Raw genomic sequence first — 57,671 nt, 5'->3', positions numbered from 1 at the left:
CGAATTAAGAAAAGCACTATTAAACTTTGTTTTAGTGGGAGCGGGGCCAACTGGTGTAGAGCTTAGTGGTGCTATTGCCGAACTCAAAAACCATATTGTTCCAAACGATTACCCTGATATTAATCCAAATGAGATGAATATTCATCTTTTGGAAGGTTTGGATAGAGTGCTGCCTCCAATGAGTGAAAAATCTTCAAAAAGAGCCCAGGAGTTTTTGGAAGAGCTAGGGGTGAAAATTCACTTAAATACTATGGTTGAAGAGTATGACGGTCATTTGGTAACAACCAACACCGATCTTGCGCTTAAAACCGAAACCTTTATTTGGGCAGCCGGTGTAACCGGTGCGCCGGTAAAAGGTTTAAAAGCAGAAGCAATGGTGGAGAAGGCCAATAGGTATGAAGTAAACGCTTTTAACCAAATTAATGGTTATGAAAATATTTTCGCCATTGGTGATATTGCCCTAATGCAAACCGAAGATTACCCTAAAGGGCATCCAATGGTTGCCCAACCGGCAATTCAACAGGGGAAACATTTGGCCAAAAATATTATGAATATCGTAGAAGGTAAAAAGCTTGAACCTTTTAAATATAAAGATAAAGGAACTATGGCCACGGTAGGAAGAAACCGGGCAGTGGTAGACCTGGATAAAGGTTCCTTTGGCGGATTTTTCGCCTGGTTTATCTGGATGTTTGTGCACCTTTGGTTCCTAATTGGGTTTAGAAACCGATTGGTCACCTTCTTTAACTGGCTTTATAACTACTGGAATTATGATAAAGCGGCAAGGCTAATTATCAGACCGTTTAAAGGTTATGAAAACCAAATGAAAGTAGATAAAGAAGAGATATAAGAACGGGATATAGCAGAAAAAAAAGCAGTTAAGTGAATCTCTCGCTTACTGCTTTTTTGCTTTTAAAAATGTCACTCTCAATCAAGTTTAGAGTCAAACTCTTTAGAATTACCTCATTTTCTTAATTTCCTTATTATAGTCTGAAGCAAGCGAAGTCTTTTGGTTATCGGTTAATGCTTTCCCTGCCATTTGAAAAACTTCCTGTTCTTCTTCATCTAAATGATGAATTACCTTATGTTCAAGCTCCTTGGCTATCTTTAGCCAGTTTGAAGCGTCCATTTCTGTATCTTCCAGTTGCTCTATAAGTTCATCCATCTCGTGATGCTCTGCAACGCTATGTCTGGCCTTTTCCTGGGTAAGGTCTTTCTTGATCAGTGGGATATAAAAATGCCTTTCTTCCGCATCAGCGTGAATCTTCAATTCGTGTTTTAATTGCTCAAAGATCTTTTTGCGCTCCTGAGTATCGCCGTGGGTTTCTACCAGTTTGGCGACCAGGTTTCGCTGTATTTCATGTTCCTGGCGTAAAGCTTCAAAAATATTCATAATTTAGGTATTGGTTAAGCTTCTAAATTATTGATTTATATGTTAAGGAAAATTTAAACCAGAGTTTTTCGTAAGCAGTTTAAATCGGTTCTAAAGAATTTAACGGTTCAGTTTCGTTTTTCTACAATTCAGAAATATTAATTAGTAATGAAGACTACTTTCACGCATCTTAGCTCTGTAAATAAAAATCGATGAAATTTTTTCTGAAAATATTAAAAATTAGTCTTGCGATCACCATTCTCATTATTGCTTTAGAATTGGTTTTTGGAGGTTTTGAGCTGGAAAAATTTATGAGTTTCGAAACCTGGTTTCTCTTTTTCGCTTATAGTTTTATTCTCACTTTCATTAACGGCAGTTACTTCTGGTGGTTTGGTGCAAAAATAACCTGGGAAAAGGCCACCTTAAAAAAGGTGATTTTAGGAGCTTTTGGAGCTGTAGTTTTAACTTTAATAGGATTTTTCCTTTGTCGGGTCCTGCATTATGTGGTCTACGAAGGCGTGCCGCTGCAAGAGTTTTTAGCAAACGAAAAAATGTATACATACTTGTTTCCGCTGCTATTTACTACCATTATTTCCCTGTTTTTTCATCTTATTTATTTCTATAAAGCTTTACAGGAAAAGAAAGTAAAAGAGCAAAAAATAATTGCCGGGGCAGCTTCCGCAAAATTTGATGCACTTAAAAATCAATTAGATCCGCACTTTTTATTTAATAGTCTCAATGTGTTGGCTTCACTTATAGATGAGAATCCAGACCAGGCGCAACGATTTACAACCGGCTTGTCTAAAATTTATCGCTATGTTCTGGAGCAAAAAAATAAAGAGTTAGTGAGTCTCGAGGAAGAATTGAAATTTGCCAGTACGTATATGAAATTATTGAAAATGCGTTTCGAAAACAGTATTGAATTTGAAATACCCGAAGAAATTTCAAATGAGGAAGCTAAGGTGGTACCTCTTTCCCTCCAGCTGCTTTTAGAAAATACCATTAAGCATAATATTGTAAGTGAAAATCGTCCCCTCAAGATAAAAATTTATGAACAAGACGAATTTCTCGTAGTCGAGAACAATTATCAGAAAAAAGAAGTACTGAGTAATAGAAAAGGCGTGGGTTTACAAAATATTGTAAATCGGTACAATGAGATTACTCAGAGAAAAGTACTAATAGATCAAACTGAAGAAACTTTTAGAGTAAAAATTCCAGTATTAACCAAACAAATATCAATTATGGAAACAAACGAAATCAATGAGGAAAATGCTTATTTTAAAGCAAAGCAAAGAGTAAAAGAGATGAAAGAATTTTATGGGAATTTGATCTCTTATTGCGTGGTGATCCCATTTTTAATTTTTATAAATTATAGCACATACTGGGGCTTCCAATGGTTCTGGTTCCCGTTATTTGGATGGGGGATTGGTGTAACAATTCATGGTTTCTCAGTATTTGGATATGGTTCAGAGTGGGAAGAGCGCAAGATTCAGGAAATAATGAATAAGGATAAACTAAAAACAAAATCCTGGAAATAATGAAAACGAATTATAAAGAAAATTTTAGTTATAAATCAGCTCAAAAAAGGGTAAAGGATATTAAAGGCTTTTATGTTCACCTGGTAGTTTATTTATTTGTAAATATTGCCATTTTTGTTGTGACCACTCAAGATGAAGGATTTATAAACGGCTTATCCAATTTATCGAATTATAGTACCATCTTTTTCTGGGGTATAGGATTGTTTGCTCATTGGGCCAGTGTTTTCGGACCTAATTTTATATTCGGTAAGAAATGGGAAGAACGTAAAATCAAGGAAATAATGGATCAGGATAAAAAGAAGATCTGGAAATAGAATAATAAACCTATAAAACTTATTGTGACCAAAGTTATAATTATCGAAGATGAAAAGCCTGCTGCAAGAAGGCTGCAACGAATGCTCTCCAGGCTAAATATAGAAACTGAGACTATGTTGCATTCTGTAGCTGAAGCTGTGAATTGGTTTAATTCTAATGATCATCCAGACCTTATTTTCCTGGACATTCAACTAAGTGATGGCATTTCCTTTGAAATTTTTGAAAAGGTAGAAATCAATAGCGCTGTTATTTTTACCACGGCTTACGATGAATATGCTCTAAAAGCCTTTAAGCTGAATAGTGTTGATTACTTATTAAAGCCTATAGATGAGGAAGAATTAGCAAATGCAGTGGCAAAATTTAAAGAAAAATACCTCAAAAATTCACCACAAATAGATTTTAACGCCTTTAGAAAAATTCTTGAAACAGGAAGTAAACCAGATTATAAAACCCGTTTCACGATTCAGGTTGGCCAACATCTAAAAATTATCCCTGCTAACGAGATTTGCTGTTTTTATTCTGAAAATAAGGCATCGTATCTAACTACTACTTCAGGGAGAAATTACCCGGTAGATGTTTCGCTCGAAAATTTAGAAAAGGAATTGGACCCTGAGAAATTCTTCAGAATTAATCGAAAATCTATTGTAAACATTGACTGTATAGAAGATATTATTAGCTACACCAATAGTCGCCTGGAGATTAAAGTGAAGGCTTTTAATGAATTTCAGCTTATTGTTAGTCGGGAGCGAGTGCGAGACTTCAAAAACTGGATTTCCTAGACCTAAAAGTTAAAATTGGCGCAAATAAAAACCGCGGGCCTAATTTTTACGTAAATATCTATGAAAAGTTGGGTAACTAAAAGCAGATTCGTTTTTATTAGCCCCCTGGTTTTCCGAATTTTATTTTTTTGGTTGGTTATGTGAAGGTTTGCTATAATTATTATGGCAGACCTTCATCTTTTACTCGAAAATCGAAATTAAAATATTCCGTGGCCCGTGCGAATCCAAGCGGTCTTTTTTCGAAATCAAAATTATATTTCTAAATAATTTCTCTGATGTGCTTGCTCTGAAGTTGTTTTCTTTCAAATTTGCTAGCGCAGCAACTTATCTGTGTTTAGGTAATTATTAGGGTGCAGCTACAGATCCTAAAACGTATAACTGGTCCATTGTTGGAGTTTCACTACCACCTTCAGGTTCTAAGGTAATTCCAAATGCTTCAGACTGGTTCTGGTTTTCAAGACTGAAAACCTTATTATCATCGGCTTCAAAATCAGCCAGCAAACCTATGCTGGTAGGAGTAAGAGGTTGCATAGTAAGTGACCAAACCTGGTAAACTTTTCCTCTAGGCGGTTCGGGTAGATCTTTTGCGTCTATATAAGCGGTATTCTCTTCTGTATTCCAATAGACAGAAGCGAAGGCTTCAGGAGCTACCTGCTGACCTTTTAGCGGGATTCGCTGCACGTTTCTATCTCTTATAACCGCTAGTAATTCTTCTGCCTTTTCAGCATCTTCACGTGCGTTTGCGATTTGTTCTTCCATTTGAACATTTCTGGCATTCGCAGCTTGCAAGTCTTCTCTTAAGTCATTGGTTCGGTTAAAGAAAATGAAAAGGCCAATAAGCAATAATAAACTTGCTGCCCAACCCGAATAAGTGATCCAGTTTATGGTTCTTACCGGAGTCGCTACCGGAGCGGTAGTTGCAGTTGGCTTGCTTAATTTTTCTTTTATTGAAGCAATTAAATGCTCTGTATTATTAGGAGCTGTAGCAGCTGAAAGTGTAAGTAATGCTTTTTCTATTTCTTCTACTTCGGTTTTAACTTCAGGATATTTTTTAAGCACACGGCTCACCTCACGACTTTCCTGTTCAGAAAGCGCTCCATAAACATACAGTTCAAGAATTCCAGACGATATGTACTTTTGAATATCCATTACTTAATTACCATTGCTCTTAATTTATCGATACAAATTCTATTCCGAGTTTTTACAGTTCCCAGCGGCATGTCTAATTCTTCTGAAGTTTCCTTTTGCGTATAGCCTTTAAAAAAGAGGTAGTCTATTAATTTTTTACAAACCGGCTTTAAGGCATCAATATATTTTTTGAGTCCTATTGCATCTACAGCTTCAGAGAAATTAGTTTTAGCCTCTAATATATCTACGAAGTTATCGGTCTTAAGGTTTTGTTGGTCGTTTTTAAAATCTTTTGATCTTATTTTATCAATAGAAGCATTCCGGGCAATATTTAAGATCCAGGTGAAAAATCGGCCTTTATCAGAATTATAGCTTGGTGCTTTGTCCCAAATTTTTAAGAACACATCTTGCAGCACTTCTTCTGCAATCTTTTCGTCTCTAATTATACTATAAATAATTCCGTAGGTGCTTTCTGAATACAAATGGTAAATACGTTCAAAGGCACGTTCGTTACCATTTTGAAGTTCTAAAATTAAAGCGTCTTGTTGCATAAAGAAGTTGTGGCTTGCACAGTAAAAGTATGTAAATCTCTTCCTTGAAAAAAATAAAAAGCGGCATTTAGCCGCTTTTTATTAAAACTTATGTGATATAGGTTACATTTTTATAACTCCACATCCAACTCTAGTACCTGCTGCACCAGAAGGTTGAGAAGTATAATCGTCTACACCATCGTGTACAATTATAGCTTTTCCAACAATATTTTTGTTTTCATCGTCACAACCTATACACCATTCATCGGTAGTCATACTAACAGTTCCTTCTCCATTGGCATCAACTTCAAAGTTTCCAATATCACCTTTATGATAACCTTCAGCATCGCCCCATTTACCGTGTTTTTCGTTAGTTGGATTCCAGTGACCACCGGCAGAAGTTCCATCTTCAGCAGAGCAATCTGCTTTCTGGTGAATATGGATCGCGTGCTGTCCTTCAGCTAAACCTGTAATTGTAGCTTCCATGGTAACTTCGCCATCTTCTTGAGTAAAAGTTACTTCTCCACCAAGATCGCTTCCGCTTTTTGGTTCTAAAGAAACCGTGATCTCTTTAGTTTCTTCTTCTTTTTCCATACTGTTGTCCATCTCAGAATTCATTTCTGTTTCGGCAGCATTTTCAGTATCGTTTTCTTTTTTGTCGTTTTTACAACCTATTATAAATAATGAGGCGCAAAATACTAGTGATAAACTTATTCGTTTCATAATCTGGATTGGTTTTTAGATTTAACATTACTAAATTAATCGTATCCCATTGTATAGCCAAAGATTTAAGGATAGGTTAACAAACACCGGGTTTCAGTCTAGATTAATTTGGTTTTTATGTTTGTTGCTGAAGTTAAACTTTTATGAACAGGGCATCGGTCTGCAATTTCTAGCAATCGTTTTTTCTGTTTTTCATCCAGATCGCCATAGAGTTTGATCTCTCTTTTAAATGTATCAATTTTAGAGTTGGAATTTTCGCAGTCCTCACAGTCTTTTTCATGTTCTCTTGAGTAATAAACATGCGTTTCCACATCTTTCAATGGCCATTTTTTACGTTTAGCATACATTTGAAGCGTCATAGACGTGCAGGAAGCCAGCCCCGAGGATAAAAACTGGTATGGAGTAGGGCCGTAGTCTTTTCCACCGGCGCTTATAGGTTCATCGGCAAGGAAAGTATGATTTCCGGCTTTCATTCTTGTAGTAAAAGCATCTTCTTTTTCCAATCCTGCTACCACATCCGCATTAGACTCAGGAATTTCTTTATTCGGAATTGTTAAGTATCGAGAAGCCCAGGTAGCAATTACGTTGCCGGCATAAGTAGCATCTCCCTCAGCAGCTAATAGGTGTTCCGCTCCATCTAAAGAAACAAAACTTTTAGGATGTCTTGCCGCTATGTATAATTCTTCGGCATTTTTAATACTTACAATTTTATCATGAGGCGAATGCATTATTAAAAGTGACTTTCTAAGTTCACTTAGGTAAGGTTTTAATTCATGCTTGTCAATATCATCTAGAAACTGCTTTTTGATTTTAAAACTTCTTCCACCAATATTCACCTTTGCTTCTCCATTTTTTTCGATCTCGTCTACGTTATTTTCAATTAAATGCTGAACATGGGCAGTAGTAGATGGGGCGGCAATAGTTGTAACCGCTTTAACCGATTCCAATTCCTTAGCAGCAAATAAAACAGCGGCGCCACCAAGGGAATGTCCAATGAGCAGGCTGGGAGCTTTAAATTCTTCTTCAAGGTAAGTGGCTGCAGCTAGAAGATCCTGGATATTTCCAGAAAAATTACTGTCAGCAAAATCACCTTCACTTTCTCCCAATCCAGTAAAATCGAAACGTAAAACCCCATAGCCGTTTTGTGCTAAAGTTCGACTTATATTTTTAGCGGCAAAGAAATTTTTATTGCAGGTAAAACAATGGGCAAAAAGAACAAAATTATGAGGATCCTGGTTTAATGGAAGTTCCAGGTAACCCGATAAATCATCCCCATTCTTATTTTTGAAATTTACTTTTTCAGTTCTCATAGCTTATTTTTTACTCGATAATCGAGGTTTAATTTTCCGAGACTTGCCTCGAAATCTAAAAATCTTTCGATTTAATGCGACATGGACATGCCGCGAGGTATTTTATTAAATGTACAAATTGTTTAGCGCAAGTACCAAAACAAAAAAGCCGATTAAAAAATCAGAAAATATTTTGACGATATCCCCTGATTTTTAATCAGCTTATTTATAAAATAGGAATCAGGTTTATTCCAATTCCCTTATTTTAATATTTCTAAACCACACTTCGTCACTGTGGTCTTGCAATGCAATATGGCCTTCTCTATTTTTCCCGAAATCTTCCCAGTCTTTAAACTTCGAGTTTTCTACCAATTTACTCCATTCTTCTCCATGAACCGGGAATTCATTGATTAGAGTTCCGTTTAAGCGAACTGAACCTTTATTGGTTTTATGATTAATTCGTATTACTGTTTTGTTCCATTCTCCGGCATTACGGGTTTTATCTTCGCTTGGCGGCATCATATCGTAAAGTGCGCCGGCCTGTCTAACTTCACCGTTTTTAGCATCTGGATGTAATTTATTATCTAAAATTTGAATTTCAGGCCCGGTTAAGTAAGGCTCAGAAAACTCTTCACTTTCCTGAACTCCCCACATAATTCCGCTATTTCCTCCTTCTGAAATTTTCCACTCCAGGGAAAGTTCAAAATTAGTATAGGTTTTTTCTGAAATAAGGTTTTCAGTACCTTCACGGTCACCTTCAGCCGGAGTAAAAGCAATAACACTATCTTTTACCTGCCATTGGTCTGAAATTGAATCAGCGTTAAAAGCTTTCCAACCTTCAAGGTTTTCGCCGTTAAATAGTTTGTTCCAATTATCTTCGCTAATGGCCATTGCGGTAGTATCTTGAGCAGTACTGGTTTCATCTGCTTTATTTTCTTTTTTATCAGATTTACAGGCGGAAGCTATTACTGCAGCAGTTACTAAAATTAAAATATTTTTCTTCATTTACTTTTCTTTTTTACCCTTTAGCGGGAATTTATCACGTGTAATTATTAATTTAATCGTGATCTTACGTCCAGCACTATGCTGGTTTTACTCGATAATCGAGATTGAATGCTCCGAGGCTTGCTTCGAAATCAAATTATATATTTCAATAATAATGTTTCGTGAGCTTGTACCGAAGTAGTTTACTCTGAATATATTAGTTAATTCCTAAGATTCGTTTTAGTTTTTGTTCATCTATTTCACTTCCAGCAAAATCATCAAATTTCTTTTCGGTAGCTTCAATAATATGACTTTGGATAAAAGGTGCGCCTTCGCGGGCTCCCTGGTCTGGTGATTTAATACAGCATTCCCATTCCAGAACTGCCCAAACATCGCAACCATATTCGGTTAACTTAGAAAATATAGTTTTAAAATCTACCTGACCGTCTCCGGGATGTCTATATCGCCCGGCGCGATCTATCCAGTCTCCATAACCACCAAAAGAACCTTTTTTCCCGGTAGGATTAAATTCGGCATCTTTTACGTGGAACATTTTTATGAATTCGTGGTAGTGATCTATATAAGAAATATAGTCTAATTGTTGCAGCACGAAGTGGCTGGGATCATACAATAAATTTACTCGCTTATGATTATTAGTTGCTTCCAGGAAACGTTCAAAAGTAACCCCATCATGAAGATCTTCTCCCGGGTGCACTTCGTAGCAAACATCTACACCCTGTTCATCGAATTCGTTTAAAATAGGCGTCCAGCGTTTTGCGAGTTCCTGGAATCCCATTTCTACAAGACCCTCCGGTCTTTGCGGCCAGGGATGTGCGGTATGCCAAAGCAGCGAGCCACTAAAAGTACCGTGTACATCTAAGCCAAAATGCCTACTGGCACGGGCTGCACTTTTCATTTGCTCTACGGCCCATTCAGTTCTCGCTTTTGGATTGCCTTTAACTTCATTAGGCGCGAAATTATCGAACATAGTATCGTAAGCCGAATGCACTGCCACAAGCTGACCTTGCAAATGAGTACAAAGCTCAGTAACTACTAATCCGTACGACTCTACTTTTCCTTTAATTTCCTGGCAGTAATCTTTATTTTCACCGGCTTTTTTTAGATCTATTAAAGCCGATTCCCAGGTTGGAATTTGTATTCCTTTATAGCCTAAATCTGACGCCCATTTGCACAAACCATCCAAACTATTAAATGGCGCTTTGGTATCCATAAATTGTGCTAAATAAACCGCAGGTCCTTTTATCGTTTTCATTTTACTAAAATTTTATGCGTCTAATTTTACCCAAACATTTCCTTTGGCGTGAGAGTCTACTACTTTTTCAATAAAGTTCATTCCGCGTATTCCATCTTTCATAGTAGGGAATTCTGCGGGATGATATTTTTCACCATTAATTGCTTTAGCAACTCCTTTGTAGATATTTCCCATAGAATCGAAAATACCCTCTGGATGTCCCGGGGGCAATTTTGTTCCGTCTAAGGAAAGCGCCGAATTATATTCGTGCCCGGGTTTTAAAACTTTCATAGGTTGCCCGTCTTCTAGTTTGTAAAGGTAATTCGGGTTTTCCTGCTCCCATTTTAAGCCGGCTTTTTTTCCGTAGATCTTTACCGCAAAATTATTTTCTTCTCCGGTAGCGATCTGGCTCGATCTAAGTACTCCTTTTACATATTCTGAAAAGCGCAGCAGCACAGTACCATCTACATCCATCTTATTATCTGAATATACATAGTTTAGATCGGCTAAAAGTTCTTTTACTTCCAGACCTGAAACATATTCTATCATATCAAAAGCGTGCGTACCAATATCACCAATACAACAACTGATGCCTCCTTTTTCGGGATCAAGACGCCAAATACTGTTTCTTTCATCTTTATCGTGAATAATAGGATTTATCCAGCCCTGGTAATATTGCACGTCTATCTTTTGGATTTCACCAATCTCGCCTGCAGCGATCATTTCTTTCATTTGGCGAATCATAGGGTAACCGGTATAAGTATAAGTTACCGCAAAGATGGTTTTTGATTTATTGAGAGTATCTTCAAGAATTTTGGCTTCTTCGTAAGAAGTGGTCATTGGTTTTTCACAAATGACATTAAAGCCATTTTCCAGGAGCTGCTTTGCCATAGGAAAATGCAGGAAGTTTGGCGTAAGTATAGAAACGACTTTTATGCGCTGATCTTCCGGCAATTTTGCTTCTTCAGCAATTAAATGATCCAGGTCTTTATAAACCCTATCGGTTCCAATACCTAATTCCTGAGCGAATTTTTTACTCTCTTCGTGATCGGGATTAAAAACCCCACCAACAAATTCAAATTTATCAAACATAGAAGAGGCTACCCGGTGTAAGATCCCGATGAGGGAATCACCGCCGCCGCCTAATACTCCTAATTTTATCTTTTTACCCATAATTTTTAATCTTTTGCTTGGTTATATTTCAATATCCTTTTTCGCGATATCTTCATTTTTGAAGAAAATAGCAAATATTATCATTACCACAAAGGCGAAACCTGCCGGAACTATCCATATTTGTTGCCAGTCGTGTGTACCATCTGCATTTAAATAAAGGTCACTGATTTGTCCTGCTACCCAGAAACCAATCAACATTCCCACACCATAAGTAGCGAGAGTAATTAAGCCCTGAGCCGCACTTTTAATTTTTGGTCCCGCTTTAGAATCGGTATAGATTTGCCCGGAAACAAAGAAAAAGTCGTAACAAATTCCATGAAGTGCAATTCCAAGGATTAGCATATAAACTAACTCGCCTGCATTACCATAAGCAAATAGTAAATACCGAAGTACCCAGGCTAACATCCCAGCCAGTAAAGTAATTTTAAAGCCGAATTTCTTAAAAAAGAAAGGAAGTAATAAAAGGAAAAGTGCTTCAGAGATTTGCCCTATAGACATCATAAAAGTAGGATCTTTCATTCCCACTTCAGAAAGAAATGGGTTGGCATTTTGGTAATAAAAAGCCAAAGGAATACAAATTAAAACCGATGAAATAAAGAACATCAAAAAGTTTCTACCTTTAAGTAAAGCAAGTGCTTCCAGGCCTAAAATATCAGATAAGGTTACTTTCTCGCCTTTACTGCTTGGCGGGGTTTTAGGTAAAGTAAAACTAAATAAACCTAAAACTGCAGAAGCAACGGCAGCCATTAAAAACGTATATTTTAACATTCCTTCTTCTCTCGCCATAGCAGAATCCCAGCCAAATACCAGGCTAATTACCACTCCAGAAACAATCCACCCTAAAGTTCCAAAAACCCTGATGCTGGAAAATTGTTTAGAAGGATCTGTCATTTGGTAAAAGGAAATGGAATTTACCAATGCCAGGGTAGGCATATAAAGAATCATATAGCCTAAAACGAAAGGATAGAAATTAGTAAAATCTTCCGATTGAAACATCATATAAAGCAAAACCGCTCCTACAAGGTGAAGAAACCCTAAAATGCGTTCAGCATTAAAAAAGCGGTCAGCAATGAGACCAATAATAAAGGGAGCGATAATTGCTCCCCAGGATTGTGTAGAAAAGGCCATCCCGGTTTGGGCACCGGTGGCACTTAAATTTTGTCCTAAAAATGTTCCTAAAGTTACAAACCATCCGCCCCAAATAAAGAATTCGAGGAACATCATGGTTGATAGTTGAAATCTGGTTAAACTTTTCATTATCTACTCTGGCTTCTCTTAGTTATTGTTAGTGTTTAGCTCGCTGCCAACTTCTATTAAAAGTTCTTTGGTGGCCTTAATGCCTTCTTCAGGGGATAAATCTTCACCTTCATATTCTACACCCACAAAACCGGTATAACCTGCATCCTGTACAATTTTAAGGATTCTTTTATAATCTAATGTAGTTTCTTCTCCTTCTTCGTTAAAAGCATAAGATTTAGCGCTTACAGCTTTTGCATAAGGCATCATTTCTTCTATTCCCTGGTATTTTGGATACTCCGCAATACACTTGGCTTCCCAACGTTCTCCACCTTCTCTTTTAAGACAGAAATTTCCAAAGTCGGGTAGGGTACCACAATTTTCCATATTTACATCTTTAATTACTTCTACCAGTAATTCAGCATTGGAAGAAAGGTAACCGTGATTTTCTACAAGAACATTTACATTTTTTTCAGCTGCATATTCACTAAGAGCTTTTAAACCTTCGGTAGCTGAAGTTTTCCACTCTTCCGGCTCTTCACTTCCAAAAAGATTTACGCGTATAGAGTGAGCTCCCAAAAAACTGGCAGCATCTACCCATTTTTTATGATTTTCAACGGCTTTCTCACGTTCTGCTTTATCAGGGCTGGCTAGTTCACCTTCCCCATCTACCATAATTAAAACATTTTCTACATTAAACTCTTCACTTTTAGCTTTTAAAGTATCCAGAACCTTCTGCATAGCTTCTTCCGGATTTTCTGCTTTTTTAATTTTTTCAGCATAAAAAGAACTAACATATTCAATTCCTTCAAAACCCATTTCATTTGCCCTTTCAGCAAAATCCATAGGATCTAAATCACCTGCAAATATTGGTTTATTAAGAGACCATTGAGCGAGAGAAAGTTTAAAGAAAGGCTCCGCATTTGCTTCGGTTTCAACTTCTGCAGTTTCAATATTGTCTTTTTCTGATTTTTGGTCTTTACAGGAATAAATTCCGAGAAATAAAAAAAGGAGAAGTGAAAAGGGAAAAAATCTGGTTGGTGTAATTTTCATAAAATAGATTTAAAAGTTGCTAGAATGTGATGTTCCGATTTTTTTAGAATCTTAAAAGTATACTTTTTTTTAAAGAAGCAAAATTATAACCTTAAATTTATATATTTGGGAGGATTCGATTAACTAAATTATTAATTAACTACAAGACAGTGAGCAATTATTATGAAAATGACACTTATGATGCTATAGTCGTAGGTACAGGAATTAGCGGCGGTTGGGCCGCGAAAGAGCTTAGTGAGAAAGGATTTAAAACCCTCGTTCTGGAACGTGGGCGTATGGTTAAACATATAGAAGATTATCCTACCATGAACGATGATCCCTGGGATTATAAGTTCAAAGGACAATTAACGCGTGAAGAAGAAAAACGCCAGCAAAAACAATCCCGTACAGGTTATACTACGAATAAGGCTAGTGCGCATTGGTTTGTAGACGATATAAAGCATCCCTATAATGAAACCAAAAGATTTGACTGGATGCGTGGATACCACGTAGGCGGAAGATCTATTATGTGGGGAAGGCACAGCTACCGTTTAAGCGATCTGGATTTTACTGCAAATAAAACCGATGGTCATGGTGTAGATTGGCCAATTCGTTATAGAGACATTGCTCCGTGGTATGATTATGTAGAATCTTTTATCGGGGTAAGTGGTGAGAATCTTGGTTTAAGCCAGTTGCCAGATGGGAAGTTTCTACCGCAGATGCCTTTAAATTGTGTGGAAGATCACCTTAAAAAAAGTATGGCCGAGAATTTTACGGACGGACGTGTTTTAACTGCGGGACGTGTGGCGCATATTACAGGCGATAAAAAATTTGAAGGGCGTTCAAATTGTCAGTTTAGAAATAGATGTATTCGCGGGTGTCCTTACGGAGGCTATTTTAGCAGTAATTCTTCTACATTACCTGCTGCCGAGCGTACTGGTAATATGACCTTAAGGCCAAATTCAGTAGTTCACGAAGTAGTTTACGATCCTGAAACCAAATTGGCTACCGGAGTAAAAATAATTGATGCTGAAACTAAAGAAAAAATAGAATTTAAAGCTAATGTAATTTTCCTTTGTGCTTCTGCCATTGCTTCTACAAGTATCCTGATGCAATCAAAATCTGATCGATTTGAAAACGGAATGGGTAACGATAGTGGAGAATTAGGACATAATGTAATGGACCACCACTTTAAAGCTGGTGCTTCTGGAAAATATGATGGTTTTAAAGATCAATATTATAAAGGAAGAAAACCTAATGGGATCTATTTACCCCGATTTAGGAATATAAACGGAAGCGGTAACCTTGGTTTTATTCGTGGTTATGGTTACCAGGGAGGTGCCGGTCGTGGAGATTGGAGTGAAAGTATTGCCGAAGCATCTTATGGAAAGGAATTAAAAGAAGCTATTGTTAAACCTGGCGGCTGGACTATGGGCTTAATGGGCTTTGGAGAGACCTTACCTTACCACGAAAATAAAATGACCCTGGATTATAATAAAACCGATGAATGGGGCTTACCAACCGTAACTTTTGATGCAGAGTTCAAGGAAAATGAACTTAAAATGAGAGAAGATATGGTAGCACAGGCAGTAGAGATGCTGGAAAAAGGCGGGTTTAAAGATGTACAGGGCTATGATGATATTGGTGCTCCGGGCCTTGGAATTCACGAAATGGGAACCGCCCGAATGGGAAGAGATCCAAAAACATCGGTTTTAAATGGTAATAATCAGGTGCATGCAGTTAAAAATGTTTATGTAACTGATGGGGCTTTTATGACCTCTGCAGGCTGCCAAAATCCATCTTTAACCTATATGGCTATGACGGCAAGAGCAGCAGACCATGCTTCAAAAAATTTCAAAAAATCTAACGCTTAAAATTAGAGTTATGAACAGAAGACAGGCATTAAGAAACATAGGACTTGGAGCGGGGGCCATTATTGTAGGCCCAACTACCTTAAACCTTTTACAAAGCTGTAAAAATGAGCCTACTTATAACTGGGAGCCTACATTTTTAAGTGCATCAAATGGTTTTGCGTTAAAACAGATTTTAGAGGTAATTATTCCAAAAACTGAAACTCCCGGAGCCGAAGATCTAAATATTGCAGAATTTATAGATTCCTACATTCAAGAAGTAGCTTCTAAGGAAAGACAGGAAAAGTTCAAACAATCTGCAGATGCATTTTCAAGAGCATTTAAGAATGAATTTGATAAAGAAGAGGGAGAAGGAAGTCCTGAGGAATATGAACAAATGGTGGCTAAATACCTAAAGGCTTCTCCTGCTGAAATGGATGAGATTGCAAAGCGAAATACCGAAACTCAAGATCCACAGGATAGGGATTTAAAAGTTACTTTAGACGCAGATGCAGGTTCCCTGGCATATTTGCAGGAAGTACGTAATATGGGAATATGGGCTTATAAAACCAGTGAAGAAATTGGTGAAAATGTTATGTGGTACGATCCGGTTCCCGGTGAGTATATCCCTTGCGGACCATTAGACGAATTGGGCGGAGGTAAAGCTATGTCTCTTTAATCATTATTTAAAACTTAAATCTCATTACGAATAATTAAGCCCTCACAGTTTCATTCTTTGAGGGCTTTTTGCTTTTTTAAAATCAGAGTTTAGCGTACCTTTTCTTTGTGTTCTTATTCGGCAATAGGAAGGTATATGTCTGCCTGCCATTGCGATTCATCTCCTCCCATTTGGGGATTATTCTGAAAAACCTCCAGGATATTCTCCATTTTCACTGCAATATTATTTTTTTCAGCATAATCTATTAAATGCAACCAGGCATAATGGGAAAACATATAATTTCCGTAAAAACTGGCTTTTAAGGTTTTTTCCGCAGGGATATTTTTGATCTTAATAATGGGATGTGCCGGATATGTTTCCATTTTAGCGATAGGAAAACAAAAATTAAAACTGATTTGTTTAGTGGTTTGATCCCAGGAGTCAATTAGTATCCTGGGCCTGCCGCGGGTTTCTAATTTATTGTTAAGAATATAACCAGATAATATATCTATAGTTTTCATCATCTCAAAGGCTTTCTGCTCAACGCTACTTTTAGCATCAATACAAGCACAAATATTTTCAGGAGAAGAGGTTTTTCCTTTGATTTTTACAGAATATAGTTCGCGATGGGCATTGAGTGCTTCTTTAAAAAACTGAATTTCTTCTTTCATTTCCTTTTGGAAATCGTTTTGCTCCATTAGCAATAAAAAACGATCTTTTAGGGAATGGTCTTGATTCTTAATATTGACTTTTACCTTATAAACAGAATCATTCTTTTTGCTAATAACCCAATTAAGGTCGTAGGATTCATCACCTAATTTTGCGTCTTGTACTACATTAGAAAAGTCAGCTTTAATCGCTGTGTTCTTAATCTCCAAATCATTAAATCGAGGTACATCCAACCTATAGGCTATTTCGCCTGGAATTGCTTTAGTTTCAAAATGAATTGCATAATCCCTATCCTTAATTGCAAAATACCAGAGCAAAAAAAGCACAAGTATACCTATAAGGATGAACAGCCAATTTTTTTTTGACATTTACTTAGTAGGTGAGGGGTTGTAGGTTGAGGTCTTTTACCACGTGGTTGCCCAGATTTTTCCCTTGAACAAGGCCATTTTCTATAGCAGCACGGTAATGTATACCGCCATACAACCTACTTACAGCAGCCTCGCTGGCAGCGTGAGAGAAAGATTTAAAAGATCTTACCGGTAACCCATATTTTACTTCAGTATCGTCTTCAAAACTAAATTCTTCTCCAAAAATTTTGGTAAGCACTATAGAAGCTGCACCTGATACAACTGAATGCCCGCTGGAATATTCCGGGAATGGCGGAGTTTGTAAAACGGGTTTCCAATTTTCATCTACGTACTTATTAATCAAGGTTTCAGGTCTTACCAAGTTACTACTGTATTTTTCCTCCCAGCAACTTATAAATCCGTCCGCAAGGGCGATGGCCGTGGCCGTGTATGCGTAAGAACTTTGAGCGAAATCAAGATCGGCTTTTTTTGAGGCTATTTTGCAAATACCCATCCAGTGGCCTCCGGGAGTTATCTTTTTTGTGGCAAACATTAGATGACCACGTTGAGTAGAGACATAAGGATTGCAATCCCAAAACTGAGCAATTTTAACTTCTTCAGCTTCATCTCCTTCTTCCTCCATTTTTTTGTTTATTTCATAAACTTCAATAAGTTCATCATAAAATGCAGTGCCTTCTTCAAGGGAGAATTCGGGGTGAGGTGCCGGTTTAAATTGGGAAGCAGAATCTAGTGTAAAAGGTCTAATTTTTGGCCAGTGTGGCTCAATTCCATCCATATAGGAAGGCGGCGTAGGTTGCCAGCGTCCCGGGTCGTCACTATACACAGAGTATTTAGGCATAGTACGCGTTTCTTTATAATTATCTTTATCTATCCATTTCGAAAGATGCTGCGCAACTTCCAATCCGTATTCTTTTGAGGTATTGAATTCTTCCTCATTGGTTTTTTTCCAGGAAGTATAAAGACTGTCACGGTAGGAGGTAAGTAATTCTTCAGAAAAGATCAATTTTTTTCCTATCTCCATTTGGGCAACCAGTGCTGCAAGCTTAAGGTTTACCTTAGTGATAGAATCAGCTTTTGGAATTGGTTGTAGTTCTTCGAAATTTGAAGTTAGATCAATTAAATCTTTATTCTCCTGCCTTATAATTTGGTAGGCGGCCAGATTGGAATAAGCATATATTCGGCTGGCTACCGGAGGTGAAAAAATATCATGTACCATAATATCTGTGATCTTATCAACGGTTTGATGATAATTTTCAGCAGAAATTATAATAGGTTTTTCTTCCTTAGTACAGGAACTGAAGACAACAGTACAAATAATTATATAAAGTAATTTCTTCATTTAATCCTTTAATTTATAGAATTCTGGTTTGCCGTTATTTAGGCTTACCATAAGATAATCATTGCCCCTGAAAGATACAATGTCTAAGTTTCTTACACTTTTTTGCGTCAAATTTAAGCCAATTTCAACGCCCTCCAGAATTTCGCCTTTATTTGTAATAATGTTTCCTGCCAGGGCATCAAATCTGCCGTGATAAGGTGTTACTCCAAAATAATTCCCCGCTACCAATACTTCTTCCTGATTATCTTTATCAAAATCTGCTTTTAAAAATGCCAAAATAGGTGCAACCTGTAAGGCATTTTTAAACGCCCTAAAAGTAAACTTTCCATCCTTATTTAGCAAATATCCGGAAGCCATTGTGTGTACTTCCAGTACTTTAGCTTTTTCTAAAACTTCTTTATCGAAAATATTTTCAATAGATTTTCCGGCAAAATCCTTATAAGCCGGGAATTTCTTGCGTAAATAAGAAAGTTGTCCCACAAGTTCATCAAGCCCGTTTGCAGGATAATATTTTTTATTTTTTGCATAAGCTACAATTGTTTCTGTGCTTCCGTTATTGTCGAAATCTGAATAAAACATTTTTAGCGGAAACTCTGCTGAGGCAGCGAATTTTGTGTTCAGTCCCCAATTTCCCAGCAAATAATCCATTTCACCGTCATTATTTATATCAAACGGAACGATGCTTTGCCAAAGGCCATTTAGTTTTTTATCCAGTATTTTTCCTGAAATATTCTCTAATTTTCCCTTATTATTTCTGAAAAATTGAGGTGACATCCATTCGCCAATTACGATAAGATCTTCCCGGCCATCTTTATCAAAATCGGTCCAAATAGCGTTAGTTACCATTCCTAAGTTTTCTAATTCTGCATTCTTCTGAATCTTAAAATTTCCGTCTTCATTAATAAGCAAATAGGAGGATGGAAGTTTTCCAAAATCGTTAGAAACTGCCGCTCCGCCTACAAAAATGTCTAGATCCCCATCACCATCAATATCACTTAATTTCGCTACTGAAGTATTTTCGAAATATTCAGGCAATTCTTTAGCCGTTAGTTCCGCCTTTTCAAATGCATAAAGTCTATCCAGTAAAGCATCCGCCTCGCCATAAAATTCACCACCGCCCGAAGTAACAAAAAGTTCATTGCCGCTATCATTATTGAAATTCGCAATAACTGCAGAGGTATTTTCAGTTTTTTCATCTGCTTTTAATAATTTTAGATCCTGTTTTTTAAAGAAATTCTTTTGTTGAAAATAGATTTCTGCCGGTTCAAATTTTGAATTTCCGAAGTAAATATCCTCCAGGCCATCAGCATTTAAATCTCCAACTGCAACCGCTGGGCCTCGATCTGAAATTTGATAAGGAATCAATTTTTGGCGATCAAAGTCGGTATACCTGTTTTCCCGGTGATTGAAATTGATACCCGGTAAAGAATCTATTTTTTCAAACCAGGGTTTTGGAGCAGGAAAAAGTCTTTTATAATCAATTTTCTCAAGATTCTGATTTGGGCTAATTTTTAAATGCTGATTTAAAACAACTCCTGTTTGTTTCTGAAAAGTATTGTCTGGCCAAATAATTAACAGGGAATCTAGTTTCTTATTCTTCTTAAATCCGAAATGAATAATAGGTTGTGAAGAAGATTGAAATCCCTTAGAATTATAGAGTTGACGGGTTTGCATTTTGCCATCCTGCCAGGCAATTACTTTTGTGCCAATCCCGAATGTATTTTTATTAATTAGCTTAAATGATAATTGTAAGTAAGCCGAAGTGGAATCAGATTGATTTTCGTAAATACTCGCATTAGCATCAATATTATTACTCACAATATCCAAATCTCCGTCATTGTCTAGATCGGCATAAGCGATTCCCGTAGAGATCACAGAATCGCGTGCAATCCATTTGCCCGATTGATCTTTAAAATCAAGACTTTCAGAACCTTTAAAAACATAATTATGCACCTTTCCAGAAGGCATTCTATCAAGGGCTTCGTTATCTACCAGGCGAGTATTATTTATTTTATTCCGGATCTGGTTACTGGAAACGTATTTAATATAATCCAGGTCGTTAGGGCGTTTTGGAATTCCGGTTGCGATAAAAAGATCCTGAAACCCATCCTGATCAAAATCGGCGAATAGGGGAGCCCAACTCCAATCTGTTGCCGCTACGCCATTTAGAAGTCCGGTTTCCTGAAAATATTCTCCCCGTTGGTTAATATGAAGCATATTCCTGGTATACTGGTTATGATACCCAAGTTCTTCGGTTTTCAGTTTATCCAGGTCTCGGGGATCGTCACCTACAGATGCTTTTAAAACTTTTTCATCTTCAGGAAGCATATCCAGCGTCATCATATCTATAAAACCATCATTATTCACATCGGCCGCATCATTTCCCATAGAAAACCGACTCACATGCCCAAATTTAGATTTTAGCGTTTCGGTAAAGGTACCGTCGCCGTTATTTAAATAGTAATAGTCGTCTTCGTGAAAATCGTTACTTACATAAATATCGGTAAAGCCATCATTATTAAAATCGGCGGTAGCCAGGCCAAGACCATAACCATTTGCACCTCCATAAACGCCGGCTTCTTCGCTTATATCTGTAAATTTTCCGTCGTCATTTCTTAACAATTTATCGCCACTTTCTGCAATGCGTTTATTCCGAATATCAGCCGGGCCATAAGTATTTACGGTGTGTACGGCGTGGTTTAGGAGGTACATATCTAAATCGCCATCGTTATCAAAATCGAAAAAAGCAGCGGTAGAAGAATAATTCTGAAAATCTAGTCCGAACTCTTCGGCTTTTTCAGTAAATGTACCATCGCCGTTATTGATGAACAATTCATTTTTTCCGTTTAAACCGTTGATTCCAGACACGGCACATACATAGATATCCAGAAAACCATCGGCATTCACATCGGCCATAACCACACCGGTATTCCAGTCTGATCTTCCTGCCACGCCAGCCTTTTCCGTAAGATCTTCAAATTGCATATTTCCCTTATTGAGAAAAAGCTTGTTTTTCACCTGGTTTCCGGTAAGGTAAATATCGGGTAACCCATTGTTATCAACATCTCCAACGGCAACACCACCGCCATTGTAGTAGTACAAATAATCTAAAATATTAAGCGCATTGGTTTCTGTAAGCTCGTTGCTAAAATTTAAGCCTGTAGTTTCTGCCGGAAGTTTTTCAAAGAGAAAATCCTCCCGTGTTTTTTCTTTTTCACAGGAAGCGAAAAAGATCATTAAAAATATCAGGTTAAAGAGCTTTTTCATCGAACTTAAAGATTTTTGGTTCCTGATTATTTATGGCTACCAGAATGAAAATTTCTCCATTTTTATTTGAAATTTTCCGGATATACTTTACTTCGCCATCAATTGAAAATCCCGATTTTTCTGCTGGAATGATTTCCATATCCCCCTTGTTGTCAACTTTAAGCAGAAGTCCCTTGTTTGCGTCTAAACGGGAAAATTGAGGTTTTAAGTCATAATCGTTTCCGGCGAGCAGGAAATAGTTATTTTCATCTTTAGTGATTAAATGTTCAATCGCGTGAATGCTGGAAAATTGTGCTTCAGCGGGAAGTTCTTTAAACTCATAATTTCCTTTAGAATCACTTAAGGCTAATAGACTTTTAAATGTTGTTATTTCTTTTACGATGGAATTTTCAACAAACTCAGTAGAAAAGAGCTCTTGAATAGATTTTGTGGCATATTCTGAAAATTTTAAATTCTGCTTTTTGATTGCGGATATTTGTCCGGCCAATTCCCGTCTTAAATGAATAGGAACATCCTTGCCATCAATATTTCTGGTGAAAATTTGCTCTATTGTGCCATTATTGTCAAAATCGTTAATATAAACTTTAACCGGGTTTTCGGATGAAGTTTGATAAAACGAGTTAGTACCTCGATTTCCTAAAATAAAATCAGGGTTTTCATCTTTGTTTATATCGAAAACTGAAAGTGCTGTCCAGGCTCCGGAAATTTCGTCTAGATTATTATTTGCCAGTTTAAAGGAACTTCCATTGTTTAAAAGAATTTTAGGCGCCATCCAGTCGCCCGTTAGCACGAGATCTTTTTTATCATCCTTGTTGGTGTCGCTCCAGGCGGCATCGGTGATCATTCCCAGATCGTTAAGAATATAAGCTTTCCCGTCGGTCACATCTTTAAAACTTCCTTTTCCATCATTTTCTAATAATAGATGTTTTGGGTTAATTCCAAAAATTCCCGGAACACTTCTGGTTCCTATAAATAGATCGGTATCGCCGTCATCATCAAAATCATAAGGCGCGATTACAGAAGTATTTTGAGCGGAATTAGGCAGCTGGTATTCTGAAGTTCTAAAATTACCATTTCCCTGATTTATATAAATTCTATTACGAAATACTTCTTTATCTGCGTTTGCTTCATTCCCGCCTGAACCTACTATTAAGTCTGGTTTATTGTCGCCATTTACATCAGCAAAAACGGCATAGGTGTCTTCAAAATTTTTATTTGAGGTAAAAATTTTGAGACTTTTTTCGCTGAAGTTTCCAGAATTATCCTGTAAATAAAGAACGCCAGCCTGGCCTTTTGCGCCTCCTAAGTATAAGTCTTCGTTTCCATCTCCGTTAACATCTGCCACAGCTAATGCAGGACCTTCCCGGGACAACATTTTTGAGATAAGCCCTTCGTAATCGTAATCTATATAGTTATTCTCTGTGTGTGCTTTAAAGTTTGCGTTTACTTCAGAAAATACAGGTTTTATATTATTTTTTTGTGGCTTATAGGTTGAATTAGCTTCAGCCTGATTAAACTCTAAGGTTGTATTGATCTTAGGATTTTCAACAAGCTGGGTTGATCTATCTGGCCAGATAATCCTGAGGGAATCTATTTTTTCTGCTTTTCCCAGGCCAAATGTTAAGCTGTAATCTATTGAAGACTGAAAACCTCTCGTAGGAATCAATTCCTGGGAAATGACTTGATTATTGAGGTAGAGTAGTGCCTTACTGCCAATGGCAAACGTGTTTTTATCTTTCCCTCGAAGTTTTAATTTTAAATAACTATTCCCCAATTTTTCTGAAGATCTATTTTTGTAAATAAAGATTTCCTGGTTTACATTGTTTACCACGAGGTCGAGATCGCCATCATTATCAAGGTCGGCATAGGCTGAGCCGTTAGAGAAGCTGGGTTCCTGTAGACCCCAATCTTTAGTTTTATCATCAAATGTTAGATCTTGTTTATTCTGAAAAGCATAATTGGGAATAGGATTGCTGGGCATTTCACTTAGAATGGAATCAAATTCTTTTTTCTTACCGGTAAGAACCATTTCCTGAAGAATATCGTTAGCAAAGAAATCCATAAAATCCTGGTTAGTAAGGTCGTGGTAGATACCGTTACTCACATAAATATCTTTGAAGCCGTCATTATCCATATCAAAAAGTAGGGCGCCCCAACTCCAGTCTGTTTGTGCTACACCGCTTTGAAATGCGATTTCAGAGAACGAATTTTCTCCGGTATTTAGCTGTAAGGTGTTCTGCATAAACTGGTGATAGAAATCCCTACTTTCTTTAAGTTTATAGATGTCAAATCGCTCAAAATCTGTAGTTTCTTTAAGTCGTTTATCGCTTTCCGGAAGCATATCGGTCACAAAGATCTCTGGTTGAGCATCGTTGTTAATGTCGGCCATATCTGCACCCATAGAAGAAAGACTAAGGTGTGAAACCCGGTTTTTAATGTCTTCATTAAAAGTGCCATCGCCGTTATTTATATAAAGGTAATCCCGCTCATAAAAATCATTCGAAATATAAAGATCGGGTAATTGATCGTTATTTACATCACCTACGGTAACTCCGAGCCCAAAACCTATTAAGCTTCCGTAAATTCCTGCTTCTTCACTAACATCGGTAAATTTCTCGTCATCATTACGTAGTAATTTATCACCACCGCCTTTAAAAATTTCCGGTAGGTCCCAGTCTTCACTTCTAAGATCACGTTTATTATTAAAACTAAGGCTGGAAACCGGGATAAAGCTATTGTTGAGGATGTATACATCAAGATCGCCATCCCCGTCATAATCAAAAAACGCGGCGTGGGTGGTAAATCCGTTTTCATCTAAATTATAAGAAGCGGCGTCTTCAGTGAATGTAAGATCTCCATTATTTATAAAAAGTTCATTTTTACGATCTGCCCCTTCAATATTTCCGGCATTGCTAACATAGATATCTAGAAATCCGTCGTGGTTAATGTCTACGAAGCTAACTCCGGTGCTCCAGTTTTTTGTTCCTGATGTGCCTGAACTAAGCGTGATATCTTCAAATTGAAAATCACCTTTATTCAGGTAAAGTTTATTTTTACCAAGATTTGAGGTTAAGTAAATATCCGGTAGTCCATCATTATTGATATCACCAATACCTACACCGGCACCATTATAGAAATTTCGATACCTAAAGATGTTGAATTCTTTAGTATTGGTAATAGTATTTTCAAATTCTATTCCTGTTTCTTCAGAGTGCATTTTTACAAATAAGGCATCTTTATTTACTTCTTTGTCCTGTAGTTCTTTTTCCTGCTTATCGTTTGTACAGGAGATAAAAAACAAGTTAATAAGTATTAAAATGAAAGCTGAAGAAGTAGGGAAGTGGAGGTTTAATTTCATTAAGCTAATGCATATTTTGATATGGGCTTATCGCCTAGCAATTTAAGCAAATTTTAAGAATAGTTTAGGTATATAAAAAGAAAAGAGACTAATAATGCAATGCATTAATAGCCTCTTTTATAAAACTAATTCAAGTTATTAATAACCTTCGTTCTGTACTAAGTTAGGATTAGAAGTAAGTGCCGTTGATGGTATTGGAAATAGAACTCTAAAGGCTTCTGTATTATCCTTAAACGACCACGTACTGGTATAAGTACCGAATCTAATTTGATCCTGGCGTCGTGTAAACTCCATATATAATTCACGTCCTCGCTCATCTAATATATCTTGATCGGTTATGCTAGCCAAGGGAGTTGCTTCCCTTAGTTCACGTAATTCGTTGATCAATCCTATAGCTGATTCGCCTGATGTGCCACCTCTGTGAATAGCTTCAGCCTTCATAAGATGAGCGTCAGCATATCGGAATACGATTAAATTTCCAGGATAAGCACCATCAGAAGGGTGATACTTTAATAACCTTATTCCTGTTCTTTCGTTGTTACCAACAAGTGCTGGAAGTTCTTTGGTAAACGCTAAAGGATTACCCGTTCTATCTGTCAATTCAGAACCATCTAAATCATATTGTTGGTTTATAAGAAAACCGTAGCCGATATAAGAACCATCTTCAAAACCATCTCCATCTTCATCTAAATCACCTGCCTGTGCATTGTTACCAGAAGTAGGCACAAAGCCTCTGCGTTCCTCCTGTCCTGAGTCTGGTACATTAACCTGGGGATCACCTTCAAATAAATCATAAAATTCGGCCAAAGTTGTAAAACCGTTCCAACCTCCTGGCGGCTGTCCTGGTGTACCTTGATTATAATGCAACGTACTCCACATTCTGGCATCTGCACCATAGTTAGTTCTGAAAATTATTTCGGTGTCAGATACATCTACATCTGGCTCAAAAATTTGAAAGAACCCACTTTGAAGGGCGAACCCATCTGCTGAAATTGCATCAACATGGTCTATCACCTGATTCATATCCTCAGTAGCCGGACTTCCTGTACCTAGATAAATATGCTTATTAAGGTACATTTTAGCTAATAAAAAATTAGCTAAAGCTTTAGAAGCTCGATTAGTGTTTGCTCCAGGACCATTTGATGGCAGTTCTGGTAAGGCTTCCTGAAGATCTTTCATTGCAAAATTAAAGGCTTCCGAGCGAGACATCACCATTGGGTTTACATCTGGTCCTTCATTTACACCTCTAAATGGAACCTGTCCGAACAAATCTATGATCCAATACATGCTAAAAGCTCTAAGAACCTTTGCTTCTGCAACTTGGGCTGCACTTGCATCTGAGGTCTCAATAATTTCAGTTAGTGAAAATACACTTGAATTAAAATTATTCCAGGTATTTAAAATGAAGGGATGGGTTGCATCCCAATTATGTTGATGTAGTGTTCTCCATACACCATTATCTCCCCAGTCTGTTCCGCGGGTTGGAATTAATAGTTCATCTGATGTAGCCTCCTGTAAAGCATACAAGTTTTCCTGAGTTTGTAAATGCCCCTGAATAGTGTTATATGCGTTATTTATTGAGCCTTCTACATTACTCACACCGTCGAATCCACCATCAGTAGATTCACGGGTTACCGAATCGGTATCTTCTAGTTCAAGATCGGTACAAGACGCAATACTTAGAACTCCTAAAGTAGCTAGTGTTATCTTTAAAATACTCCTTTTCATAATACTTTTTTAAAATGATGCATTTAAACCAAAAGTCACTGTTGTTGGTCTCGGGTATGCGGTATAATCTATACCTGCCGAAGGAACATTGTTTAGTGCTTTGTTAGTATCTACCTCTGGATCAAGACCTGTATAATCTGTGATTACAAAAAGGTTTTGTCCAGTTAACGATAATCTTAGTGAATTGAATAAACTTTCTTCTTGAATGTCAAAATTATAACCTAAAGTAAGGTTTTGCATTCTTAAGAAATCTCCTTTTTCAAGGAAGCGTGTTGAAACATCGGGTGCGTTAAGATTAGATTCACCATTGCCAATTACACTTTGGGTCACGTTCCTGCCATTTCCAATTGCACCTGCTGTAAAGAAAGCGTTCTCAGTGTTATTATATATGTAGTGGCCAAATTGCCCTGTAAGAAATGCAGATAAATCCCAATTCATATACTCAACACTGGTAGAAATACCAAGGTTAGTCGTTGGTAAGGCGCTTTTTCCTACAAACTCCTGAACATCTCCATTCGGATATATAGACTGTCCAGTTTCATCAAATCCTGCAAACTCTCTCAAATAATAGGAGAATAATGGTTGCCCTCCAACTAAACGTTGCGCAAAAGCTCCTGTTAATCCCTGTCCACTAATTCCACCGGTATCGATAACTCCATCGAAATCTTCAACCATGTTGTCGTTATATGCGATGTTGAAGCCGAAGTTCCAGAATAAATCTTCCTGTTGAATAATATTATAATCAATAGCAAACTCAATTCCTTTATTGATAACATTTGCATCTAGATTCTGGAAAACAAAAGGTTGAGGAGAAGGTTGAGCGGAAAATATCTGAATCAAAAGGTCGGTGGTATTTTTATAATAGAAATCTAAGGAACCACTTAACCTGTCATTCATAAAACCATAATCAAGACCAATGTTGGTTTGACTTGTTTCTTCCCATTGTAAATCTGGATTTGCAAATGAAACCAAAGTAGTACCAGGTGCATCTATACCTCCACCATTGTTGACTCCGAAACCGGCCCATCTCTCACGTTGTTGATACTGGTTATAAGGAATTTCTTGATTACCGGTTACACCATAACCTAATCTAAGCTTTAAAGTAGAAAAAGCTTCGGGAATAAAATCTTCATCACCCATTTGCCAGGCAAAAGCTCCTGATGGGAAATATCCATATTTATTATTTCCGCCAAATCTTGTAGAACCATCAGCTCTTAATGTTGCTGTGAACAAATATTTACCAGCCAGATCATAATTTAACCTGGTAAAGAACGATTGTAATTCATCAGTAGTGTCAAAAGTATCTCCTGCAATAGCACTAGTAGTAATTCCAGAGGGGCCAGCCACATTATCCGTAGTGATTTCTGGAAAGAGTCTATTTACAAAAACGTCATCTCCGGTGTAGCCATATTGTTGATAAGATCCATTTATAGATCCTTCAATGGCATCTCTACCGTCCTGAAGTTCTTCTATCATGGCATCCATATCCCCTGTAGAGAATCCAAAACCGCTAACATTCACACCTGAACGGTTAAAATCCTGAAAAGAATAACCAGCTAGTGCTGTAAACTTGGAATTTTCAAATTCTTTTTCATAGTTAAATGTGATCTCCATTAAACGATTGGTAGTATTAATCTCATTAATATTCCCTCTACCATTTCCTGGGACACCAGAACCTACACCCGCAATATCTCCCGAAATAGCTGACCCACGATATGAATTAGACTCATCATAGCCTAGAGCAACTTTAGCACTGAGTTCCGGTAGAATTTTGTAATCGGCAGATAAATTAATTAAAACTCTATCGGTTTCAGTTTCATCCTGGTAATACTTCAATAAGGCTAGAGGATTTATAAAATCTCCTCCAGGTGTAAACTCAGGATCTGATGGATAAGTAGGATTGGCAAAGTAAGCTGTACCTAATAAATCTCCCTGTGCACCGGCGTTATCAGAAATAGCCGCACGTTCATCATTTACCCTGGCAATTGTTGATTGAAGATTTAATCTCAATTTATCATCAAAAAGTCTATGAGTTAAATTTAGCCTTCCAGTTAATCGCTCCATAGATGTATTTTCTATAATACCATTTTGGTTTGTATAGTTCCCAGATACTCTATAGTTTCCGCCAGTATATGAGTTAGAATAAGACAGGTTATGAATTTGCGAAAATGCTGATCGGGTAATTTCATCTTGCCAGTTTGTATCTCCTCCAAAATCAAGGTCTTCTCTGTTACCACCATAACTTTCAGCAGCATCTAAAAACTCCTCTCTATCTAGAAGATCAAATTCATTAGCTGGAGTTGCAATACCAAGATTAGTACTATAATTTATTCTTCCTTGATCTCCACGACCATCTTTAGTAGTAATAATTACCACACCATTGGCTCCTCTGGAACCATAAATGGCGGTTGCCGAAGCATCTTTAAGAACACTTATACTTTCAATATCTGATGGATTAAGGAAGTTTAATGGGTTTTTCGAGCTCGATTCTCCAAAACCTACATCACCACCTCCTGCAGAAACTTCGTTTCCGGCCAAAGGCACGCCATCTACAACAAATAAGGGATTGTTACCACCTCTAACCGATGTTGTTCCTCGAATACGAATGTTAACACCCGCTCCCGGTTCTCCGCTAGATGCCGTAACCTGTAAACCTGCAGTTTTTCCCTGTATCAATTCTTCAGGTGAAGAAATTACACCTTGATTAAAGTCTTCAGAGGAAACTGTAGATACTGCTCCGGTAGCATCCCGCTTTTCAACATTTCCATAACCAATAACTACAACCTCGCTTAATGCAGCGGCATCTTCTGCCATTGTTGCATCAATTGTTGTTCTTCCGTTTACCGGAATTTCTTGTTGGGCATAGCCTACAAAGCTAAATACCAATACCCCATCTGTTGGAACATTGTTTAAGGAATAGTTCCCGTCAAAATCTGTAACGGTACCATTAGAAGTTCCCTTCACAACAACGTTCACTCCTGGCAGAGGCATTTCCCCATCGGTTACCGTTCCCGTTACTGTTTCCTGTGCCTGGGTAAATCCAAAACAGAAAATAGCACTTAGAAACAAACCAATTTTGAGTAATCCATGTTTCATAAATTTAATTTTACAGTTGATTAATTAAACCATTAAGTTGAAGTCCTAATTTAGTAAAAAATTATGCTAATTATAGAAATCCTTTTAAACGCAAACGTTTTCGTGTTTATAAAAAGCTTAACATTAACTAATAATATTCAGGTTTTTGATATACCAGAATTCCTGTTGTCAAATCCTAATTCAGGCTTAATATACTGAAATTCAGTAATATAAATGCATCAAAAATCTTTCTTAATTTATAAGCCAGGTATTTTTTAGAATTTGTTAATAAATATTTAATTTATGGCTACCTGGAGGTCATTATCGGTAATTTTTTAGGAGAAATTTTGACAGAAATCTCTTCTTTTTCTCCGAGATATTCACCATCAATCTGGAATGCTACCGGTTTTTTACAGAAAACCCTGGCTTCTTTAGCAGGAATTATCTCAACAAATTCAGAGTTCACGTCTGTTTCGTTACGAAGGGTTTTTAGAATCTCCAACGTATCAAAATTTTTAAATAAAAGAATTTCAAAAACCCCATCATCAATTTTTCCTTTAGGATTCACGTTGGCGCCGGTTCCATATTTTTTAGCATTGGCAAATGCTAAAAGAATTCCCTGTTTAGTAAAACTTCTATTTTCGAGTTTCACTTCAAATTCAAAAGGATATTTGCTATACCAGAGGGTTGGAATAGTTTGAAGAAGGTATCCCATTTTTCCTCTAATCCGGGAATGTTCGTAGTTTTTAATCAATTCAGCATTTAGTCCAAGGTCTCCTATGTGTAAACAAAGTTCATCATTGATTTCCAGCATATCCATTTGGGTAATGGAATTGCCAAGGGCAATGCTTATTTGGTCTTTAAGGTTTTTGGGGATTCCCAAATTAAGCGCAAGCCCGTTTGCCGAACCAGCCGGGATGATGGCAATTGGAGTTTTATCATCCATTAATGCTTCGGCAACCAGTTTTATAGTTCCATCGCCACCGGCTATTAAAATGCGATCAAAAGCACATTCATCAACCCGGTTTTGAATTTTTTTGCGATCATTTTCACCCGTTGTTTTGTAAGTAGTTAACTCGGCATTAATCTTTTTTACCTCTGCCTCAACGTTTTGAATGATATTTTCTTTATTAATCCCTCCCGAAATGGGATTTACAATAAGTAAAACCTTCTGTATTTCTTCCATATAGCTTCAAAATGTTCTTAAATTTAATTATTTTGGGATTAGAAAAATTCAATAAAAATCTAAAATTTTGAAATTAGATCTAAAACTTTATCGTGGTTATGTTAATGACCAGGAACTTAATGTATATGGTCATTTGTTTAAATCCTGGGCGCCAGATAAGTATAGGATGGATAGAAGTGGACTTAAACATGCAGTGGCCATTATTCACATGTTCCGCATTAGTCCATTAAAAAACAGGGAGATCACGTTAAAGTTTAAAGACATTGAGGTTACCACTAAGACTTTGGACGACGGCTATTTTAGGTTTTCTATTCCATTTTCTAAAGAATTAAAAAGTGGCTGGCACGAATATGAAGTGAGTTGCAATATTAAAGATTTTGGAATGATAGAAAAGGGAGAATTTTTAAAGCCACACCCTTCTAAATATGGGATCATTTCAGATATTGACGATACTTTTTTAATTTCCCACAGCAATAGCGTCTTTAAAAAGCTATATGTGATGCTTTCTAAAAACATCAATAAGCGTAAGATATTTGAAGATGTAGTTGAACATTATAAACAGCTAAGCAGGGCCGGCCAGGATTCAGAGCATGCTTCAAATAGCTTTTTTTACGTTTCCAGCAGCGAATGGAATTTGTATGAATTTATAAATGAATTTGCTAAGATACACGAATTACCAAAAGCGGTAATAAAACTAAAAAAAATTAAAACTGGAATTTCAGATTTTCTCTTTACCGGCCGTGGAAGCCACGATCATAAATTTGAAAAGATTAAAGATATAATTTCGTTCTACCCAAATATCCCTTATGTACTTATTGGAGACGATTCCCAAAAGGACGCCGATATTTACGAGCGTATCTGCAAGATTTTCCCTAAAAGCTTAAAAGCGATTTATATTAGGCAAACTGGTAAAAAGAAGAAATCTGAAATAACAACAATTTTAAAAAACATTGAAAGTCTTGGCGTTAGCGTTTGTTACTTTAAACATAGCCATAAGGCCATAGAACATTCACGTGAAGAAGGGATTATTTGAGAATTCTGAACCCTATATTCGCTGAAATTTAAGTCGAAGAATATCTTAATCTGAAATCCCATTATTTGAAAGTACAGGACTATATACAATCCCGCGCGCAATTACCTGCCAAGAGCATACAAAATACTATAGCACTTCTAGAGGCCGATGCTACAATTCCTTTTATTTCCCGATATCGAAAAGAAGCTACAGGAAATTTAAATGAAGTTGCTGTAGAAAAGATTTCGCAATTGCTTACAACTTTTAATGAACTTGAAAAGCGAAAGGCTGCGGTTCTTAAATCAATAAAGGAGCAGGATGCATTAACCGATGTTTTAGCTGGAAAAATTGAAAAAGCTACAACTTTAACCGAAGTTGAGGATCTTTATTTACCCTATAAGAAGAAGCGAAAAACAAAAGCCGATACCGCTCGTCAAGTCGGTTTAGAGCCCCTTGCCAAAATTTTAATGGCACAAAACGCTCAAAATATCGAGCAATCAGCCAAACAATTTCTTTCTGAACAAGTAAAGACCAGGGCTGAAGCTTTTACCGGCGCAGGCCATATTATTGCTGAATGGATAAATGAGAACACTTATGTTAGAAATTCGCTAAGGAGATTATATGCTCGTAAGGCCCAACTAAGTACAAAGTGGGTGAAAACTGAGGACGAACATCCTGAGGCCGCAAAATTCGCGCAGTTCGAAAAATGGGAAGAATCACTAAATAGAATTCCATCGCATAGATTTCTGGCTATTCACCGTGCCGAAAAGCTCGGAATTATAAAAGTGAAGATGGAAGTTGATAAAAATGAAGCATTGCAGCTTATTGAAAAATCAGTAATAAAAAATCCGGATTTTTCCGGAATAAAATATCTAAAGGCCTCGATTGAAGATGCCTTTACCAGGTTATTAAAGAAATCTTTTGCTACCGAATTCCTTAGTGAAGCTAAAGAAAAGGCTGATGAAGATGCGATCGCAGTTTTTGCTTCTAACCTGGAGCAACTGTTAATGGAAGCGCCATTGGGCAGCAAACGTATTCTTGCCATAGACCCGGGTTTCAAATCTGGTTGTAAAGTGGTTTGTTTAGACGAGCAGGGAAACTTATTGTATAACGAAGCCATATTTCCACATCCACCGCAACGGAAGACAGATGCGGCTTCAGCAAAGATTAAAAGCCTGGTAAATGCTTATAAGATTCAAGCCATTGCGATAGGAAACGGAACTGCTGCCAGGGAAACGGAGGAATTCATTAAGAAAGTTTATCTGCCAAAAGAAGTTTCGGTTTTTACGGTTAATGAAGCGGGTGCATCTGTATATTCAGCCTCTAAGATAGCAAGGGAAGAATTTCCTAATTATGATGTAACTGTTCGGGGCGCTGTTTCCATAGGAAGAAGATTAAGCGATCCGCTTGCGGAATTGGTGAAAATAGATCCTAAATCTATAGGAGTAGGGCAGTACCAACACGAAGTAGACCAGGTTAAATTAAAAGAAAAGTTAGATGTGGTGGTCATGCGATGTGTAAATAAAATTGGGGTTAATTTAAATACCGCGAGTAAGGAATTACTTTCTTATGTTTCTGGAATAGGGCCGGGATTAGCTCAAAACATTTTAGATTATAGAAAAGAAAATGAACGATTTGGTAGCCGAAAAGAATTATTGAAAGTGCCTAGACTTGGAGCTAAGGCCTTTGAGCAATCTGCCGGGTTTTTAAGAATTAGAAATGCTGACAACCCTTTAGATAATTCTGCTGTGCATCCTGAAAGTTATTTTGTAGTCGAAAAAATGGCTAAAAATAATGGTCTTAAGCCTGAAGCGCTTATTGGGAACAAACAAATTCTGGAGAGAATTAATCCTGAAGATTATATATCGGGAGACCTGGGTTTACCCAGCTTAAAAGATATTCTGGAAGAATTGAAAAAGCCGGGTGCCGATCCCAGGGCGAAGAAAAAGCCTTTTAATTTTGATCCTACTGTAAAAACCATAGGCGATCTTAAACCGGGCATGAAACTACCGGGTATAGTGAACAACATTACCAATTTTGGCTGTTTTGTGGATATAGGAATTAAAGAAAGCGGACTAATACATATCTCTAAACTCGCCAATGAATTTATTAGCGATGTAAATGCCGTGGTAAAGTTAAATCAGGAATTGGAAGTTACCGTACTCTCGGTAGATGAAGAGAAAAAACGTGTTCAGCTTTCTTTAGTAGATTAAAAAAGACCCTGGAATAATTTTAATTTCAGAGTCTTTTAAATCTTTTGCTGAAGAGTATAGATATTTCTTCGTTCTATTCGCTATTTTTTGTTCTACCTAAAAACTCCTGAAGGAAAAACCACTACACTTTCGTGGCCATCTTTTCCTACTGCTGCAACACCAAAAAAGTAATTGTCTATGACAATACCTTCTAGCGTAAATTCATTTACATTTCCTACAAAACGGGAATATTGCCATTGTGCTTCGGTAGTTTCTCTCCAATAAATCTTATAACCGGCAATATCGCCTTCAACTTTGTCCCATCTTAGTTTTGCTGAAGGTTCTACAACTCCACCTATTTCAACATTTTTTGGAGCTGGAGGCGCCCAGGCGAGACTCGCCATGTTTATCGCGTTTACCGCGGTAAGTTTTTCAGCATAATCAAAATTCACAGCTTCTACCACATCGCCATATTCAATACCATCTTCGGTGCGAATATCCTGGTGTTGTCGGTTATAATTTTCGTGAGCTTCCATAATCCTAATTCCTGCAAAACCAAGATCGTTAAACGGACGATGGTGCCCACCACGACCAAACCTATCTAAACGATAAATCATCATCGGGTTCATCTCTGGCATATAGGTTTCAGTAGTTTTATGAACATAGCGAGCAAGCTGACGCGAAATACCGTCTACTTCACCGCCGTAAAACCTGCGCATAGTTCGTTCTCTATCGGTTTCATTTGGTGGAACCGGTTCTGAGAATATTCTGAAAGTACGGTTGTCAATTACGCCGTCTACTCCTTCAATATTTCCGATCATATCATTATTTAAAACTCCAATAATCTCCCAGTTGTTTTCTTTAGCATATTCGGCCAATCCTTTTCCGCCAAACAAACCTTGTTCTTCTCCAGAGAGTCCAACATAGACCATACTGCTTTCAAACTCATATTGAGATAAAACCCTGGCGGCTTCCATAGCACCGGCCATACCGCTGGCATTGTCGTTAGCGCCGGGAGCATCGGTTTTAAAATCCATTGTGTTGCTGGCGCGTGAATCTATATCGCCACTCATAATTATATACCGGTTAGGGTATTTGGTTCCTTTTTGAACAGCTACAACATTCACTACCCAGGCATCGTGCGGAATACGCTCCCCATCTTCTGTAGTTACAAAGTCTTTTTGATAAAAAACATCAAGACAATTATCGCAGTTTTTAGAAAGATAATCGAATTCAGATTTTATCCATCTTCGCGCTGCGCCAATTCCCCGGGTATCAGATACTGTATCGCTAAAGGTATTCCTGGTACCAAAACCTGCAAGTTTGCGTATATCGGCTTCAATACTATCTGCTGAAACCTTATCGATAATTTTATAGATACGCTGATCTGTTTGTGCATTTGTTTGTTGAAAAATTAATCCTGAAAAAAGGAGTAGGGCAAGAGTGGATATATTTTTAATCATATAAAAATGTGGTTTAAGCTTCTAAAATACCCAAAGTTTCTGTGATATCACAAATTATTGCGATTTTGCTAAGGTTCTAAACAAAAAAATCCCGGCAATTATGCCGGGATCTTATATTGTATTCTAATTAAAATTTAGCTTGCTTTCATATTATGAATTTCAGCTTTTGCTTCGTGAGCTTTTTGGTCAGCTTTAGAATTTGAAAGACTGGCTTTAGTTTTGTTTTTCAAGGCATCAACTTTATGACTTAAAGAATCAGAAAATTCATTGAATTTTCCTTTTGTTCCTTCTATAGCTTCATTGCTTGAATCTGAAATCGCCTTCCTTGTATCTTTCCCTTTTTTAGGGGCAAATAATAGTCCTAATGCTGCTCCAGCAGCTGCTCCTGATATTAATCCTAATAACATTTTTCCTGATTTCATCGATCTAAGTTTTTTTAGTTTTGGTTCGTAATATTGTTTAATGTAAAATTAGATGATAATGCAGTGCCTGCCATATTTTTGGAGTTAAGTTATGCATAAACTTTACTGAAAAATGTCAAGGATTTTAACAATTTCAGCTCTTAAGAATTTTCAGCGAAATCCTTTAGAATATCTCTCACTTTAGAAGTGTCTTCTATATAATAGCGGGCACTGGTTTTTTTCATTCCAACTTTAACGGTGAAAGACTCTTCAGGGAGTTCTTCAAACATATATTCATCTGTCCAGTCATCACCAATAGCAAAAATAAAATCGTAATCCTTACCTACCAGTTTTTTATTAGAAGCTTTTCCTTTATTTACTCCGCTACTTTTTATTTCCAGTACTTTATTTCCTTCAAGAACACTAAGTCCGCGGTTGGAGATCAATTCCTTTAAAACATTAGAAAGTTCATTGGCTCTAATTTCCCCAAGTTCTGGATCGGCTTTTCTGTAATGCCAGGCCAGGGAATAATTCTTATCCTCTATAAACGTACCTGGCGTTCTATCAACAAAGGTTTCAATTACCGGCCTTACCGCGCTCATCCAATCGTTATTTACATTTTCAGAAAGTTCCCATTCACTATCTTTTTGGCGCATCCAAACTCCGTGTTCAGAAATAAGTTCTACAGGAATTTCCTGCCACCAGGAACCAAGGGTGTCTTTATCTCTACCGCTAATAAGAACTACATCTGTATTTTCTGATTGATTTAATTTGTGGACTAAATCAATTAATTCCTGGTCTGGTTTTGCTTTTTCGGGTTTATCAGTGAAATTCACCAGAGTTCCATCATAATCAAGAAATAGAATTCTGTTTTTCGCATTTTTAAATTTCTCCAGAATCTCTCCTGAAACTTTTGAGGAAATCCTGGTAGCTTTAAATGCATCACGATCCTGACTTGTATTATGCAGGGCTTTCATGAAATCATTTGCCCATTTTTCTACGCTATAGCGTTTTAATCGCTTCTGAAGCGTTTTATTACGTTGTTGCTGCTCTTCTATCGGCATTTCTATTGCCTGGATCAAAGTTTGTGAAATTTGCTCAAAATTATTCGGATTGATAATTAAGGCTTCATTCATTTCGTGTGCCGCACCGGCCATTTCGCTTAATATGAGCACCCCGGTTTGATTTATTCTTGTGGCTACAAATTCTTTAGCCACCAGGTTCATTCCATCTCTTATTGGTGTTAATAGGGCAATATCACAGCTAGTATAGAGGTCAATTAAATTTTCAAAGGGCATAGAGCGGTAAAAATACCAGATAGGCGTCCAGCTTACCGTAGAGAACTTACCGTTTATTCTACCTACCAGTTCATCTATTTCCCTTTTTAATCGTTGATACTGTGGAACGTTGGATCTTGATGGTACGGCAAGCATCACCAATCTTACTTTTTCAATGAATTCTGGATGGTTATCAAGAAAATATTCAAAAGCACGAATTCGGTTGGCGATTCCTTTAGTATAATCTAAACGGTCTATACTTAAAATAAGTTTTGCTTCAGGCGTTTCATTTGAATGGTGATCCAACCTGCGCTGTAATTCTGTTCGCTGTTCTTCGGTATTTTTAAAATGATTTTGAGCGGCAGCTTCAAACTTGTTGTAATCTATTCCCATAGGAAAAGAGTCTACCTTTACAATCCTTTCCGGCAACGTAATTTCATTGAAATTTACCTGGTGACGCAGGATTCGACTTACAGAACTTAAAAAGTGCCTTTCGTAATCGTAGGTATGAAAACCAATTAGATCGGCACCGAGTACGCCTTCCAAAACTTCATCACGCCAGGGCAATGTTCTAAAAACTTCATACGAAGGAAAGGGGATGTGGTTGAAAAATCCGATAATTGCTTCGGGTTGTTTTTCCCTAATCATATTTGGAACTAAAAGCAATTGATAATCGTGAACCCAAATGTGATCGCCATCTTCATAATGTTTTAGTACCTCATCTGCATATTTTCTATTTACACTTTTATAGGTTTCCCAGTGATCTTTATCGGCTTCGGTATATTCCATAAAATAATGGAAAAGTGGCCAGATGGTACGATTACTAAATCCATAATAAAAGCCATCAATTTCTTCTTCACTAAGATTTACAGCAACACAATCTTCTTTACGGGCTTTTTCTTTAACATCATCTAATAGATTTTCTGGAATTTCTTCTTCAGTAAGTCCGCTCCAACCAATCCAAATACTATCACCATCCTTATGGAATGATTTTAAGCCGGTTGCAAGTCCTCCTACACTAGGCGTGACTTCCAGGTTGCTATCTTCTAAGCTAATTTGTAATGGTAATCGGTTGGAAATTATTATCGTTTTACTCATAATTATATGTGAATGCTGTTGTTGCGAAATTGATTTTTATTAAATTTCCGAAAATCATTTTACACTACAAGTCTTTTTAAAGAATTTTAAGAGTATATGGAGAATTTAGATTACGGAATCATAGGAAATTGTAAGAGTGCTGCTTTAATATCAAAAACCGGTTCACTAGATTGGTGTTGTTTGCCAAATTTTGCTTCATCAGCTGTTTTTGCAAAGCTCCTGGATGAAAAACAAGGCGGAAGTTTTGAGTTTATTGTAGACGATTCCTATAAAATTACCCAGGAATATCTGTGGGAAACCAATATTTTGAATACTGAATTTACTGACGGCGAAAATTCTTTTCAGGTTATAGACTTTATGCCACGTTATCCACGAGAAGACGGATCTTATTACGCACCACCAGATGTGGTTAGATTTATCCGTTTAATTAGTGGTAAGCCTAAATTCAAAATAAAATACGATCCTCGTTTAGATTTTTCTCGTGAGAAAACATACAACGATCATAAAGGAAATTATATTAAAAGCTATACCAAAGAAGGTAAATACGATTCCCTTTTCTTTTACTCCAGTTTAGACCTAAACGATATTTTGGAGCAAAATGAAATCGAATTAACCGGCAACGCTTATTGCCTGGTTGGTTATCACGAAAAGCTTATTACGCAATCTTTAGATCGTTCTTATTTAAAATTTCAGCGCACCAAGACCTATTGGATGAATTGGAGCGCGAAAACTACCCGTTATACCCATTATGAAAATGAAATAATGCGGAGTGCTTTGGTGTTAAAGTGCCTTAGTTATAAAAAATCTGGGGCAGTTTTAGCCGCAGCTACCACTTCGTTGCCCGAAACTATTGGAGAAGAAAGAAACTGGGATTATCGTTTCTGCTGGATTCGAGATGCCTCTATGGTAATTAAAGTAATGGCAGGCCTTGGCCATATAAAATCGGCTAAAGATTTTCTTCAGTTTATTATAGATATTATACCTGACAAGGATGAAAAAATCCAGATTATGTACGGTATTAATGGGGAAAAAGAACTTACCGAACATATTTTAGATCATTTATCTGGTTACAAAGATTCGCATCCGGTAAGAACCGGGAACGCTGCATATATTCAGAAGCAAAATGATATCTACGGAATTTTGATGGAGGTGATCTATCAGCAATTCAATCAATTTGAAACCTCTTTAGAGAATTCTGAAGAACTTTGGACGGTAGTGCGCGGAATAGTGAGTATTGTTGAAGAAAACTGGCAAAAGCCTGATAAGGGAATTTGGGAATTACGTACCGAAGACCGTCACTTTGTATTTTCAAAACTATTATGCTGGGTGGCCATAGACCGTGCAATTAAGATTGGAGAGGTTTTAAGAATGGGTATTAACGATACGCATTGGAAATCTTTACGTGCCGAAATTTACAATGACATTTATAAAAATGGTTGGAATGAAGAAGTACAGGCCTATACTCAATCATACGGTTCTAAAGATTTAGATGCTTCCACTTTGCTGATGGAGCAATATGGATTTATTGAGGCTAAGGACCCAAGGTTTGTGAGCACCGTTCAGGCAACTGAAAGGGAATTGTGCAAAGACGGGCTAATGTATCGTTATAAGAATAAAGATGATTTTGGCGAACCAACATCTTCTTTTACTATTTGTACTTTTTGGTTAATAGACAGTCTTTTTAAAATAGGAGAGAAGAAGAAAGCCAGGAAAATGTTCGATCAATTGCTTTCTTATAGCAATCATTTAGGATTGTTTAGTGAAGATATTGACTTTGAAACCAAGAGATTACTGGGTAATTTTCCGCAGGCATATTCGCATTTAGCCTTAATAGAAACCGCTGCTAATTTTAGTATAGGAACATCTTCTGAAGAAAGCTGGCTTAGCGAATTCTAAGTTTTCGATTCATTGATCGTAACGCGACTTTTAGGGAGACTCTCCGGATAATTCTCTTTGAGAAAATCTATGAGTTTCTCCCTAATAAATACGCGTAGATCAAAAGCGGTAGGGGAATCTTTGGCGCTCACCAAAATCCTTATTTCCATAGACCTATCAGTTGCATCGGTAACCTGTACTACTTTAGCCTGTTTATCCCAAAGTGGAGTAATTTCAAGCAGTCTGTCCAGTTCTTCCCTGATCTTATCTACCGGCACGGTGTAATCTGTATAGAGAAAAACCGTTCCCAAAAGATCGGCAGAATTTTTAGTCCAGTTTTGAAAAGGAGTTTCAATAAAATAAGTAGACGGCACTACGAGTCTCCTTTTGTCCCATACTTTTATTACCACATAAGTGAGCGTAATTTCTTCGATCCAGCCCCATTCGCCTTCAACAATAACGGCATCTTGCAGTCTTATAGGTTGAGTAAAGGCAATTTGAATTCCGGCAAGTAAAGTCCCAATAGCTTTTTGAGCCGAAAATCCTATAATAATTCCTGCAATCCCTGCTGAAGTCAACACACTAACCCCTACAGAACGTATACTTTCAAAACTCATTAAAGCAATGCCTATCGCAAGAATTATAATGATAAAAATGATAATATTTTCCAGGATATTGAACTGAGTATAGATTTTCCTGGCCTTTAAATTATCTGAAGTATTTACATCATACTTTTTCAGCATTCGGTTTTTTAAAATCTTAAGCGTGATAATAATTAACCAGGTGGCGCTGAGGATTAGCCCTAGCGTACTAATGGGTTGAAGAATGTTATAAGTATATTCATATATAAAGATCTTACTTAGCAGCGCTACTTTTAAAATTAGCGCAGCCAGAAAGATTAAAAGTGGAATCCAAACCCTTTGTGCGAAGTTCCCCGGCAAGATGTTTTTTGGATCCTTGCCTATTTTTTTTAGGATATAAAAAGCTATAAAAAAGCTTATAAGAAGTGTAATTACGCCAGCAAGAATATATCTGAACAATAAAGGATCTGAGGTCATAAATTAATTATTTATCCGACTTTTTGATTTTTTTGGAATTAAAATGAGATTCCTTTAATTCTACCCTGGAGCGCGTAAAATAAATACCTTCTTCTAATTCTTTTATATAAGCCACCATTTGCTCTCTTAATCTACAATGAAGATCCCAGGCAATAACTGCTGTACTGGCGCTGCAAATAGCTCGTACTTTTAAAGATTTTTCGGTCATTTCTGTTACCTGAATGATTGGCGGATGTTCTTCGTCCCAATCTTCTGAAGCTTCCAGCAGCTCTTTAAATTTGGCCCTAAGTTTATCTACATCTACCCGGTAATCTACGTAAAGTTCAATTTCATTTAAAGAATGCGGGCTGGTAATAGAGAGGTTTTCGAAGGTATCAGAAATTACAGTTTTTAAGGGAACAATTAATCTCCTAAGATCCCAGGTTCTTACGATCATATAGGTAAAGCGAATATCTTCAACATAACCCCAACGACCTTCAATAAGAACAGTATCACCAATTCTTGCCGGTTTTGTAAGCGCAATTTGAACTCCGGCAATAATATTTCCCAAAGTACTTTGCGCTGCAATACCTAAGATTATTGTAGCCAATCCTGCAGAAGCCAGCATGGAAACCCCGAGTTTTTCCATAGACCTGAATTGAGAAAGGATAATAGAAGTACCAATAATCACCACGGTAAAGGTTAGAATTCTCCGGGCAACCGATAAATACGTAAAAAGTTGACGAGATTCGTGACTGTTTTCTGAAGTAACATCACCAATTTTATGCTCGGCAACATAACGCATGGCAAAATCTAAGATGCGCATAAAAAACCAGGTGCCCGATGCAATTACAATTGCCAGTAAAATAGCATAGATGGTACTTGAGTAAGCACCGGAATAAGAGATAAGTTCGTTGAGACTAATATAGAAAAAAAGCACTCCAGTAGCTAAGGCAGCCGGAACACCCAATTTTTTAGATAAAGCCATAATTATTGGTCTATCAAATGATTGGGCAATTCTTCTAATTAATAGAATAACTACTTTTCCCAGAATGTAAGACACTATTAGAAGCAAAAATGTTAAAACCGGTTTCCATAAAGGAACTGTGCCTATTTTTGCCTGCGACCAGGTAGGCATATACCGGTCTAAGAATGTTGGACCATAAACCTGATATAACTCTTCTGTATTCTCTACGGTATTTGCAGAAATTAACCAAAAAGCTCCATAATCCTGGTATTTTACTCTTTGTAACCTAAAAATTATATCACGGGTTTCAATTTGAGCTTCACCAAAAACCACACTTCTTCTTGGTTTTCCCGCTACCGCCTGGTTGGTAGTGGTTCTTATATCTACCTGGCCATCTGGACGGTCTGATAGCCCATCCCAATTAATCGCCACCCGTTGATCCATCACAAAATATAATTTTTGCGCAACATTAATCGCCTCTTCTTCAGTAATATTATCAGGAAACAAATTGAAGTTTAAAGCATAGGCGGCTTCTTTAAAATTTTTATTCCTACAACTAATCACGAAGTGCTCCAGGGTAGCCTGTGGTGTTTGTAAGTTAAATTTATTAGGCGGTAAGCCTAAAGGATTATTTAACCTTGTGAGCTGGTAATAAGCTACATTATAATCTTTTAAGCTATTTGGAAGATAGTTAGACTGGTTTTGTTCATCTATTTTCTCTTCAGAAGGAAGCGTATTATCAGTACTTATAGAATCTTGTTGAAATGCAAGAACCGAAAGTGGAAGCAAAAATATGCTGAAACTTAAAAATAACAATCTCATTTGGTTGTTCATACCTATTTATTCAAGTCTATTCTAAAATTTTTAATTGGAATAGTTTTAAAATTAAGGAATAAAAAAAGACCGTCTAAATTTGACGGCCTTTTTTAAAATAGATTTATCAGAAATTTAGAAACAATATTTATTTTCTGAAGTAAGTTTTTCAGCAATAGTGTTTCTTAACTCTACCACATTTGGCATTCTGTCGTACTTGGTAAAACGCTTAAGTCCCATTAACATCATACGTTGCTCGTCACCCTCAGCAAAAGAAGCAATTCCCTCTTTGGCTTTCTGGTTTACGGTATCTACGGCGTGGTATAGATATAATTTCGCCATGGCGATTTGCTCTTTTTGAGCATCTTCACCAAAACGTTTTACATTCTTCTCAGCTCTTAAAATTCCAGATTCAGCCATATAAGCTTCGATAAGAATATCTGAAGCAGCAAGAAGCAATTGCTGGTGCTCTTCCAGGTCCTGACCAAATTTTTGAACTGCACTACCGGCTACCATCAAGAAAACCTTTTTCAGTTTTTTGATCATTTCCTTTTCTTCAGCGAACAATTCATTAAAATCTGGCTTGTCCATAGAAGGAATTCCGGTAAGTTCTTCCCCAACAGCTTGTGCCGGTCCTAAAAGATCTACGTGGCCTTTCATCGCTTTTTTAATAAGCATTCCAACGGCTAACATTCTGTTAATCTCGTTGGTGCCTTCGTAAATTCTGGCAATTCTGGCATCTCTCCAGGCAGATTCCATTGGAGTATCGGCAGAGAAGCCCATTCCTCCTAAAACCTGGATACCTTCGTCACTACAATTTTGAACATCCTCAGAACAAGCTACTTTCAAAATAGAACATTCTATCGCGTATTCTTCAAAAGTCTTTAATTCAGCATCAGAATGCGATTCTCCAGCCTCTAAACGAAGATTAATTCGATCGTCAATGTTTTTTGCAGCTCGATAACAAGCGGCTTCTCCAACATAAGCTGAAGTAGCCATCTCAGCAAGTTTAGATTTTATAGCTCCAAACTTTGCAATCGGTGTTTTAAACTGAACTCTGTCATTCGCGTATTTGACCGCTACATCGGTTACTCGACGTTGTGCTTCTAAAGATGCTGCAGCCAGTTTAATACGGCCTACGTTTAGCGCATTCATAGCGATCTTAAATCCGTTTCCTCTTTCTGAAAGCATATTTTCAGTAGAAACTACAGTATCATTAAAAAATACCTGGCGGGTAGAAGAAGCGTGGATCCCCAGCTTTTTCTCTTCTTCACCAAAAGTAATCCCGTTTGGATTCTCTTTATCGTATTCCACGATAAATCCGGTGATATTTTTATCATCCTGGATACGGGCAAAAACGATAAAAACACTTGCAAATCCCGCATTGGAGATCCACATCTTTTGTCCGTTTATTTTATAACTTTTTCCGTCTTCGGTAAGTTCAGCTTTTGTTTTCCCTGAATTTGCATCACTTCCGGCTCCCGGTTCGGTAAGGCAATAAGCGCCGAACCATTCTCCTGTTGCTAACTTCGGAATATACTTTTTACGTTGCTCTTCATTTCCATAAAGCAAGATTGGTAATGTTCCAATTCCAGTATGTGCACCAAAAGCGGTTGCAATAGAGCCAGAAGCTCCTGAGATATAATCACAAACCAACATTGTTGACACAAACCCCATTCCAAGTCCGTCGTACTTTTCAGGAACTGCTACGCCAAGAAAACCAAGTTCTCCAGCTTTGGTCATTACCTCTTCGGTAAGCGCGTAGTTTTTCTTTTCAAATTCTTCTTTCTTCGGCCAAACTTCACGATCTACAAATTCTTTAACCGAATCACGCATCATTTTTTGCTCCTCATTAAAATCTTCAGGAGTAAATACATCTTCCGCTTTGATTTCCTTAACAAGGAATTGCCCACCGCGTAGAAGTTCTTTTTTATTTTCTGTTGTTTCCATTCTATTATTTTGAATTATGAATTATAAAATTTAAATGATTTACCTAGCTTTTATAATTCAGTGTTATTAATGTTTTTTTGAGCTGTAATGATAATTTTAGTTATGATGTTTATTATATGTGTGATTTCATTTAAATGATTTGAAACTTCAATTTTTGTTATTTCTGAATCTTCTAAAAGTCTTAGCCAGTATTTTGTCTCTCTGGCTTCCTTGGAAGCGATTGACATTTTACTTACAAAATCTCGCTTTGATTGTGCCGCAGTTGCTTCTTCTACATTAGCGCCAATACTTGTCGCAGATTTTAATAATTGTTTTGAAATTATAAACTCTCGTTCCTGTTGAAGTTTTTTGAAAAGTGAGATGATATCAAGTGAAAACTTAAAGGTTTTGTCTACTATAATATTCTCACTTTTCAACTTAATTCATTTAAAATTCAACATTTAAAATACTTCATAGATCCCAGCAGCTCCTTGTCCGGTTCCTACACACATGGTTACCATGGCGTATTTATCTTTTAAATTGCGTTTACGCATTTCATCAAAGATTTGCACCGAAAGTTTTGCTCCAGTACAGCCCAGCGGGTGCCCCATTGAAATAGCACCTCCATTTGGATTTAAGGTTTCGGGATTTAAGCCAAGTTCTCTGATCACCGCAAGAGATTGTGAAGCAAAGGCTTCGTTAAGTTCTATAAGTTGCATATCATCCTGCTTTAACCCAGCTTGTTTTAAAGCTTTTGGAATTGCGTGAACTGGTCCTATACCCATAATTTTAGGATCTATACCTACCGGTGCGTAGCTTACCATTCTGGCGATTGGTTCAAGATTAAATTCTTTTACCATTTCTTCACTCATCACCATTACAAAGGCAGCACCATCACTCATTTGTGATGAGTTCCCCGCAGTTACGCTCCCGCCTTCGGCAAACACAGGTCTTAGTTTTCCTAATACTTCCTTAGAAGTATCGGCACGTGGACCTTCATCTTTGTTCACAGTATAGGTTTTAGTTTGTTTCTTACCGTCTTTATTCACAAATGTTTCTTCAACATCTATTGGCGCGATCTGGTCCTGAAAACGGTCTTCCTTTTGCGCTTTTAGAGCTTTTTGATGAGAATTGAAAGCAAATTCATCCTGATCTTCACGTGAAACTTTGTACTTCTCAGCTACGGCTTCTGCTGTAAGACCCATTCCCCAGTAATAGTCTTCATGGCCTTCTTTGGCTGCATTGTAATTAGGAACCGGTTTGTAACCGCCCATTGGGATATAGCTCATACTTTCTGCTCCACCCGCAATAATGCAATCGGCCATTCCACTTTGGATTTTTGCTGAAGCAATCGCAATGGTTTCTAGTCCTGAAGCGCAATAACGGTTAACCGTCATCCCGGGAACCTTATCGGTGTCTAAACTCATTAATGAGATTAAACGTCCCACGTTAAGGCCTTGCTCTGCTTCTGGCATCGCATTCCCTACAATTACATCATCGATCCTGGTTTTATCAAAATCGGGTAATTGCTTCATCATATATTCTATGGTTTCGGCAGCCAGATCATCTGGACGCTTAAACCTGAACACACCACGGGGAGCTTTCCCCACAGCCGTTCTGTATGCTTTTACTATGTATGCTGTCTTATTCATTGTATATTGTATTTTGTATAATGTATATTGAAATTATCTAGTTATAATGTTGATTGTAATTTGATAATCATATTCTGAATATGATGAATTTCATTTTCTAGAATTTTAAAATCATCTGAATTCATAAAATTTAAATTTTTTGCAATTATCAACTGCGTTTCTAATTCGAATGCCGATCCAAGAGATATTCCCAAGAAGTTAACAAAATCCTTATTAGTTTTTCTGCCGCAACCTTCTGCTATGTTTGAAGGAATTGAAACTGCAGATCTTCTAATCTGAGAAGTCAATCCGTAAAGCTCTTCTTTTGGAAACTCCTGACTTTTTGTATAAATCTCAGTGACCAAATCGATAGCTTTTTGCCAAACTTTTAACTCTTTAAAATAATTCATAGCATCTTTGGATTACAGTATACAATCTACATTATACACTATACTATTTAGTTACGAAGCGGTTTCCCTTTCTTCAACATATGCTGAAGTCTTTCCAGGGTTTTGCGTTCTCCTGTTAGGGAAAGGAAAGCTTCTCTTTCCAGATCTAACAAGTATTGTTCGCTTACCATTTGTGGTTCAGATAGATCACCACCGGCCATCACATAGGCTAGTTTATTAGCTATCTTTTTATCGTGGTCACTAATATATTTACCGGCATTCATTTGATCGGTTCCTACTAAGAAAGCTCCTAAAGCTTGTTTTCCAAGAACTTTAATATCTTTTCGAGCAATTGGTTTGGTATATCCATTCTCAGCCATCAATAAAGCGTGTTTCTTAGCGATAGTGAGTTGTCTTTCCTGATTTACCACTACGATATCTTTTCCTTTTTGAAGAAGATTTAAATCAAATGCTTCGTGTGCAGAGGTAGATACTTTTGCCATTCCAATAGTTAAGAAATGCTCTCTTAATCTATTTAATTCTACATCGTCTTTTTCAAAAGTATCAGCAGCGCGAAGGGTCATTTCTTTAGAACCACCGCCGCCAGGAATTACCCCAACGCCAAATTCAACAAGACCCATATAAGTTTCGGCTGCGGCCACAACTTTATCGGCGTGAAGTGAAAGTTCACATCCACCACCTAAAGTCATCGAGTGAGGTGCAGCTACAGTTGGGATAGAAGAGTAGCGCATGCGCATCATCGTATCCTGGAAATATTTAATCGCCATATTAAGCTCTTCATATTCCTGCTCTACGGCCATCATAAAGATCATCCCAATGTTTGCACCTACAGAAAAGTTCTTTCCGTTATTCGCAATTACTAATCCTTGGTAATCTTTTTCAGCCATATCTATGGCTTTATTGATGCCGTCTAGAACATCACCACCAATGGCATTCATTTTACTTCGGAATTCTACATTCAATATTCCATCGCCAAGATCTTCAACCACAACCCCGCTGTTGCTGAAAACTTCTTTTGATTCACGAATATTATCTAAAATGATAAACGCATCCTGACCAGGAATTTTCGTGTAGTCTTTTTTCTGAATATCGTAATAATAGGTGTTGCCTTCTTTTACTGTGTAAAAAGAATCTTTACCATTTTCCAACATCTCGTTCACCCAGGCCGCCGGTTCTTTACCTTCGGCTTTCATCATTTCAACACCTTTCTTTACTCCAAGGGCATCCCACATTTGAAATGGGCCGTGCTCCCAACCAAATCCGGCTTTTACACCATCATCGATTTTATAAAGTTCGTCTGAAATTTCTGGAATTCTATTAGAAACATAAGCGAATAAAGCTGCAAAGTTCTTACGGTAAAATTCACCGGCTTTCCCTTTATCACCTACTAGAACTTCGTAACGGTCTTCAAGTTTATCTATAGTTTTAGTTTGTTCCAGCACATCGAATTTCGCGCTTTTTCTATCCCGATATTCCATTTTATCTAAGTCTAAAGACTTGATCTCACTGGAGCCATCTTCTTTCTTTACTTTTTTGTAAAATCCGGTATTATTGGTTTTGCTCCCCAACCATTCGTTATCCATCATCGTCTGGATAAAATCTGGTAGTGCAAAAAGTTCGTTGGTTTCATCGTTTGGAACACCTTTATGAAGCCCGTTGGCTACGTGTACCAAAGTATCTAAACCAACGACATCTACAGTACGGAAAGTCGCCGATTTCTGGCGACCAATTACCGGCCCGGTAAGTTTGTCTACTTCCTCAATGGTCATATCCATATCTTTAACCATATGGAAAAGGCTCATAATGCTGAAAATACCAATTCTGTTTCCAATAAAAGCCGGAGTGTCTTTCGCTAATACCGATTTCTTACCAAGGTATTTTTCGCCATATTCGTTAAGAAACTCAAGAACTTCCGGTTTCGTGTCTGGTCCCGGGATAATTTCAAATAATTTCAGGTAACGCGGTGGGTTAAAGAAGTGTGTTCCGCAGAAATGTTGCTGAAAATCTTCGCTTCGTCCTTCATTCATTTGCTGAATAGGAATTCCCGAAGTATTTGAAGTTATAAGTGTTCCTTTTTTGCGATGTTTTTCCAGTTTTTCAAACACCTGTTGCTTAATATCGAGGCGTTCTACTACTACTTCAATAATCCAATCGGCTTCAGAAACTTTAGAAATATCATCTTCCATATTTCCGGTTTCTATGCGATTGGCAAAATCTTTATGGTAAATAGGAGAGGGCTTAGATTTTAAAGAAGCTTGCAAAGATTCGTTTACCAGGCGGTCTCTTACTTGTTTGTCTTCTAAAGTGAGACCTTTTTTCTTTTCTTTCTCGTTGAGTTCCCGCGGGACAATATCCAGCAAGAGAACCTCTACGCCAATATTGGCGAAGTGGCAGGCAATACCGCTCCCCATAATTCCGGAGCCGATTACTGCTACTTTGTTAATTCTTCTCTTCATAATTGTTATCTGGTTTTACTATAAGGTTTTCGATTCTAAATAAAACTTTCCCGATTTGGAAATCAGTAAGGTCTATTACTTATTATTTTAATTTAATCTCTTCTTTGTAAATTTTCTTTTCTGAAATAAGATTCAGGATTGTGTTGGCCACTTCTATAAAGGTTTTTAGATCTTCTTCTGAAACATTTTCCTTTACAGCATCATCAAAGCGCAAAACCACTTTTTTAGAATACTCACGCATTTCTCTTCCAAAATCGGTTAAGTAAATAAGGACGCTTCGGCCATCTTTCGGATTTTTCTTTCGAAGAATTAATCCTTTGTCTTCCATCGTTTTAAGGATTCTTGATAGGCTTGTAGCTTCCATTCCCATTTTGGGGCCAAGGGAGGTAGAAGGAGTTCCATTTTCAGGATCTATACTTAATAGCGCAAAACCGGTAGACATGGTGCTTCCAGCCTTACCAGCTTCTTCATTATACATTTTGGAGACCGCCATCCAGGTGGCCCTTAATACATAATCAATTGTTTTTTCCTTCATTCTTGAATGTTGATTCTCAAAGTTAAGAAAAATATATTATGCACGCATAATAAAATAGAATAAATAATCAGGGCTTTATATTTATTCCCTTAATTTATAAGAATTGCATAAAAAAACCCTTCATAATGAAGGGTTTTAACTTTAATTTTAAATTATTGAGATTACATAGGTCTGTAGATTTTCTCGTATAATTTTTTGTAGCGATCTTTTATATTTCGCCTTTTTAGCTTCATAGTAGGAGTGAGGTGGCCCTCCTCAATACCCCAAACTTCTCCGGTAAGCTCTATAACCTTTATACGTTCCCACTTACCAAACTTCTCGTTGTAAAAATCTACTTCTTCCTGAATACGTTCTTTAACCTGGTCGTTTTCTGCAATAGCCTTTTCAGAACCATCGCCGATATCTAGATTTTTACGTTTTGCCCATTCCTGGATAAATTCAAAGTTTGGTTGGATTAAAGCTGCAGGCATTTTTTCGCCATCTCCAATTACCATAATTTGTTCGATAAAGCGTGATTGCTTCATCGTGTTTTCAATAATTTGAGGAGCTACGTATTTTCCACCTGAAGTTTTAAACATTTCCTTTTTACGATCGGTGATCTTTAAAAATCCGTCTTTATCTAATTCTCCAATATCGCCGGTATGGAAAAAGTGATCTCCATTTAGGACTTCTTTTGTTTTCTCTGGCTCCTTATAATAGCCAAGCATAACATTTGGTCCTTTTGCGAGAATTTCGCCGTCTTCAGCAATTTTAACTTCTACGTTTCTAATTGGTCTTCCTACCGTTCCAATTCTAAAGCCTTTATTTCTTTGATCATTAACCGCAATTACCGGGGAGGTTTCAGTTAATCCATAACCTTCCATTACCGGAATATCGGCCGCGGCAAAAACACGGGCTAAACGCGGTTGAAGCGCGGCAGATCCAGAAACGATTAATTCAATATTTCCACCTAAACCTTCTTTCCACTTAGAGAAAATTAGTTTTCTAGCCAGTTTAAGTCGGGTTTCATACCACCATCCGTTTTGGCCGTATGGTTCATATTCTAAACCAAGCTCAACAGCCCAGAAAAATAGCTTTTGTTTAATTCCACCAACGGTAGAACCTTTAGCGATAATTTTATCGTAAACTTTTTCTAATAGTCTTGGTACTGCCGTGATAACATGAGGTTTTACTTCTTTAAGATTATCACTAATCTTTTCTATAGATTCAGCAAAATGAATAGAAACCGAATAGTACTGATATAAATAAAGTATCATGCGCTCAAATACGTGGCAAACCGGCAAAAAACTAAGCGCTACATAAGTTCCTCTTTCAAACGGAACTCGCTCGGCACTGTCTAATACATTGCTTACAAGGTTATTATGTGAAAGCATAACACCTTTTGGTCTTCCGGTAGTTCCAGAAGTGTAGATCAAAGTTGCAAGGTCGTCTGGCCTGACAGCCTTCTTTATTTGCTCAACTTCATCCTGGTTGCTTTTGTCTTCTCCAAGTTCAAGAACCTCTTTCCAATTTTTTGTGCCTTCTATTTCATCAAAGGTATAGACCTCTTTTAGTTTGGTGTCTTGTTTTATGGAATTCAGTTTTCCTAATACTTCTTTATCTGAAACAAAACAGAATACAGCTTCACTGTGATCCAGTACATACTGGTAATCTTCTTCAGAAATTGTAGGATAAATTGGTACCGTTTGCGCACCGGTTTGTAACACCCCAATATCCATAATATTCCATTCAGTTCGGTTACTGGTAGAAATTATGGCGATTTTATCGTTTGGTTTTATGCCAAGTCGTAATAATCCCCGACTTACGGCATTTGCCCTGTCTATATACTCCTGGGTAGAAATGGCCTTCCAGGTACCATCATATTTTGTGACTAAAGCTTTTTCTAAAGCGTGTTTTTCCAGCTGAAAGTATGGGAAATCAAATAGTCTTGTTGGTTTATCCATTTAGGTGTAGAATTATTATATGCTTTGCAAAATAGCAAATTTGTAACCTATTTCAAATTGAAATATTAAAATAAACGTAGATATATTAATAAGAATATAAATTATTTGACAAATGGGAGTAATGAAAGTGAGAGGAAGCTCTTTGCGAATGTTGATTTATTAATTTGATAATCACCTGGTTAATTCAGAAATAAAAACGCCCGATAAAAAATATTATCGGGCGTTTTTAAACTATAATGATTAAAATTTATTTTTCCTCCAGCCACTTTCTGGCATTTACAAAAGCTTCCAGCCACGGGCTCACTTTATCATCTTTCCTGTCTTTTGGATAATATGCCCAGTTCCAGGGGAAAGTAGAACGTTCTAAATGCGGCATCATTACCAAATGCCTTCCAGAATAATCGGTTAACATCGCGGTGTTGTGATTGGAGCCGTTGGGGTTAGCCGGGTATTTATCATAGCCATATTCTCCAACAATATTATAATGCTCTTTTTTATACGGAAAGCTAAACTTCCCTTCACCGTGTGCTGCCCAAATTCCGAGTTTACTTCCGGCAAGTGAGCCAAGCATCACAGAATTGTTTTCTTTTATTTCTACCGAAGTAAAATTACACTCAAACTTGTGTGAAGAGTTAGGAAGCATTTTTGGCTTTTCTTCGTCCTCAGGATTTATTAATCCTAATTCTACGAAAAGCTGGCACCCATTACAAACGCCTAGAGATAGAGTATCTGTTTTGCTAAAGAAATTGTCAAGAGCGGTTTTTGCCTTTTCATTGTACAAGAATGCCCCGGCCCAACCTTTGGCACTTCCAAGAACATCAGAGTTAGAGAACCCACCAACAGCGGCAATGAATCTAATATCTTCCAAAGTTTCTCTTCCCGAAATTAAATCCGTCATATGCACGTCTTTCACATCAAAACCTGCCAAATGCATCGCTCTGGCCATTTCGCGTTCAGAATTAGAACCTTTTTCCCGAATAATCGCTGCTTTAATACGTTTCTTATCACTTCGAGCGGAGTCGAGAAGTCCTGTAAAATTCTTTGGAAATTTAAATTCCAGCGGCTGATTCTTATAATTATTGAATCTCTCGGTAGCTTTATCTACACCACTTTGTTTTTGATCTAATAAGAAAGAAGTTTTATACCAAACATCACGCAATTCAGAAATATTGAAATTCAGATTTCCTGAACCGTTTTTAATTTGCAGTTCGTTTCCTTCGGTAACCTTTCCTATTTTAAAGAATTCAATTTTGTTATCGCTAAGTACTTTTTCAGCCGTATCATCTTTTGCCTGGAAAACAATTCCGCAGTTTTCATTAAAAAGGAGCTTAACACTGTCTTTTTCATTTAATGCTGAAAGGTCTAAATCGGCGCCAAGATTATTATCTGCAAAGCACATTTCTAAAAGCGTGGTAATTAATCCGCCTGAAGCCACATCGTGCCCGGCAAGAATTAGATCCTGCTTAATTAAGCCCTGGATGTTATAAAAAGCATCGGCAAATTTCTTATCGTCTTTTATCGTAGGTACTTCTTTCCCGACTTTATTCAGAATTTGAGCAAAAGAAGATCCTCCAAGTTTAAAACTGTCTTGAGATAAATTGATGTAATAAATATCTCCTCCATTTTTTTGTAAAACAGGTTCTACTACTTTACTAATATCATCACAATGCCCGGCTGCCGAAATGATTACCGTTCCCGGAGAAAGCACCTCGCCATCTTTATAGCGCTGTTTCATAGAAAGCGAATCTTTCCCGGTAGGAACATTTATTCCCAGGGAGATCGCAAAATCTGAAACCCCTTGAACGGCTTCATAAAGCCTGGCATCTTCGCCTTCGTTATTACAAGGCCACATCCAGTTTGCAGAAAGGGAAACAGATTTTAAACCTTTCTCCAATGGTGCCCAAATAATATTGGAAAGGGCCTCGCCAATAGAATTTTTAGAACCCGCAACGGGATCAACTAATGCTGAAACAGGGGAATGACCAATTGAGGTCGCCACACCTTCTTTTCCATTATAATCCAGTGCCATCACCCCGCAATTGTTTAGAGGAAGTTGCAAGGGGCCTGCGGTTTGCTGTTTAGCTACACGCCCGGTTACACAACGGTCAACTTTGTTGGTCAACCAATCTTTACAGGCAACGGCTTCGAGTTGAAGGACTTGAGTTAGATAATCTTTTATATTTTCTGAAGAATAAACTACATCGTCATAATTTCTATTAACCGATGTATCTTCCATAATGGTCTTTGGCGAACTTCCAAACATATCAGAAAGTTCCAGGTCCATTGGTTTTTGACCTGATTTTGATCCTTCAAAAGTAAACCTGTGGTCGCCGGTTACCTCGCCAACCTGGTAAATAGGAGAGCGCTCGCGTTCTGAAACCCTGCGAAGGATTTCGTAATTTTCACCGCCAATTACCAAGCCCATTCTTTCCTGGGATTCGTTTCCTATGATTTCTTTTGCGGAAAGCGTAGGATCACCAACAGGTAATTTATCTAAATCTATTTTTCCTCCTGTTTCTTCTACGAGTTCGCTAAGGCAGTTTAAATGTCCGCCCGCACCGTGATCGTGAATAGAAACAATTGGGTTTTCTTCGCTTTCTACCATTCCACGTACTGCGTTTGAAGCACGTTTTTGCATTTCTGGGTTGGCTCTTTGAATAGCGTTTAATTCAATACCGCTTCCAAACTCCCCGGTATCTGCTGAAGAAACTGCGGCACCGCCCATTCCAATCCGGTAATTTTCACCACCAAGAATTACTATTTTATCATCTTTCTTCGGAATATCTTTTTGCGCCTGGTTGGCTTTTCCATAGCCAATTCCACCGGCAAGCATAATTACTTTATCGTAACCTAGATTTCGTTGATGCTCTGAATGCTCAAAAGTCAGTACAGAACCAGAAATTAAAGGTTGTCCGAATTTATTTCCAAAATCTGAAGCTCCGTTAGAAGCTTTGATCAAAATATCCATCGGCGTTTGGTACAACCAATCGCGTTCTTTCATCCCATTTTCCCATTTTCGGTCTTTATCAAGCCTGGAATAAGATGTCATATAAACTGCTGTTCCGGCTAAAGGTAAAGAACCCTTACCTCCGGCAAGTCGGTCACGAATTTCGCCCCCGCTTCCGGTGGCAGCACCATTAAAAGGTTCTACCGTAGTGGGGAAATTATGGGTTTCGGCTTTTATGGAAATAACCGAATCAAAATCCTTATTTTCGTAAAATTCAGGAACGTCTGGAAGTTTCGGGGCAAATTGTTGCACTCGTGGGCCATTTATAAAAGCTACATTATCCTTATATGCTGAAACGATCTCGTTCGGATTTTCTTCCGAAGTTTTCCTGATCATTTTAAACAACGAGCTAGGTTTTTCTTCTCCATCAATCACAAAAGTGCCATTAAAGATCTTGTGGCGGCAATGTTCAGAATTCACTTGTGAGAAACCAAAAACTTCAGAATCGGTAAGTTTTCGGCCTAATTTATTGGCTAATCCCTGTAAATAAGCAACCTCTTCTACATTAAGTGCGAGACCTTCCTGCTGGTTGTATGCTGCAATATCATCTATTTCAATGATCGGCTCGGGATTGATATGAATATCAAAAATATCCTGGTCTAAACCTTCATATTTTTGGGAAAGCATCGGATCAAAATCGTGGTAGTTCTTATCTATTCGCAAGAACTCCTCAATTCTAATAATTCCGTGAATGCCCATATTCTCGGTAATCTCTACCGCGTTAGTACTCCAGGGCGTAATCATTGCGGCACGGGGACCAACAAAAAAATCTGCCAGAGCAGATTTGTTGATTTGTTGTGTATTGCCAAAAAGCCAGTTTAATTTTGTGATGTCTTGAGCCGTAAGGTTGGTATGCGTTTCTACCGCAAAAACCTTGGTGGCCTGGTCTCCAAAGAAAAGGATCATTCTATGTTGTTTTGTGTTGTTCGAATAAGCACAAATTTAGGTTTTTTACGGGAAATATTTCAGGAAGTTAATACAGAAAATATTGTGGAAGTTTTGCCACGAATTTACTAATATTTTTAATGTGTCGAATTTTTTATACATACCGAAAGAATATGCACTGACTTCCTGCAAGGTTCTTTCAATCGTGTAGGTTTCAATATTTGAAACAAAACCTACAAGGTAGAAAAAAGACCTTGCAGGAAAATTACCACATCTAAATATTTGTTTATTCCTGGCGAGTTATTTTTTCGGAATATATGGACTTCCCTGATGATACCTAAAACACCCCCTTGCAGAAATAAGGAAAAAGCTTTAGTAATTGCTCAAATCTTCTACATTATTAGTTTCATAAACGTTCCAATCTTCAGCTTTGTATTCAAGAGAAGGTTCTGTTATAGATTGTTTTCTTCTTAAGGTTTGGTCTTTGGCAAAATCTTCAGGATTATCCATTTGCCCAATTATATCTACTAATTCTCCATCTTTAAAAAGCCCTACAGGATCGTTGCCGTTAAAATCTAGTGGTGCGCCGGTTTTTAATTGATTGGATTTAGACGTGATTTCAGAAATATCTGCAGACTCATTAGCGATAACGAAAGTTGAATTATGAGCTAGATTGCCTTGAAGGATAACTTCTCCCATCCAGTCGCCTGCGCCATTAGATTGTTTTCTAATTGAATAAGCTTCAGCTTCCAGATCGATATTTTCCCCTGTAAGATTTACAATTTCGAGTGCTTTATTGAAGGAAGTGCCCTCAATATATTCTGAAAAGAAGATTTCAGTAGAAAAATTATTTTCCGGTGGAAGTTCTTCAGGAAGCGTAGCTTTATCTTCGGAACAGGAATAAATAAATATAGAAAGGAGTATAAAGTAATATTTTTTCATCAGGAATCAATTTCGGGTAAAATAAAAGGATTCCACCTGAAATTGATTCAATCAAAAAATTTGGGTATAAACCCTTAAGCTTTTTTCTCTAAAAGTGCCATATAGAATCCATCAAAACCGGTTTCAGAAGAAAGTATCTTTTGTTCTTTAACCAATTTGAATTTTTTCCCTTCTTCGGTATTCTTTAAGAAATTTTCGACTTGCTTCTCGTTTTCAGAAGGTAAAACCGAACAGGTTGCGTAAACCATTTTTCCTCCCGGTTTTACAATGCGAGAGTAAGTTTCAATTATTTGGGCCTGGGTTTTTATAAGCCTATCTATAAATTCAGGTTGCAATTTCCATTTAGCATCTGGATTTCTGCTTAAAACTCCGAGTCCGCTACAAGGGGAATCTATAAGTACGCGATCTGCAGTTCCGTAAAGTTTTTTGATCACTTTTGTAGAATCAATTGCACGCGGATCTATATTGTGAGCGCCGGCACGTTTGGCGCGGCGTTTAAGTTCTTTAAGTTTATTTCCGTAGATATCGGTAGCGATAATCTGGCCTTTGTTTTCCATTAAAGCAGCCAGGTGAAGCGTTTTCCCGCCGGCACCGGCACAAGTATCAACCACGCGCATTCCGGGTTCTACTTCAAGAAATTCAGCTACAAGTTGAGAGGATGCATCCTGAACTTCAAAAAAGCCGTTTTTAAAAGCCTGGGTTCTAAAAACGTTTCCACGTTCTTCCAGTTTTAAAGCGCTTTTATATCCTTTTAAAGGTTCAGAAATTATTTCTTCATCCTTAAGAGCACTGCGTAATTTGTCTTTGGTAGTTTTAAGAGTGTTGGCTCTTAAAATTACCGGCGCTTGCAAGTTTAGCGCTGCGATCTCTTTTTCCCAAACTTTTTCGCCAAGTTCTTTTACTCCAAGCTCATCCATCCAGTCGGGAATAGATTCGCGGTATTTTCTAATTT

41 protein-coding genes (2 of these 41 only partly in view) are annotated in these 57,671 nt (G+C 37.4%); 9 read left to right on the top strand and 32 right to left on the bottom strand.

Features of this window, described 5'->3' with window-relative positions; translation table 11 throughout:
- A protein-coding gene (locus APB85_RS16600; RefSeq protein ID WP_057480723.1) for an NAD(P)/FAD-dependent oxidoreductase crosses the window boundary here: on the top strand, positions 1–847 show its 3' portion. The gene continues 461 nt to the left of window position 1, outside the view; 847 of the gene's 1,308 nt are visible here — the last part of the coding sequence; the start codon falls outside the window, past its left edge; it ends in the stop codon at positions 845–847.
- Between the two features lie 108 nt (positions 848–955).
- Here the strand turns inward: APB85_RS16600 and APB85_RS16595 are convergent, their stop codons facing one another.
- The gene (locus APB85_RS16595; RefSeq protein ID WP_057480724.1) at positions 956–1,390 is read right to left on the bottom strand and encodes a hemerythrin domain-containing protein; all 435 of its coding nucleotides are present in this window, start codon (positions 1,388–1,390) and stop codon (positions 956–958) included.
- A gap of 191 nt (positions 1,391–1,581) precedes the next feature.
- On the opposite strand from APB85_RS16595, the gene APB85_RS16590 reads away from it, so the two are divergent.
- The 3 genes from APB85_RS16590 to APB85_RS16580 all read left to right on the top strand — a co-directional run bounded on the left by APB85_RS16590 (position 1,582) and on the right by APB85_RS16580 (position 4,001).
- Positions 1,582–2,907 carry a 2TM domain-containing protein gene (locus APB85_RS16590; protein ID WP_057480725.1) on the top strand — a complete coding sequence of 442 codons (1,326 nt, stop codon included), beginning with the start codon at positions 1,582–1,584 and terminating at the stop codon, positions 2,905–2,907.
- Positions 2,907–3,221, top strand: coding sequence for a 2TM domain-containing protein (locus APB85_RS16585; RefSeq protein ID WP_057480726.1), 315 nt, complete (start codon positions 2,907–2,909; stop codon positions 3,219–3,221). Before APB85_RS16590 ends, APB85_RS16585 begins: the two co-directional genes overlap by 1 nt.
- A gap of 81 nt (positions 3,222–3,302) precedes the next feature.
- Positions 3,303–4,001 carry a LytR/AlgR family response regulator transcription factor gene (locus APB85_RS16580; protein ID WP_057480865.1) on the top strand — a complete coding sequence of 233 codons (699 nt, stop codon included), beginning with the start codon at positions 3,303–3,305 and terminating at the stop codon, positions 3,999–4,001.
- Positions 4,002–4,346: 345 nt separating this feature from the next.
- On the opposite strand, the gene APB85_RS16575 is transcribed toward APB85_RS16580, so the two are convergent.
- From APB85_RS16575 to APB85_RS16535, 9 genes are all read right to left on the bottom strand, one after another.
- Positions 4,347–5,150 (bottom strand): anti-sigma factor, encoded by an 804-nt coding sequence (locus APB85_RS16575; protein ID WP_057480727.1) that lies wholly within the window; start codon positions 5,148–5,150, stop codon positions 4,347–4,349.
- Positions 5,150–5,680: an RNA polymerase sigma factor gene (locus APB85_RS16570; protein WP_057480728.1), complete on the bottom strand. Its 531-nt coding sequence runs from the start codon at positions 5,678–5,680 to the stop codon at positions 5,150–5,152. The genes APB85_RS16575 and APB85_RS16570 overlap by 1 nt, the downstream gene beginning before the upstream one ends.
- A 102-nt stretch (positions 5,681–5,782) precedes the next feature.
- Positions 5,783–6,382 (bottom strand): superoxide dismutase family protein, encoded by a 600-nt coding sequence (locus APB85_RS16565; RefSeq protein WP_057480729.1) that lies wholly within the window; start codon positions 6,380–6,382, stop codon positions 5,783–5,785.
- 98 nt (positions 6,383–6,480) lie between these two features.
- Complete coding sequence (locus APB85_RS16560) at positions 6,481–7,692, bottom strand: bifunctional alpha/beta hydrolase/OsmC family protein (protein ID WP_057480730.1); 1,212 nt, start codon at positions 7,690–7,692, stop codon at positions 6,481–6,483.
- Positions 7,693–7,917: 225 nt separating this feature from the next.
- Positions 7,918–8,676, bottom strand: coding sequence for a DUF1080 domain-containing protein (locus APB85_RS16555; RefSeq protein WP_057480731.1), 759 nt, complete (start codon positions 8,674–8,676; stop codon positions 7,918–7,920).
- A gap of 196 nt (positions 8,677–8,872) precedes the next feature.
- Positions 8,873–9,928, bottom strand: a complete 1,056-nt coding sequence (locus APB85_RS16550; protein WP_057480732.1) for a sugar phosphate isomerase/epimerase family protein — start codon at positions 9,926–9,928, stop codon at positions 8,873–8,875.
- Between the two features lie 12 nt (positions 9,929–9,940).
- Positions 9,941–11,080, bottom strand: coding sequence for a Gfo/Idh/MocA family protein (locus APB85_RS16545; RefSeq protein WP_057480733.1), 1,140 nt, complete (start codon positions 11,078–11,080; stop codon positions 9,941–9,943).
- 21 nt (positions 11,081–11,101) lie between these two features.
- Entirely contained in the window at positions 11,102–12,337 is a 1,236-nt protein-coding gene (locus APB85_RS16540) for a nucleoside permease (RefSeq protein WP_057480734.1), read from the bottom strand.
- An 18-nt stretch (positions 12,338–12,355) separates the two neighbouring features.
- Positions 12,356–13,369, bottom strand: a complete 1,014-nt coding sequence (locus tag APB85_RS16535; protein WP_057480735.1) for a sugar phosphate isomerase/epimerase family protein — start codon at positions 13,367–13,369, stop codon at positions 12,356–12,358.
- Between the two features lie 149 nt (positions 13,370–13,518).
- On the opposite strand from APB85_RS16535, the gene APB85_RS16530 reads away from it, so the two are divergent.
- Together APB85_RS16530 and APB85_RS16525 are read left to right on the top strand one after the other, a co-directional pair.
- The gene (locus tag APB85_RS16530; protein ID WP_057480736.1) at positions 13,519–15,222 is read left to right on the top strand and encodes a GMC oxidoreductase; all 1,704 of its coding nucleotides are present in this window, start codon (positions 13,519–13,521) and stop codon (positions 15,220–15,222) included.
- Between the two features lie 10 nt (positions 15,223–15,232).
- Positions 15,233–15,877 (top strand): gluconate 2-dehydrogenase subunit 3 family protein, encoded by a 645-nt coding sequence (locus tag APB85_RS16525; protein ID WP_057480866.1) that lies wholly within the window; start codon positions 15,233–15,235, stop codon positions 15,875–15,877.
- Between the two features lie 113 nt (positions 15,878–15,990).
- On the opposite strand, the gene APB85_RS16520 is transcribed toward APB85_RS16525, so the two are convergent.
- The 7 genes from APB85_RS16520 to APB85_RS16490 form a co-directional block, all read right to left on the bottom strand.
- Positions 15,991–16,893, bottom strand: a complete 903-nt coding sequence (locus APB85_RS16520) for a hypothetical protein (protein ID WP_057480737.1) — start codon at positions 16,891–16,893, stop codon at positions 15,991–15,993.
- Between the two features lie 4 nt (positions 16,894–16,897).
- Entirely contained in the window at positions 16,898–18,232 is a 1,335-nt protein-coding gene (locus APB85_RS16515) for a vanadium-dependent haloperoxidase (RefSeq protein ID WP_057480738.1), read from the bottom strand.
- Positions 18,233–21,499: a VCBS repeat-containing protein gene (locus APB85_RS16510; protein ID WP_057480739.1), complete on the bottom strand. Its 3,267-nt coding sequence runs from the start codon at positions 21,497–21,499 to the stop codon at positions 18,233–18,235.
- Positions 21,483–24,857 carry a VCBS repeat-containing protein gene (locus APB85_RS16505; protein ID WP_057480740.1) on the bottom strand — a complete coding sequence of 1,125 codons (3,375 nt, stop codon included), beginning with the start codon at positions 24,855–24,857 and terminating at the stop codon, positions 21,483–21,485. Before APB85_RS16505 ends, APB85_RS16510 begins: the two co-directional genes overlap by 17 nt.
- 138 nt (positions 24,858–24,995) lie before the next feature.
- Positions 24,996–26,585, bottom strand: a complete 1,590-nt coding sequence (locus APB85_RS16500; RefSeq protein ID WP_057480741.1) for a RagB/SusD family nutrient uptake outer membrane protein — start codon at positions 26,583–26,585, stop codon at positions 24,996–24,998.
- A 9-nt stretch (positions 26,586–26,594) separates the two neighbouring features.
- Positions 26,595–29,681 carry a SusC/RagA family TonB-linked outer membrane protein gene (locus APB85_RS16495; RefSeq protein ID WP_057480742.1) on the bottom strand — a complete coding sequence of 1,029 codons (3,087 nt, stop codon included), beginning with the start codon at positions 29,679–29,681 and terminating at the stop codon, positions 26,595–26,597.
- A 286-nt stretch (positions 29,682–29,967) separates the two neighbouring features.
- On the bottom strand, positions 29,968–30,846 hold the full coding sequence (locus APB85_RS16490) for a diacylglycerol/lipid kinase family protein (protein WP_057480743.1): 879 nt from the start codon (positions 30,844–30,846) through the stop codon (positions 29,968–29,970).
- 67 nt (positions 30,847–30,913) lie between these two features.
- Between APB85_RS16490 and APB85_RS16485 the strand changes: the two genes are divergently transcribed.
- Both APB85_RS16485 and APB85_RS16480 read left to right on the top strand, forming a co-directional pair.
- Positions 30,914–31,879 (top strand): App1 family protein, encoded by a 966-nt coding sequence (locus APB85_RS16485; RefSeq protein WP_057480744.1) that lies wholly within the window; start codon positions 30,914–30,916, stop codon positions 31,877–31,879.
- 65 nt (positions 31,880–31,944) lie between these two features.
- Entirely contained in the window at positions 31,945–34,071 is a 2,127-nt protein-coding gene (locus APB85_RS16480; RefSeq protein ID WP_057480745.1) for a Tex family protein, read from the top strand.
- A 92-nt stretch (positions 34,072–34,163) separates the two neighbouring features.
- Here the strand turns inward: APB85_RS16480 and APB85_RS16475 are convergent, their stop codons facing one another.
- The 3 genes from APB85_RS16475 to APB85_RS16465 form a co-directional block, all read right to left on the bottom strand.
- Complete coding sequence (locus APB85_RS16475) at positions 34,164–35,513, bottom strand: M28 family metallopeptidase (RefSeq protein WP_057480746.1); 1,350 nt, start codon at positions 35,511–35,513, stop codon at positions 34,164–34,166.
- A gap of 134 nt (positions 35,514–35,647) precedes the next feature.
- The gene (locus tag APB85_RS16470) at positions 35,648–35,935 is read right to left on the bottom strand and encodes a YtxH domain-containing protein (protein ID WP_057480747.1); all 288 of its coding nucleotides are present in this window, start codon (positions 35,933–35,935) and stop codon (positions 35,648–35,650) included.
- A 140-nt stretch (positions 35,936–36,075) separates the two neighbouring features.
- A complete protein-coding gene (locus APB85_RS16465) occupies positions 36,076–38,289 on the bottom strand; it encodes a bifunctional alpha,alpha-trehalose-phosphate synthase (UDP-forming)/trehalose-phosphatase (protein ID WP_057480748.1) in 2,214 nt (737 codons plus the stop codon).
- Between the two features lie 96 nt (positions 38,290–38,385).
- Between APB85_RS16465 and APB85_RS16460 the strand changes: the two genes are divergently transcribed.
- Entirely contained in the window at positions 38,386–40,185 is a 1,800-nt protein-coding gene (locus APB85_RS16460) for a glycoside hydrolase family 15 protein (protein ID WP_057480749.1), read from the top strand.
- On the opposite strand, the gene APB85_RS16455 is transcribed toward APB85_RS16460, so the two are convergent.
- From APB85_RS16455 to APB85_RS16400, 12 genes are all read right to left on the bottom strand, one after another.
- Positions 40,182–41,222 (bottom strand): mechanosensitive ion channel family protein, encoded by a 1,041-nt coding sequence (locus APB85_RS16455; RefSeq protein ID WP_057480750.1) that lies wholly within the window; start codon positions 41,220–41,222, stop codon positions 40,182–40,184. The genes APB85_RS16460 and APB85_RS16455 overlap by 4 nt on opposite strands.
- Positions 41,223–41,229: 7 nt before the next feature.
- Positions 41,230–43,002 carry a mechanosensitive ion channel family protein gene (locus tag APB85_RS16450; protein WP_057480751.1) on the bottom strand — a complete coding sequence of 591 codons (1,773 nt, stop codon included), beginning with the start codon at positions 43,000–43,002 and terminating at the stop codon, positions 41,230–41,232.
- A gap of 114 nt (positions 43,003–43,116) precedes the next feature.
- Positions 43,117–44,931: an acyl-CoA dehydrogenase family protein gene (locus tag APB85_RS16445; protein WP_057480752.1), complete on the bottom strand. Its 1,815-nt coding sequence runs from the start codon at positions 44,929–44,931 to the stop codon at positions 43,117–43,119.
- A gap of 50 nt (positions 44,932–44,981) precedes the next feature.
- Positions 44,982–45,347, bottom strand: a complete 366-nt coding sequence (locus APB85_RS16440) for a four helix bundle protein (protein ID WP_057480753.1) — start codon at positions 45,345–45,347, stop codon at positions 44,982–44,984.
- Positions 45,348–45,371: 24 nt separating this feature from the next.
- Positions 45,372–46,562, bottom strand: a complete 1,191-nt coding sequence (locus APB85_RS16435; protein WP_057480754.1) for an acetyl-CoA C-acyltransferase — start codon at positions 46,560–46,562, stop codon at positions 45,372–45,374.
- Between the two features lie 41 nt (positions 46,563–46,603).
- Positions 46,604–46,951 carry a four helix bundle protein gene (locus APB85_RS16430; RefSeq protein ID WP_057480755.1) on the bottom strand — a complete coding sequence of 116 codons (348 nt, stop codon included), beginning with the start codon at positions 46,949–46,951 and terminating at the stop codon, positions 46,604–46,606.
- 47 nt (positions 46,952–46,998) lie between these two features.
- Positions 46,999–49,407 carry a 3-hydroxyacyl-CoA dehydrogenase/enoyl-CoA hydratase family protein gene (locus APB85_RS16425; RefSeq protein ID WP_057480756.1) on the bottom strand — a complete coding sequence of 803 codons (2,409 nt, stop codon included), beginning with the start codon at positions 49,405–49,407 and terminating at the stop codon, positions 46,999–47,001.
- An 82-nt stretch (positions 49,408–49,489) separates the two neighbouring features.
- Positions 49,490–49,942: a MarR family winged helix-turn-helix transcriptional regulator gene (locus APB85_RS16420; RefSeq protein ID WP_057480757.1), complete on the bottom strand. Its 453-nt coding sequence runs from the start codon at positions 49,940–49,942 to the stop codon at positions 49,490–49,492.
- A 161-nt stretch (positions 49,943–50,103) separates the two neighbouring features.
- Complete coding sequence (locus APB85_RS16415) at positions 50,104–51,885, bottom strand: AMP-dependent synthetase/ligase (RefSeq protein ID WP_057480758.1); 1,782 nt, start codon at positions 51,883–51,885, stop codon at positions 50,104–50,106.
- Positions 51,886–52,132: 247 nt separating this feature from the next.
- Positions 52,133–55,798, bottom strand: a complete 3,666-nt coding sequence (purL, locus tag APB85_RS16410) for a phosphoribosylformylglycinamidine synthase (protein WP_057480759.1) — start codon at positions 55,796–55,798, stop codon at positions 52,133–52,135.
- A gap of 351 nt (positions 55,799–56,149) precedes the next feature.
- Positions 56,150–56,719, bottom strand: coding sequence for a lamin tail domain-containing protein (locus APB85_RS16405; RefSeq protein WP_057480760.1), 570 nt, complete (start codon positions 56,717–56,719; stop codon positions 56,150–56,152).
- A gap of 74 nt (positions 56,720–56,793) precedes the next feature.
- A protein-coding gene (locus tag APB85_RS16400) for an RsmB/NOP family class I SAM-dependent RNA methyltransferase (protein ID WP_057480761.1) crosses the window boundary here: on the bottom strand, positions 56,794–57,671 show its 3' portion. 340 nt of this gene lie beyond the right edge of the window; 878 of the gene's 1,218 nt are visible here — the last part of the coding sequence; the start codon falls outside the window, past its right edge; its stop codon occupies positions 56,794–56,796.

The sequence above is a fragment of the Salegentibacter mishustinae genome, assembly GCF_002900095.1.
Taxonomy (GTDB): domain Bacteria; phylum Bacteroidota; class Bacteroidia; order Flavobacteriales; family Flavobacteriaceae; genus Salegentibacter; species Salegentibacter mishustinae.
The sequence above is the reverse complement of the archived record's forward strand: the minus strand, read 5'-3'. Positions and strand labels throughout refer to the sequence as shown.

What these genes read in the sequence shown, in the direction of transcription:
- APB85_RS16565 (WP_057480729.1), bottom strand. Translation starts at nt 6,382, where the DNA reads ATGAAACGAATAAGTTTATCACTAGTATTTTGCGCCTCATTATTTATA.
- APB85_RS16430 (WP_057480755.1), bottom strand. Translation starts at nt 46,951, where the DNA reads ATGAATTATTTTAAAGAGTTAAAAGTTTGGCAAAAAGCTATCGATTTG.
- APB85_RS16525 (WP_057480866.1), top strand. Translation starts at nt 15,233, where the DNA reads ATGAACAGAAGACAGGCATTAAGAAACATAGGACTTGGAGCGGGGGCC.
- APB85_RS16425 (WP_057480756.1), bottom strand. Translation starts at nt 49,407, where the DNA reads ATGAAGAGAAGAATTAACAAAGTAGCAGTAATCGGCTCCGGAATTATG.
- APB85_RS16570 (WP_057480728.1), bottom strand. Translation starts at nt 5,680, where the DNA reads ATGCAACAAGACGCTTTAATTTTAGAACTTCAAAATGGTAACGAACGT.
- APB85_RS16420 (WP_057480757.1), bottom strand. Translation starts at nt 49,942, where the DNA reads ATGAAGGAAAAAACAATTGATTATGTATTAAGGGCCACCTGGATGGCG.
- purL (WP_057480759.1), bottom strand. Translation starts at nt 55,798, where the DNA reads ATGATCCTTTTCTTTGGAGACCAGGCCACCAAGGTTTTTGCGGTAGAA.
- APB85_RS16580 (WP_057480865.1), top strand. Translation starts at nt 3,303, where the DNA reads ATGCTCTCCAGGCTAAATATAGAAACTGAGACTATGTTGCATTCTGTA.
- APB85_RS16515 (WP_057480738.1), bottom strand. Translation starts at nt 18,232, where the DNA reads ATGAAGAAATTACTTTATATAATTATTTGTACTGTTGTCTTCAGTTCC.
- APB85_RS16455 (WP_057480750.1), bottom strand. Translation starts at nt 41,222, where the DNA reads ATGACCTCAGATCCTTTATTGTTCAGATATATTCTTGCTGGCGTAATT.
- APB85_RS16465 (WP_057480748.1), bottom strand. Translation starts at nt 38,289, where the DNA reads ATGAGTAAAACGATAATAATTTCCAACCGATTACCATTACAAATTAGC.
- APB85_RS16495 (WP_057480742.1), bottom strand. Translation starts at nt 29,681, where the DNA reads ATGAAACATGGATTACTCAAAATTGGTTTGTTTCTAAGTGCTATTTTC.
- APB85_RS16460 (WP_057480749.1), top strand. Translation starts at nt 38,386, where the DNA reads ATGGAGAATTTAGATTACGGAATCATAGGAAATTGTAAGAGTGCTGCT.
- APB85_RS16435 (WP_057480754.1), bottom strand. Translation starts at nt 46,562, where the DNA reads ATGAATAAGACAGCATACATAGTAAAAGCATACAGAACGGCTGTGGGG.
- APB85_RS16510 (WP_057480739.1), bottom strand. Translation starts at nt 21,499, where the DNA reads ATGAAAAAGCTCTTTAACCTGATATTTTTAATGATCTTTTTCGCTTCC.
- APB85_RS16555 (WP_057480731.1), bottom strand. Translation starts at nt 8,676, where the DNA reads ATGAAGAAAAATATTTTAATTTTAGTAACTGCTGCAGTAATAGCTTCC.
- APB85_RS16590 (WP_057480725.1), top strand. Translation starts at nt 1,582, where the DNA reads ATGAAATTTTTTCTGAAAATATTAAAAATTAGTCTTGCGATCACCATT.
- APB85_RS16490 (WP_057480743.1), bottom strand. Translation starts at nt 30,846, where the DNA reads ATGGAAGAAATACAGAAGGTTTTACTTATTGTAAATCCCATTTCGGGA.
- APB85_RS16475 (WP_057480746.1), bottom strand. Translation starts at nt 35,513, where the DNA reads ATGATTAAAAATATATCCACTCTTGCCCTACTCCTTTTTTCAGGATTA.
- APB85_RS16505 (WP_057480740.1), bottom strand. Translation starts at nt 24,857, where the DNA reads ATGAAATTAAACCTCCACTTCCCTACTTCTTCAGCTTTCATTTTAATA.
- APB85_RS16540 (WP_057480734.1), bottom strand. Translation starts at nt 12,337, where the DNA reads ATGAAAAGTTTAACCAGATTTCAACTATCAACCATGATGTTCCTCGAA.
- APB85_RS16535 (WP_057480735.1), bottom strand. Translation starts at nt 13,369, where the DNA reads ATGAAAATTACACCAACCAGATTTTTTCCCTTTTCACTTCTCCTTTTT.
- APB85_RS16445 (WP_057480752.1), bottom strand. Translation starts at nt 44,931, where the DNA reads ATGGAAACAACAGAAAATAAAAAAGAACTTCTACGCGGTGGGCAATTC.
- APB85_RS16405 (WP_057480760.1), bottom strand. Translation starts at nt 56,719, where the DNA reads ATGAAAAAATATTACTTTATACTCCTTTCTATATTTATTTATTCCTGT.
- APB85_RS16415 (WP_057480758.1), bottom strand. Translation starts at nt 51,885, where the DNA reads ATGGATAAACCAACAAGACTATTTGATTTCCCATACTTTCAGCTGGAA.
- APB85_RS16520 (WP_057480737.1), bottom strand. Translation starts at nt 16,893, where the DNA reads ATGTCAAAAAAAAATTGGCTGTTCATCCTTATAGGTATACTTGTGCTT.
- APB85_RS16560 (WP_057480730.1), bottom strand. Translation starts at nt 7,692, where the DNA reads ATGAGAACTGAAAAAGTAAATTTCAAAAATAAGAATGGGGATGATTTA.
- APB85_RS16595 (WP_057480724.1), bottom strand. Translation starts at nt 1,390, where the DNA reads ATGAATATTTTTGAAGCTTTACGCCAGGAACATGAAATACAGCGAAAC.
- APB85_RS16575 (WP_057480727.1), bottom strand. Translation starts at nt 5,150, where the DNA reads ATGGATATTCAAAAGTACATATCGTCTGGAATTCTTGAACTGTATGTT.
- APB85_RS16550 (WP_057480732.1), bottom strand. Translation starts at nt 9,928, where the DNA reads ATGAAAACGATAAAAGGACCTGCGGTTTATTTAGCACAATTTATGGAT.
- APB85_RS16470 (WP_057480747.1), bottom strand. Translation starts at nt 35,935, where the DNA reads ATGAAATCAGGAAAAATGTTATTAGGATTAATATCAGGAGCAGCTGCT.
- APB85_RS16545 (WP_057480733.1), bottom strand. Translation starts at nt 11,080, where the DNA reads ATGGGTAAAAAGATAAAATTAGGAGTATTAGGCGGCGGCGGTGATTCC.
- APB85_RS16450 (WP_057480751.1), bottom strand. Translation starts at nt 43,002, where the DNA reads ATGAACAACCAAATGAGATTGTTATTTTTAAGTTTCAGCATATTTTTG.
- APB85_RS16500 (WP_057480741.1), bottom strand. Translation starts at nt 26,585, where the DNA reads ATGAAAAGGAGTATTTTAAAGATAACACTAGCTACTTTAGGAGTTCTA.
- APB85_RS16585 (WP_057480726.1), top strand. Translation starts at nt 2,907, where the DNA reads ATGAAAACGAATTATAAAGAAAATTTTAGTTATAAATCAGCTCAAAAA.